Raw genomic sequence first — 55,775 nt, forward strand, 5'->3', positions numbered from 1 at the left:
ACCCATATGGCTGATGCGACAGGCTGGGCGTTATCTTCCCGAGTACAGGGAAACGCGAAAGAGCGCCGGTAGTTTCCTCGATCTCTGTTATAATCCCGAACTGGCGACGGAGGTTACTCTCCAACCCATTCGCCGGTTTGGGCTGGATGCCGCCATTCTTTTTTCCGATATTCTGGTGATTCCGGATGCGCTTCATCGCAACGTGTCTTTCAGCGAAGGAAAAGGTCCGGCCATGGACCCGATCAATGTCAGCGGTATCGAGAAGCTGGACGGCGCAAATGTCATGGCGCATCTTTCGCCCGTTTTCGAAACCGTTTCCCGTCTGCGCACCTCTTTGCCGGATGAAACGACACTTCTCGGTTTTTGCGGTGCTCCATGGACGGTTGCGACCTACATGATCGCGGGACACGGAACGCCGGATCAGGCCCCGGCGCGGTTGTTCGGTTATCAGGAGCCGGCCGCCATGGAAAAGCTGTTGGCTTTTCTGGCCGAGGTTTCCGCCGATTATCTGGTGGCGCAGATCGATGCCGGTGCCGATGCGGTTCAAATCTTCGATTCCTGGGCCGGTGTGCTCGGTGAGAAGGAATTCGAGGACTATGCGATAAAGCCGGTCGCCCGCATTATCGCATCGGTGCGCGCCCGCCGGCCCTCGGCAAAGATCATCGCCTTCGCGAAAGGAGCTGGTTATCTTCTCAAAGATTATCGCCGCAAGACGGGCGCCGACGCCATCGGGCTCGACTGGTCGGTGCCGCTCGGTTTTGCCAGAGACTTGCAGAAGGAAGGCCCGGTGCAGGGCAATCTCGATCCCATGCTGATGGTGGCGGGCGGCAAGGCCTTGCAGGATGGCATCGATGCCGTGCTGCAGGCGCTGGGACAGGGTCCGCTGATCTTCAATCTGGGCCATGGCATTACCCCCCAGGCTGACCCGGAAAACGTGACCCGGCTGGTGCAGCGCGTGCGCGGCGGAGCCGGGGCATGAGTGACGAAAAACAAACCTCCGCCCGTTCCGGTAACCGGGCAGCTTTGCGCGCGGGCATCGCAATTGGTGTCTTTGCCGCTTTCGTCGCCCTGTTATTTTATGCCGATCCGGCCGATCTTTATCTCTGGATCAAGGCGCTACATATCATCGCTGTGATTTCCTGGATGGCGGCAATTTTTTACCTGCCGCGGCTCTTCATCTACCACACCGATGCACCCCCGGGTTCGCAGCAGTCCGAAACCTTCAAGGTCATGGAACAGCGGCTGATCAAGGTGATTATGAACCCGGCGATGATGATATCCTGGATATTGGGACTTTATCTCGCCTGGTCGGTTTATGGTTTTTCCGGCGGCTGGCTGCATGCCAAGATCGCGCTGGTGGTGCTTCTGACCGCGACCCATGTTTATTTCACGCGCAGCGCAAAACGTTTCGCGCGGGATGAAAATACGCGGCCTGCCCGTCACTGGCGGTTGATGAACGAGGTTCCGACGGTGCTGATGATCGCCATCGTCATACTTGTGGTTGTGAAACCCTTCGGTTAGGGCGGTGCAACGATAAATTTCGCGGAATTCGTGCTTTCCTCTTGCAGCGGCCGTGCACAATCGCTATTTTCGGGCCACTCATCTTCGTGGCATGTGAATTATTCAGTCATCTGCGGCATTTCCCACAGCATCTGATTCGCGAACACGCCCTCCCCCGACATTACATTATCAAACGGTCTTCTCTTCATGGCTGAAATGAAGCTTCAGGAACTTAAGAGCAAATCGCCTACCGACTTGCTGACTTTTGCCGAATCCCTGGAAGTTGAAAATGCGAGCACCATGCGCAAGCAGGAACTCATGTTCGCAATCCTCAAGGTTCTCGCGAGCCAGGACATCGAAATCATCGGCGAGGGCGTCGTCGAAGTCCTGCAGGACGGTTTCGGGTTCCTGCGATCCGCAAATGCAAACTATCTGCCCGGTCCGGACGATATCTATATCTCGCCGTCGCAGATCCGCCGCTTCTCGCTGAAAACCGGCGATACCGTTGAAGGCCCGATCCGCGGCCCCAAGGAAGGCGAACGTTATTTCGCGCTTCTCAAGGTCAATACGATCAATTTCGACGATCCGGAAAAGATCCGCCATAAGGTTCACTTTGACAATCTAACGCCGCTTTACCCGAATGAGCGCTTCAAGATGGAACTGGACGTTCCGACTTCGAAAGACCTGTCGTCGCGTGTGATCGATCTCGTCGCACCGCTCGGCAAAGGTCAACGCGGATTGATCGTAGCGCCGCCGCGCACGGGTAAGACCGTTCTGCTGCAGAACATTGCTCATTCCATCACGGCAAACCATCCGGAATGCTATCTGATCGTTCTCCTTATCGATGAGCGTCCGGAAGAAGTGACCGACATGCAGCGTTCCGTGAAGGGCGAGGTTGTGTCGTCGACCTTTGACGAACCAGCCGTCCGTCACGTGCAGGTCGCCGAGATGGTCATCGAAAAGGCCAAGCGCCTGGTCGAACACGGTCGCGACGTCGTCATCCTGCTCGATTCCATCACCCGCCTCGGCCGTGCCTACAATACGGTTGTTCCCTCCTCCGGCAAGGTTCTCACGGGTGGTGTCGATGCCAACGCCCTGCAGCGTCCGAAGCGTTTCTTCGGGGCCGCGCGTAACATCGAAGAAGGTGGTTCACTGACCATTATCGCGACCGCGCTGATCGATACCGGCAGCCGCATGGATGAGGTCATCTTCGAAGAATTCAAGGGTACGGGTAACTCGGAAATCGTGCTTGACCGCAAGGTTGCTGACAAGCGCATCTTCCCGGCACTGGATATTCTGAAATCCGGTACGCGTAAGGAAGACCTGCTGGTGCCGCGTCAGGATCTGCAGAAGATTTTCGTTCTTCGCCGTATTCTCGCGCCGATGGGTACGATGGACGCCATCGAATTCCTGATCGACAAGCTGAAGCAGACCAAGAACAATTCGGATTTCTTCGAATCGATGAATACCTGATCCGGACTTTAGCCGGATTCATCGTGAGAGCTTCAAAGCCGCGTCCGTTTATTCGGATGCGGCTTGCCTGTTTTAGACTGAGGTGAATGATGCCAGCTTCCACCGATACGATCTACGCGCTTTCCAGCGGTGCCTTGCCGGCGGGTGTGGCTGTTTTCAGGATTAGCGGCTCCAGAGCTTTCGATGCGTTGAAGATGCTGACGGGACGGGAACTTCCGTCACCACGAAAGGCCATGTTGTGCTCGATTCGGAGTCGAAACGACGATGTCATCGACCAGGCGCTGGTAATCGCCTTTCCAGCTCCAAATTCCTTCACGGGTGAGCATTGCGTTGAAATTCATAGCCATGGCAGTCGTGCGGTCATGGCTTCGATTTTTGCCGAGCTCGAAAATCTTGAGGGTCTTCGGCCGGCGGATGCCGGTGAATTCTCTCGTAGAGCCTTCGAGAATGGGAAGATGGATCTCCTTGAGGTCGAAGGCCTCGCTGATCTGTTGCAGGCTGAAACGGAGATGCAGCGGCGCTTGGCGGTGGAACAGAGCACTGGCAAATTGTCGGCGCTTTATGACGATTGGGCCAGCCGCCTGACGCGAGCCCGCGCTCTCATCGAAGCGGAACTGGATTTTGCCGACGAGGAGGACGTTCCAGATTCCGTGGCGGCTCAGGTTTGGGAGGCCATGGCGCTTCTCAAAACGGAAATCCGTCATCATCTCCAGCGTGGTAACGGCGGTGAAATCATTCGCGACGGGTTCAAGGTGGCGCTGGTCGGTGAACCAAATGCAGGCAAGTCCACTCTTTTGAACGCTCTTAGCGGTCGGGATGTTGCGATCGTTACTGATATTGCCGGTACAACACGAGACGTTCTAAGCGTCGATATCAATCTGGAAGGATATTTGGTTCGGCTATTTGATACGGCAGGAATAAGAGAAACACAGGATATCGTTGAGCTTGAAGGCGTGCGGCGCGCGGTTTTGACAGCCGAGACGGCAGATCTCGTTCTATTGCTTCAGGATAATGATTCGTTCCCGAAACAACCCGTTGAATCGCTCGGGAGCCAGAGCTATTTGCGAGTGAGAACGAAAACAGCGCTCCATTCCCCTACTTTGAATGATGGATTTGATCTGTCTATCTCAGCCCAGGAAGGAATAGGCTTGAATGAACTGCGGTCGATGCTGAAGCAGGAAATAGAAAAACGCGTCGGTGCCGGCCAGACTTTGGTTCCCGCGCGCGCTCGGCATAAAAAACGACTTGAAGAGACGCTGAACTATGTTAGTGATGCACTCGATTCCGAGACCCTGGACCTTGCGATAAGGTCGGAATATTTAAGACTCGCTGCAACATCGCTCGGACGGATTACCGGCCGCGTTGATGTGGAAGATTTGCTCGGCGTGATCTTCTCGGAATTCTGCATAGGAAAATGATTCACGTGAAACATCGACGGCCGAAGCGGTGATGTCGATGTTGGTAGAACAGGGCGCAGGGATATGCACCAGTCATTTGATGTCATTGTTATTGGCGGTGGCCACGCGGGCAGCGAAGCCGCGGCTGCTGCCGCAAGGCATGGTGCAAAAACCGCCCTTGTTACCCATAAGCGTGAGACGATTGGTGTCATGTCGTGTAATCCCGCCATAGGCGGTCTGGGAAAGGGACACCTCGTTCGGGAAATCGATGCGCTGGATGGTTTGATGGGCCGGGTTGCCGATGCGGCAGGTATTCAGTTCCGCATGCTCAACCGTAAGAAGGGTCCGGCTGTCCGTGGTCCGCGAACCCAAGCCGACCGCCGGCTCTACCGCGATGCCATGCAGCGGGAGATCGATGCGATTGAAAACCTGACCATTATTGAAGGCGATGCTTTCGATATTGAGATGGCGCATGATCGTGTCGCGGCAGTTATCATGAAGAATGGTAGCCGGATTCCGTGTGGCGCAGTGGTGCTGACGAGCGGTACCTTCCTACGTGGCCTCATTCATATCGGTTCCGAAAAGATTCCTGCGGGACGCGTTGGAGAAATGCCGTCAGTTGGCCTCTCTGATACGCTCTCGCGATTGGGTCTCGTTATGGGGCGCCTTAAAACCGGCACCCCTGCCCGACTGGACGGACGCACGATCGACTGGAATGCGGTGGATCGGCAGGCTGCCGATGAGGATCCTGTCCCCTTTTCCTTCATGACGGATCGTATTCTCAATCCCCAAATTGAATGTGGTGTAACTCGAACCACGCCAGCTGGCCACAAGATCATTCAGGACAATATTCATCTGTCGGCGATGTATTCGGGACAGATCGAAGGGGTCGGTCCGCGTTATTGCCCGTCGATTGAGGATAAAATCACCCGTTTCGGTGAAAGGGACGGTCATCAGATATTCCTCGAGCCGGAAGGTCTCGACGATCACACCATTTATCCAAATGGTATATCAACGTCCCTTCCCGCTGCCGTGCAGGAACAATTTATCCGAACGATACCGGGCCTTGAACAGGTGACGATTCTGCAGCCGGGTTATGCGATCGAATATGACTATGTCGATCCACGCGAGCTGAAACCCTCGCTGGAATGCCGTAAGATTGCGGGATTGTTTCTAGCCGGCCAGATCAATGGAACGACGGGTTATGAAGAGGCGGGTGCTCAAGGTCTTGTTGCCGGCTTGAATGCCTCGCTTTATGCAGGCAATGCCGATCCGGTCTATTTTAGCCGAACCGAGTCCTATATTGGGGTCATGATTGATGACCTGACATCGAAGGGCGTCAGTGAACCCTACCGCATGTTTACCTCCAGAGCGGAGTATCGCCTTTCGCTGCGCGTGGACAATGCGGATCTGCGGCTTACACCAGTTGGCCAGATTGCTGGCATTGTCGGCCGCGAGCGGCAGGAACGCTTCGCGAATTTCATTTCCGATTTGGATCGTACTCGAGAGCTGCTGAAGACTATTTCCATCAGCCCATCCCAGGCGGCAAAGCAAGGGTTGAAACTTAATCAGGACGGTCAACGCAGGTCTGTTTATGAATTGCTCGCCTATCCGGATATGTCTCTCGAAGTCCTTGCCAAGCATTGGCCAGAACTGGGCGCCCTCCATGGGAAAGTGGCCGAGGCCTTGCAGATTGAGGCGAGTTATGCGGTCTACATGCAAAGGCAGAGTGCTGATATCATCGATATCAAACGGGACGAAGACAGGAAAATCCCTCATGACTTTGATTTTAAGAGCCTAGCCGGCCTCTCCAACGAGCTTAAACAAAAGCTGGAAAAAGCCCGTCCTGAGAATATCGCCCAAGCCGCTCGTGTTGACGGCATGACACCGGCTGCGATATCGCTGCTGCTCGCACTTCTGCGGAAGGATTCCGCAACGCGAAGTGAAAAATTACGCATGCACCAATAGCGAGTCGGATTATGAAGATAAACGGCCAGAGTGTTTCACGTGAAACACAGGAAAGACTCGAATATTTTGTCGAGCTTTTTAAGAAGTGGAACAGAACCACAAATCTGGTAGCGCCTTCCACTCTCGCGGAGCTTTGGAACCGGCACGTTGCCGATAGTGCCCAAATATTCCAACTCTCGCCGCAGCCAAAAAAATGGATTGATCTTGGAAGCGGCGGCGGATTCCCCGGTGTTGTCACCGCGATTTTTCTTGCTGATCTTGGCGACGGCTGGGTTGATCTGGTCGAAAGCAACAATAAAAAGGCGGCATTCCTGCGAATTGCACTGAAGGAAACCGGTGCGAGAGGTGCAGTTCACCCTGTCAGGATCGAGACAGCACCGGAGATCATCAAAAACTGCGAGGCTGTTTCGGCTCGCGCGCTCGCCGAACTGGATTTGCTTTTCGATTATATTCATCCCTGGGCGCAGAATAACCCAAATCTCAAGGCCTATTTTAATAAAGGCCGGGATTATGATTCTGAAGTGCAGAAAGCACATGGTCGCTGGAAGTTTGATCTGGTAAAACATCAGAGTGCCATTGAGGCAGATTCTGTTGTTCTTGAAATCAGCAACCTTGCTTTGAGGCGCTGACGAACTGGCCAGGTGCGGCATGACTTTTGAAAAAAACCGGATTATCGCAGTTGCTAACCAGAAAGGCGGCGTCGGTAAAACAACAACCGCCATCAATCTGGCTACCGCACTGGCGGCTATTGGTGAGCGTGTGCTGATCGTGGATCTGGACCCGCAGGGTAATGCGAGTACCGGGCTTGGCATTGACCGCAAGGAGCGCAAGCTTTCTTCCTATGATCTTCTCCTGGGGGATCATGGGGTAGCGGACGTTGCTGTTCCCACGGCCGTTCCAAATCTCGATATCGTGCCTTCCACGATGGATTTGCTCGGTTTCGAAATGCAGGTCGCGAATGTTTCCAACCGCGTTTTCCTGCTGCGTGCGGCCATGGAGACGATGGAAGCCAAGGGCTACTCCTACATTCTTGTTGATTGCCCGCCCTCTTTCAATCTCTTGACGATGAATGCGATGACGGCCGCCCATTCGGTGCTGGTGCCGCTGCAATGTGAGTTCTTTGCCCTGGAAGGTCTCAGCCAGCTGCTGGATACGGTCAGCCAGATACGTGGATCGGTCAATCCGCAGCTTGATATACAGGGTATCGTTTTGACGATGTTCGATGCGCGTAACAATCTTGCGCAACAGGTCGTTTCGGATGTGAGAAGCCATCTTGGCGAGAAGGTTTACCATACCCTCATTCCACGCAACGTTCGTGTTTCGGAAGCACCGTCCTATGGTAAACCGGCCATTCTTTATGACCTGAAATGCGCCGGCAGTCAGGCCTATTTGCAACTTGCATCCGAAGTGATCCAGAGAGAGCGCCTGCGCAAAGCTGCCTGACATTTGCGGACTGTATGGAGTAATATCTTATGAGTGATGATCTTTCCAAGCGTCGGTTGGGGCGCGGTCTTGCCGCATTGATCGGTGAAATGGATCAGCCCGTACCGGTCGGCGAGCCTCAACGCGCGGTTAACGCTGATCGCACCATTCCCATTGAATTCATCGCTCGCAGCCAAAGAAACCCGCGGCGTCATTTTGATGAAAACGAGCTGCAGGACCTTGCTGCCTCTATCCGTCAGCATGGAATTGTTCAGCCAGTGGTGGTGAGAACGGTAGGAGTCAACCGCTACGAGATTATCGCCGGTGAGCGCCGCTGGCGCGCGGCGCAGCTGGCGGGCTTTACCGATGTTCCCGTCATTGTTCGCGACGTCGATGATCGCACGGCGCTGGAACTGGCGATTGTCGAAAACGTACAGCGTTCCGATCTCAATCCGCTCGAAGAAGCGATGGGGTATGAGCAGCTCATCGCCGAACATGGCTATACGCAGAATGATCTCGGTGAAATCATCGGCAAGAGCCGAAGCCACGTTGCCAACAGCCTGCGGCTTTTGAAGCTTCCCGATCCGGTAAGGGATATGCTGGCGGATGGTTCGCTCTCCGCAGGTCATGCGCGCGCGCTTGTTTCCACTTCCGATCCGGCGACGCTCGCGAAAACAATCGTATCCAAGGGACTTTCGGTTCGTGATGCCGAGCGCCTGGCGCAGAATGACATCAAATCGCAGGGCGATGTTGCGGAGAAGCGACCTGCTGCGGAAAAGGATTCCGATACCATTGCGCTCGAACGCAGCCTGTCCGATGCTCTTGGGCTGGATGTAAAGATCAGCCACAAGGGCGGATCTGGGCAAATCCGTATCGGTTACCGGACATTGGAACAGCTTGAAGCGGTATGCCGGCTTCTGGAGCAGAAATAAGTACCTATTTGTTTTAAAATATAAAATACCCGCCTTTGGCGGGTATTTTTATTTATGGGCTCAAAAATCGATGGCCCGGCCTTTTATTTCGTAATCGCCGAAACGCACGGGTTCTGCACCGCCGCGGCCGCCGGTTTCCGGCGGCAACTTGAGATCGGCCTGTTGCCTGCGCCGTTCTTCCGCTTCTTTCAACGCTCGCTGCGCCGCCGGCGAAAGTCGCTTTACACCTTCCGCGCCGCTGTCTGTGGCGTTGTCATTATTCGCATTCTGCATGAAATCCTCCCTATGACGGGATATTGAAATACGTTTGCCGTTTACCAGATGATATATAATCCGAGGGGCTTTATAAACCCCGGAATATTCCCGGTGAGTGACAAGGAGAGTTAAACGGATGAACATGATGCGCACGGCAATGCTTCTGGCCTTCATGACCGCATTGTTCATGGGTGTCGGTTTTCTGATCGGCGGCAAGGGCGGCATGATGATTGCTCTGGTCATCGCAGCCGGTATGAATATTTTTTCCTACTGGAACTCTGACAAGATGGTTCTCTCCGCCTATCATGCGCGGGAGATCGACGAGGCGAATGCGCCCGAATTTTTTCACATGATCCGCGACCTGTCGCAAAATGCCGGTCTGCCGATGCCGAAGGTCTATATTTACGATAGCCCGCAACCCAACGCCTTCGCGACCGGGCGTAATCCGCAGAACGCCGCCGTTGCCGCTTCGACAGGATTGCTGGAGCGTCTGACACCGGAGGAAGTGGCCGGTGTCATGGCGCATGAGCTTGCGCATGTGCAGAACCGGGATACGCTGACCATGACAATCACCGCCACGCTGGCGGGCGCCATATCCATGCTCGGCAATTTTGCCTTCTTCTTCGGCGGCAACCGGGAGAACAACAATAATCCGCTCGGCTTTATCGGCGTGCTGGTGGCGATGATCGTCGCGCCGCTGGCCGCGATGCTGGTGCAGATGGCGATCAGCCGCGCACGGGAATATTCCGCCGACCGGCGCGGCGCGGAAATCTGCGGCAACCCGCTCTGGCTTGCTTCCGCATTGCAGAAGATTTCGGGCATGGCGCAGCGTATCCACAATGACGATGCCGAGCGTAACCCGGCAACGGCGCATATGTTCATCATCAATCCGCTTTCCGGCGAGCGCATGGACAATCTCTTCTCCACGCATCCGAATACGGAAAATCGCGTGGCCGCACTGCACGCCATGGCGCAGGAGTTTTCCCCGCGAGGATCGACGCCGCCGCCATCGGGTGATAGACCTCTGCGCAAATCAAGCTCCGTTCCCAAAACAGGCTGGGGACGAGGCAATGAAAACGAGCGCAAGGGGCCGTGGTCTTGACATCCGATATTCAGAATAAGCCGGCGCGGTCCAGAAAACCGAGACCGGCTAATGGGAAGGGCCGTGAAGACGGCCCTTCGTCTTTCCAGGATAAGCCGGGTCTCGCCGCGCGCATTGCCGCCACTCGCATTCTGGCCGCCGTTCTGGAAAAAAAGACCTCGCTCGATGGGATGCTCGACAGCGAGAACGGCAATCCCGTCTATCGAGCCCTGTCGCTTGCCGACCGAGCGCTGGTGAGGGCGATCGTCAACAGCGCGCTTCGCCACCTTCCCCGGATTGAAACGGCTTTGTCGATGCTGCTCGATGGTCCGCTGCCGCAGGGCGCGCGATCGCTGCATCATGTTCTTGTCGTCGGTGCGGCGCAGATGCTTTACCTCGATGTGCCGGATCATTCCGCTGTCGATCTCGCCGTGGAGCAGGCTCACCGCGATCCGCGCAACCGGCGTTTCGTCAAACTGGTGAACGCTGTTCTTCGACGGCTCGGTCGTGAAAAGATGGAGATCGAAAAGGCTGTCGCCGACGTTCCCGTGCTGCCGGACTGGTTCTACGAGCGGCTTGTTTCGGCTTACGGAATTGAGGCGGCTCAGAGGATTTCGCAAGCGCAGCTGACGCCTTCCTCCATCGATCTCACGATCAAGGTTGATCCCGCTCTGTGGGCGGAAAAACTGGGCGGTACGCTGATGCCGAACGGCAGCGTGCGTCTGGGTGAATTCGAGGGGCAGATCCCCTCGCTCGAAGGCTTCGCCGAGGGTGCATGGTGGGTGCAGGATCTTGCCGCCAGCATGCCGGTTCGGCTTATGGGTAACATTGCGGGCAAACGTGTTGCCGATCTCTGTGCGGCCCCGGGCGGCAAGACCGCGCAGCTTGCGCTGGCGGGCGCCAAGGTGACGGCGCTGGATCAGTCCGGAAACCGTCTTCGTCGCCTCAGGGAAAACCTCGACCGGCTTGGTCTCCGTGCCGAAACGGTGGAGGCCAATATGCTGAAGTATCAGCCGGAACAGCTCTTTGACGCGGTCCTCCTCGATGCGCCCTGTTCTTCCACCGGGACACTTCGCAAACATCCCGATGTCTGCTGGACCAAGGGTGAGAACGATATTGCCAAACTCGCTGCCCTTCAGGGCCAGATGCTGCGGCATGCGCTGACCCTTGTTGGACCGGGCGGTCTCGTTGTCTTCTCCAATTGCTCGCTGGATCCTTCTGAAGGAGAAGCGATGATTGCCGAGGTTCTGGCGGAAAATCCCGACGTGGAGCGTGTTGCCGTCAGCCGCGAGGATTGGCCCGGAATGGAAGCGGCCATCAGTCCCGATGGCGATCTTCGCACAACGCCGGATATGTTCGGCGGCGTCGATGGGTTTTTTAGCAGTGTCTTGCGTAAGAAGTAGAAAAAAGCCAAGCTCTCGCGAATCATTAGATATTTATCGAAAACGTTCCGGTCGTCGCGGTTCACTGATAAAAACAAAACATGTGAAACGGGAAACACAGCTTGTTAGGGTCCTTTGCAGGCAGCATGAATGCCGCCGGTCTTCTGTCGCGGATGGCGTATCGTCATCTGTGTGTCGGACTCACTCCTTTGCGCCTGCATATGTCGCGATTTGCCACTCGTGCGCCAGACGGTCTGGTGGCGGCGCCGACCGATCTTAGAGCCATCGATCCCTATTTCGCCGAGGAACTGTTGCGGGGCCGCATCGCGCTGGCCGGGCGTGTCGTCGAAACCGGCGGAGCTTCGCCATTTCAGATGGAATATCCCTCGGTGGTCTTTGAAGAACGGCTGCATGCATTTAGTTGGCTACGGCATATTCGCTCCGATAAATCGAGCGAGGCCTGCAAACGAGCGCGCCGCATTGTTGCGGAGTGGATGGTGCTTCATGGCAAACGGCTTGCAGGTATTGCTTGGTCACCGGAAATCGCCGCACAAAGGCTCATTGCCTGGCTTTCGCACTCTCCCGTCGTTTTATACGAGGCCGATGCCGGCTTTTATCGCCGGTTTCTGAAAAGCCTCGCCTTTCATGTGCGGTATCTCGAAAGAATTGTCAGACACGCGCCCGATGGCGAAGCGCGGCTGAGGATCAGGATTGCATTGGCCATGGCTTCCATTGCCATGCCAACGCGCCTTTCACGGATCACGCGGAATGGAATGAAGCTGGCTCAGGAAATGGAACGCCAGATTCTGCCCGATGGCGGACATGTTTCCCGTAATCCACGCGTCATGCTGGATCTGTTGCTCGATCTCCTGCCGCTTCGGCAAAGTTATATCAATCTTGGCCATGATCTGCCGTCAGGTCTGGTGCCGGCGATAGACCGCATGTTCCCGGCGATCCGGTTCTTCCGGCATCAGGGCGGCGATCTCGCGCTGTTCAACGGCGCCACGGCCACGCTCGCCAATGAGCTTGTTTCCGTATTGCGCTATGATGAAACGGCCGGCCGGCCTTCAAAGGTCCTGCCGGATGTGAACTATCACCGGCTTGCGACGGACGATACGGTCATCATCGTCGATACAGGGTATCCCGGCTCGGCGGAGCTTTCACGGAGTGCTCATTCGGGTTGCCTGTCTTTCGAAATGTCCTGCGGCAAGAACCGCTTCATCGTCAATTCCGGCTTTCCACGTAACGCCGCGCCGGAATATCAGCGCGCCAGCCGTTCCACGGCGGCGCATTCCACCGTCACGCTTGCGGATACCTCATCCTGTAGACTGTCGCGCTCGCGGCTACTTGGTCCGATTATGGTGTCAGGCGTTAGCCACGTCGACAGCAGGCGCGGGGCGGATGCTAACGGTAATGATGTTCTCTGGGCATCACATGACGGTTATTTACAGAATTTCGGTTGTTACCATGAGCGGGAAATAGAACTGAATGCGGTCGGCACCAAGATAAAGGGGCGGGATCTGCTGCGGCGCGACGAAAATGCGGCGAAAGCGCAATCGCAGTCGGTCACAGCGGTTTCACGTTTCCATATTCATCCCCACATTCAGCTACATCAGCGGGATGAGGAGTCGGTCTATCTGGAGGCAGCGGATGGAATCGTCTGGCTGTTTTCCGCACCCGGGCTGGAGCTTTTCGTCACCGAAGATGTCTTCATGGCCGACGCATCCGGTATGCGCCCGTCGCAGCAGATTGAACTCCCCTTCAATCTTGCGAATACGCGGGAAATCCGCTGGCTGATCGAACGCCAAGCCTAGGCAAATTTCCGGCAATGCCGGTCAAAAACCACCATAGTTGTCATCGTTCGGCATCCCCGCTGTTTATTAATCCGGTAAGCTGTGTTAACGCGGCGGCAATTGCTGGATCAATTCCATTCCAGCCTGTCCTCCCCGTTAAACGGAGTATGCCTGATGGCCGTCGTGTCCAAGAAAATTCCCGCCCCCGATAAGGTAAAAATCCGCACGGCGCTTCTCTCCGTGTCTGACAAGACGGACATTATCGAATTGGCGACGGTGCTTTCCAAGCTTGGCGTCAAGCTGCTTTCGACCGGCGGTACGGCAAAGGCCATTGCTGAGGCAGGCCTGCCGGTTACGGATGTCTCAGACGTCACGAATTTTCCCGAGATCATGGATGGTCGCGTGAAGACGCTGCATCCCAGCGTTCATGGCGGCTTGCTGGCGATCCGGGATGATGCCGATCATGTCGAGGCGATGAAGGCGCACGGCATCGAGGCGATCGATCTATCGGTCATCAATCTCTATCCCTTCGAAGAAGTTCGCGCCAAGGGCGGCGATTATCCGACGACGGTGGAAAACATCGATATTGGCGGCCCGGCCATGATCCGCGCTTCCGCCAAGAACCACGCCTATGTCACTGTGGTTACCGATCCGTCTGACTATCCCGATCTGGTTGAGGCCCTGCAGGCCGATGACGGCCAGACGTCCTATACGCTGCGCCAGCGATTTGCCGCCAAGGCTTATGCCCGCACCGCTGCCTATGATGCGGTGATTTCCAACTGGTTCGCAGAGGCGCTTGCAATCGAAACGCCGGATTACCGCGCTATCGGCGGCGCGCTGAAGGAAAAGATGCGGTATGGCGAAAACCCGCACCAGAGCGCTGGTTTTTACCTCACCGGCGAAAAGCGTCCTGGCGTTGCGACCGCGACGCTTCTTCAGGGCAAGCAGCTTTCCTACAACAACATCAATGACACCGATGCAGCTTACGAGCTCGTGGCGGAATTCTTGCCGGAAAATGCGCCGGCAGTCGCTATCATCAAGCACGCCAATCCCTGCGGCGTGGCGACGGGGCCGACACTTGCCGAAGCTTACCGGCGGGCGCTGGCATGCGATTCCGTTTCCGCTTTTGGTGGCGTGATTGCCCTGAACCGCACGCTCGATGCGGAAACGGCGGAAGAGATCGTCAAGCTCTTCACCGAAGTCATCATCGCGCCTGATGTCACCGAAGAAGCCAAGTCCATCATCGCCCGCAAGCCGAACCTGCGCCTTCTTGCCGCTGGCGGTTTGCCTGATCCGCGCGCGGCTGGCCTCACTGCGAAGACCGTCTCGGGCGGCCTGCTGGTGCAGAGCCGCGACAATGGCATGGTCGAGGATCTGGACCTCAAGGTCGTCACCAAGCGAGCGCCGACACCGCAGGAACTTGAAGACATGAAGTTTGCCTTCAAGATCGCCAAGCATGTGAAGTCCAATGCCGTCATTTACGCCAAGGACGGGCAGACCGCGGGTATCGGCGCAGGCCAGATGAGCCGTGTGGATTCCGCGCGTATCGCTGCCCAGAAGGCGGAAGATGCCGCCAAGGCTCTTGGTCTTGCCGAACCGTTGACGCGCGGCTCCGCCGTCGCTTCGGAAGCATTTTATCCCTTTGCCGATGGTTTGCTCGCCGCGATTGCTGCTGGCGCTACCGCTGTCATCCAGCCGGGCGGCTCCATGCGCGATCAGGAAGTGATTGACGCTGCGAATGAGCATAATGTGGCAATGGTCTTTACCGGCATGCGCCACTTCCGCCATTAAGCGCGGAAATAATCAGGAATAAAGAAGGCCCGGAAATTGATTTCCGGGCCTTTTGTTTCACGTGGGACAGTCTTGGCGCCGCAGTGTTCAGGTCACGGCTCCAACCTGCCACGGCACAAATTCATTATCGCCGTAGTCGTATATTTCGCTGACGGTCTTGTCGCCGGACGCTACCGCCAGAATATGCTCGAAAATTCGTTTGCCGGATTCTTCGATGGTTTCAGCGCCGGTGACGATCTCACCGCAATTGATATCCATGTCTTCCTTCATGTGTTCATACATTTCGGAATTGGTGGCGATCTTGATGCACGGCGACGGCTTGAAACCGGAAACCGAGCCGCGACCGGTGGTGAAACAGATGACGTTGCAGCCGCCCGCGACCTGGCCGGTGACGGCAACGGGGTCATAGCCGGGTGTATCCATGAAGACGAAACCCTGTTCCGTCACGGTTTCAGCAAACTCATAAACCGCCTTCAGCGGCATGGAGCCGCCCTTGGCGACCGCGCCCAGCGATTTTTCCAGAATCGTGGTCAGGCCGCCAAGCTTGTTACCGTGGGAGGGGTTGTTATTGAGTTCGTCGCCATTGCGGGCGGTATAATCACGCCACCAGTCTATACGCTGTAGGAGCTTCTCGGCGACGGCAGGGGTGACGGCGCGCTTCGTCAGGAGATGCTCGGCGCCGTAAATCTCCGGCGTCTCCGAGAGGACTGTGGTGCCGCCGTTACGGACGATGAGGTCGGAGGCGTAACCCAGAGCCGGGTTGGCGGAAATGCCGGAATAACCATCCGAACCGCCGCATTCCAGCGCCACCTTCAGCTTGGAAAGCGGTTGTTCCGTGCGGCGGGCGGCATTGACCATAGGCAGCATGGCCTTGATCTCGGCGATCGCCGCATCGATTGTCTTGCGGGTGCCGCCATGCTGCTGGATCGTCATGGTGCGCAGCCGCTCACCCTCTTCCATCTTGTAATGTTCGAGAATGGGCGCGATCTGGTTGGTTTCACAACCGAGGCCGATCAGCAGAATGCCGCCAAAATTCGGGTGGCGGGCATAACCCTGAATGGTGCGGATCAGCAGGCGGTAACCTTCCGATTTCGTATTCAGCGCACAGCCGCCGCCATGGGTCAGCGCCACGACGCCATCGACATTGTCGAAACCATCAAGGCCGCCCTGCTTGTTGAAATAATCCGCGATGTAACGCGACACCGTGGCGGAACAGTTCACCGAAGCGATGACGCCGATATAGTTTCTCGTTCCAACACCACCGAGACCGCGGTCATAACCCCTAAACGTCCGGCGTTCGGCTTCCGGCACCATGCCCTTTTCTTCGATATCAACACTGAACTGATGTGCGTGTTCGGAAGGCACCATGGCGAGATTGTGCAGGTGCACGTGCCGGCCGGGCTCAATATCCTGGGTGGCGATACCAATGACCTGTCCGTATTTCAGCACCTCATCGCCCGATTTGATGAACTTCAGGGCCACCTTGTGCCCTCGCCCGATCAGCTCGAGCGCCGCCAGATCGCCCCTGCCCGTCGCGCCGCCGGCCGGAATGGACCGACGTGCCACCGCGACATTGTCGTTGGCGTTCAGCAAAATGGTTGCCTCGGAATTCTCACTCACGGGTTATCCTCCTCCCGTTATATTGCCTGCTATGTTTCTAGATCAATTTTCGACCCAGCGTCTCTTCGAACCTTCCAGATGCGTATGCATGGCGGCCTGCGCCAGCAGTGGGTCTTTCAGTTCAAGCGCCGCCAGAATGGCCTCGTGCTCCTGAAGGGCTTGGGTCCAGGTATCGCGGTCTTCAAATTTCACGCGAAGCTGGGCCGAAATGGGGCTGTGGCGCTCGTCGAAGAGGTTCGCCACCATTCGGGCCAAAACGCTGTTACCGGATTGCTCGGCGATGGTGACGTGAAACAGTCGATCCTGATCCAGAGGCTTGCGGCCGGCTTCGATTTCCCGCTGCATGGTATTGAGTATCTGGCGGAGGGTCGCGATTGTCTCATCGGTCATCCGGCTTGCCGCCAACACGATGGTGGCACCCTCCAGAGCGGCGCGCGCCTGCATCAGTTCGGACGGGCTGTCACCCAGCGACTTGGTGTGATGGGTCGTCTGAAGCGCTTCGGTAGATACGTAGACGCCGGAACCCATGCGAATTTCGACGGTGTTGTCGATCTCAAGCGCAATCAGCGCCTCCCGCAATGACGGTCTCGACACGCCGAGTTTCTGTGCCAGTTCCCGCTCAGCAGGAAGCCGCGTCCCAGGCAGGAATTCACCCATGTCGATGAGTTCGCGTATCTGATCCGCAATCTGTTGATACAGCCTGCGCGGTTCCGCTATTTTGGCCTGACCACTCATGAGTTTTTTGACGAGTCCTGTCTGAAAACTTTATTTGGCCTTACCGTAACGCCAAGCGTATCAATACGCAAGGAATTACTTAAGTATATGAAAATAAGTGATTATTGTCGATTTCTTTCTAGCGCGCTGCCTCTGTTCTTAAATGTGGTTTCGTAGATTTTGGCATAATTGGCTTGACCATTTTGAAAAACCGGCCTAACCATTTGGCCTGTTCATGATCCGGTGGAGCGGGGATACGGGTGGGAGGTTTCCAGATGTCGCAAGGCGCATCGACAATTCGGGGCGATTTTTCGTCTGAACAGATGGCGCACGGACAGCGCGGGGTGCTCCTGCGCCTCGATAATATCAGCAAGGAATTTCCAGGCGTCAAAGCACTTTCGAACGTGCATTTCGATCTGCGCGCAGGCGAGGTGCATGCCGTCTGCGGCGAAAATGGCGCGGGAAAATCGACGCTGATGAAGATCGTCAGCGGCGTCTATCAGCCGAGCGACGGCACCATCCTTCATAAAGGTGCGAAGGTGCAATATGCATCGCCGCTGGAATCCGAAGCCGCCGGCATCGCCATCATCCACCAGGAACTCAACCTCGTTCCGCATCTTTCCGTCGCTGAAAACATCTATCTTGCGCGCGAACCACGTCGTGGTTTCCTCGTCGACCGCAAGAAGCTGCGTCTCGATGCCAAGCGTTGTCTCGACCGGCTGGGTGTGGATATCGATCCGGACCAGATTGTCCGCGGCCTTTCGGTCGCTCAGTGTCAGATGGTGGAAATCGCCAAGGCGCTTTCTCTTGACGCTGAAGTGCTCATCATGGATGAGCCGACCTCTTCGCTGACCGAGCAGGAGACCCGGCTCCTGTTCAAGGTCATCCGCGATCTCAAGGCATCCGGTGTCGGGATCGTTTATATTTCCCATCGTCTCGATGAAATGGCCGAAATCGTCGATCGCGTGACGGTTCTGCGCGACGGACGTTATATTTCAACCGACGATTTTGCCTCGATCACCGTTGATGACATTGTCACGCGCATGGTGGGGCGTTCGCTGGAAGACAAATTCCCCGAGCGGACATCGCGCCCCACGGAAGACGTTATTTTTTCCGTGGAGGGCCTGACGCGCAGCGGCGTGTTCCACGACGTCGGTTTTTCGCTGCGCCGTGGTGAAATCCTCGGTTTTGCCGGGTTGATGGGTGCCGGCCGCACCGAAGTCGCCCGGGCTGTCTTCGGCGCCGATCCGCTCGATGCGGGCAGGATCGTTTTCAACGGGCGCGAGCTTTCGATCGGCTCACCGCAGGACGCCATCGAAGAAGGCATCGCCTATCTCTCGGAAGATCGCAAAAGCGATGGCCTCGCCATCAAGATGTCAGTGGCGGCCAATACGACGCTTGCCAATCTCGGCGAGGTTTCCAACCGTTTCGGGCTCATCGACTTCAAAAAGCATGACGATGTGGCAAAGCGCTACGTCGATCTCCTGAATATCCGTACTCCCTCCATCGGGCAGACGGTGCGACTGCTTTCCGGCGGCAATCAGCAGAAAATCATTATCGGCAAATGGTTGTTCCGGCAGTCGCGCGTGCTGTTCTTCGACGAGCCGACACGCGGCATCGATGTCGGCGCGAAATTCGCGATCTACAAGATCATGGACGAGCTCGCCGCGCAGGGTATCGGCGTCATTCTCATCAGTTCGGAACTGCCGGAAATTCTTGGGCTGACGGATCGTATCGCCGTTTTCCATCAGGGCCGAATTACGGGTGTGCTCGAAACCGCCAAGACCAATCAGGAAGAAATCATGCGGTATGCGTCCGGTTACGGCCGGGCCGCGCAGTGAGGAACGACATGGCCAATATTGCAGAACCCAAAAAGGGCTTCGCTGTCAGCGATCGCCAGAAGGACATCATCCAGAAGTTTGCCGCGCTCGGCAGCCTGTTCGCCCTCGTCGCGGTGTTCTCCGCCACCAGCAGCGCCTTCTTCACCGTCAATAACGGTATGACGATTGCCTTGCAGGTCACGTCCATCGCGCTGCTCGGCATCGGGGCTACCTGCGTCATCATCACCGGTGGTATCGATCTTTCTGTCGGTTCGGTGCTGGCGCTCGCCGGTGTCGTCGCCGCTCTTGCGGTGAAGGAACTCGGTATGCCGGTGCCGGTCGGCATGTTGCTCGGCATTCTGACGGGATCGCTCTGCGGCTTCATTAACGGTCTTCTGGTCACCCGTTTCAAGCTGCCGCCCTTCATCGCCACCCTAGGCATGATGTTGATCGCCCGCGGCGTGGCCCTGCAAATCACCGGCGCGCGCGCCGTTTCGGGCCTCGGCGAATCCTTTGGCGAACTTGGCAACGGCGCCCTCTTTCGCATCGTCACTATCGGTGACGACGGCTTTCCTAATGTGGTGTTTCCCGGTATCCCCTACCCCGTCATCCTGATGGTGGTGATTGCGTTTGCGGTTTCCTTCATGCTCAACCGCTCGATCCTTGGCCGTCACATTTACGCTGTCGGTTCCAACGACGAAGCAGCGCGCCTTTCCGGCGTCAATGTCGCTCGTGTCACCAATTTCACCTACATCCTGTCCGGCACGCTCGCCGGGCTCACGGGCTGCGTGCTGATGTCGCGTCTCGTTACCGCCCAGCCAAACGAAGGTGTGATGTATGAGCTGGACGCAATCGCCAGCGCCGTTATCGGCGGCACATCGCTGATCGGCGGCGTCGGCACCATTTCCGGCACGGCCATTGGCGCCTTCGTCATCGGCATCCTGCGCAACGGTCTCAATATGAATGGCGTGTCCGCCTTCACGCAACAGATCATCATCGGCCTCGTCATTCTGGTCACCGTCTGGATCGACCAGCTGCGCAACCGCCGCTGACCAAAGGGCTGCGGACCCTTTCCGCAAAAAAGATCGGCAGGGGAGGCCCGGTATGCCGACATCACGGAGGAAGAAATGAAGAAAATTGCGACTGCCCTTCTGACATCCGCAATCGCGCTGTGGAGCGTTTCCACCGTGCAGGCCGGTGAGATCGCCGTCATCGTCAAGACCGTCAACTCCACCTTCTGGCAGAATGTTCAGAAGGGTGCTGATGCGGCGATGAAGAACTCTTCCGGCAATACCATGACCTTCCAGGGTCCGGCTGCCGAGTCCGCCATTGCCGACCAGGTCAACATGGTCGAAAACGCCATCAATCGTAAGGTCGCGGGCATTGTCCTGGCACCTTCCGACCCGGACGCGCTAGTGCCGGCCGTCAAGAAGGCCTGGGAAGCCCGTATTCCCGTCGTTTTGATCGACTCGCAGCTCGCCAAGGGTTCGGAGCAATATTACCAGTCGTTCCTGGCAACCGATAACAAGAAGGCCGGCGAACTGGCGGCCCAGGCGCTGATCGACAAGGTTGGCACGGAAGGCAAGATTGCCGTCATGTCCTATGTCGCCGGTGCCGGTTCCGAAATCGGCCGTGTCGGCGGTTTTACCGACTACATCCAGATGCACTCGAAGCTTCAGATCGTTGGTCCGTTCTATTCGCAGTCGCAGATGGCGACCGCGCTGAACCAGACCACCGACGTGCTGGCCGCCAATTCCGACCTGAAGGGCATTTTCGGCGCCAATGAGCCGACGGCCATCGGTGTCGGCCGCGCGCTTGCCCAGTCCGGCAAGGCCGGCAAGGTCGTTGCCATCGGCTTTGACGGTAACCAGGATTTGCAGAGCTTCGTCAAGGACGGCACGCTTGCCGGCATCGTGGTTCAGGGTTCGTATCAGATGGGTGAAAAGGGCGTGGAAACCGTGACCAAGCTCATCAACAAGGAAAAGGTTGAGAAGTTCGTCGATACCGGCGTTGTTGTTGTCACCAAGGACAATATCGAGAAGCCTGAAGCCAAGAACGTGCTTTACTAATGCTAACGGCGCGCCGCCTTGCGGCGGCGCGTCCTTCCAAAGACGAGCTGGAAAGTCCCTACGATGAAAGTCTCCGATACACGTAAATTGCCGCGCCGCGCCGTCGACGTCACCGTCATGGGCCTCGGTTGCGCCCAGATGGGCAATCTCTACCGCGTCACGCCCTATGAGGAATCCAAGGGCGCGTTCGACAAGGCATGGGAAAGCGGCATGCGTTATTTTGATACCGCGCCGTTCTACGGCTATACGCGGTCGGAGCGCCGCCTCGGCACCATGGTGACGGAGCATGACCGGAACGAATACACGCTGAGCACCAAGGTCGGCCGTGTGATGGTGCCGGACGAGACCGTCGGTCCGGAGGAGGATGCCTATATAGCGCCCCTGCCGTTCCGCCCGGTCTATGATTATTCCTATGACGGTATTCTGCGCTCCTTCGAGGCAAGCCAGCAACGGCTAGGCGTTCTGAAGCCGGATATTCTTTATGTGCATGATATCGGCTCCTTCACCCATGGCGAAAAGCATCAGCACTACTGGGAGCAGTTGACCACCGGCGGCGGCTTCCGGGCGCTTGGCAAGCTGCGCGAGGAGGGATCGACTGGGGCCGTCGGCCTTGGTGTCAATGAGTGGGAAATCGTCAGCGACGCCATGGATGTCTTCGATATAGACGTCGCCATGCTTGCCGGCCGTTATACGCTGCTGGAGCAGCAGAGCCTTGCTTTCATGAACCGTTGCGCTGAAAGCGGTGTCGCCATCGTTGTCGCCGGTGCATTCAATTCCGGCATTCTGGCCGGCAACCGCAAATTCAATTATGCCGACGCGCCTGCCGATATTCTTACGCGTGTCGATGCGCTGCAGGGTGTTTGCGAGGAACTCGGCGTATCGCTGCAGGCGGCCGCACTGCAATTTCCGCTTGCCCATCCGGCATCGGTCACGGTCGTTTCGGGTGCGCGCAATGCGCAGCAGCTCGCCTCCAATATAGAGTGGTTCGAGCAGTCGATCCCGGATGAATTCTGGTCCGAACTGCACAGGCGCGGCCTGGTCGCCGAAGGTGCGCCCGTACCGGGCGGAAAGGCCTGAGGCGATGCTCATCGACGCCCACCAGCATTTCTGGCTGATGAAGGATCGCGCCGGGCAGTGGCCGCCGCCGTCGCTCGCCGCCATCTACCGGGATTTTCTCCCCGCCGACCTGTCGCCTTTGCTGGCCGCTGCCGGAGTTTCCGGCACCGTGCTGGTTCAGACGATGGAGACGGCGGCCGACACGGATTTCATGCTGGAACTGGCGGAAAGGACCGATTTCATCAGGGGCGTTGTCGGCTGGGTGGATATGAAATCCGCCGATGCGGCGAGTGAAATCGCCCGTCGGGCAAAACATCCGGCGTTCAAGGGTGTGCGTCCGATGTTGCAGAGCATCGAGGATGTCGCCTGGATCGATGATCCGGCACTCGATCCCGCCGTGGCGACGCTGGTAGAGCACGGTCTGGCGTTCGATGCGCTGGTCCTGCCGCCCAATCTGCCGCATCTCCTCGCCTTTGCTCGCCGCCATCCGCAATTGCCTGTCGTCATCGATCATGGCGCGAAGCCGCTGATTGCCACCGGACACTACAGCGACTGGCGCAAGGATATGGCCGCTCTGGCGGCTCTTCCGAATGTCCATTGCAAGCTTTCCGGTCTGCTGACCGAGCGCGGCGATCAGCGGCCGGAAGCGATACGGCCTTATGCCGAGACCATTCTGGAACTCTTTGGCGGCAACCGCGTGATTTTCGGCAGTGATTGGCCGGTGTTGCGGCTGGCGGGCGACTATCAGGTGTGGCTGGATTTCTGCCGCGATATCGTGCCGGCAAAGGACCATGCGGCAGTCTTTGGCGGTAACGCCATTCGTTTTTATTCCCTTTCCCACAGGTGATACATGCTGGCGATTTTCTGCGAAACCCCAGGTCAACTCGTTTCCAAGGAACTGCCGACACCAGTGCGTGGCGAAGGCGAAGTGCTGGTGCGTATTCGCCGCATCGGGGTTTGCGGCACGGATCTGCACATCTTCACCGGCAACCAGCCTTATCTCTCTTATCCGCGCATCATGGGCCATGAGCTTTCCGGCACGGTGGAAGAGGCGCCGGAAGGCAGCCATCTGTCCGCAGGCGACGTGGTCACCGTCATTCCCTATATCTCTTGCGGCAAATGCAGCGCCTGCCTGAAGGGCAAGAGCAATTGCTGCCGCAATATTGGTGTGCTGGGCGTTCATCGCGATGGCGGCATGGTCGAATATCTGAGCGTGCCGCAACAATTCGTGCTGAAGGCGGAGGGGTTGAGCCTCGATCAGGCGGCGATGACCGAATTTCTGGCTATCGGTGCGCATGCGGTGCGCCGTGGCGCAGTCGAGAAGGGGCAGAAGGTTCTGATCGTCGGCGCCGGCCCGATCGGCATGGCGGTTGCGGTTTTCGCGGTTCTCGATGGCGGCGAAGTGACCATGATCGATGGGCGCACCGACCGGCTGGATTTCTGCAGAGAGCATCTCGGCGTCGCACACACGGTGGCGCTCGGCGAGGGCGACAGGGATCGCCTTTCCGACATCACCGGCGGCGATTTTTTCGATGCGGTCTTCGATGCGACCGGCAATCCGAAAGCCATGGAGCGCGGCTTTTCCTTTGTCGGCCATGGCGGTTCCTATGTGCTGGTCTCCATCGTCGCCAGCGATATCAGCTTCAACGATCCGGAGTTCCACAAGAGGGAAACGACGCTGCTCGGCAGTCGCAATGCTACGCCTGAGAATTTCGAGCGCGTCCTGCAGGCGCTGCGGGAGGGCAAGGTACCGGAAGCACTGATCACCCATCGCATGACGCTTGCCGATGTGCCCTCACGATTCGCCGGTCTGACCGATCCGAAAGCCGGAGTCATCAAGGGCATGGTGGAGGTCGTATGACGCCCGATACGCCCATCCTGCAATTCGGCACCAGCCGCTTTCTTCTCGCCCATGCGGATCTGTTCGTTTCGCAGGCCCTGGACAAGGGAGAAGCGCTGGGGCGCATCGCAATCGTTCAGACGACCGGCAATGCGGAGAGCCTAAAACGTGTTGCGGCGCTGAACAGCGGCGCACCCTACCCCGTGCGCATTCGCGGTATCAGCGATGGGCAGGAAGTGGACGAGGAGATTGACGGCAAAGGTATCGCGCGGGCTCTGACTGCCGCGACCGACTGGGCCGAGATACGCCGTCTCGCCTGCGTGGCCGAGGTCATTTTGTCCAACACGGGTGATCGCGGTTATGAGCTGGATTCGACAGATGGAGCCGGGCTTGCTGCCGATTTCACGATTGTGCCGAAAAGCTTTCCGGCGAAGCTGTGCATGCTGCTGCTGGAGCGTTTTCAGCGCAATCCGGAAGCGCCCGTTTCGATCTTCCCCTGCGAGCTCCTGCCGCGCAACGGCGAAAAGCTGAGCCAAGTCATTCGCCGGCTTGCAGACGAATGGCAATTGCCGGCGGGTTTTGCCTTCTATCTGAATGAGAAGTGCCGTTTCGCCAATAGTCTGGTGGACCGCATCGTTTCTGAGCCGATCGATCCCGTCGGCGCCGTGGCGGAACCCTATGCACTCTGGGCGATCGAGAAACAGGAAGGGCTTGTCCTTCCCTGTACGCACCCTGCTGTGGTGCTGACTGACGATCTCGATCACTATGAAAAACTGAAGCTGTTCCTGCTCAATCTCGGCCATTCCTATCTGGCCGAGCGCTGGTTGCGGGATGTGCGTGCGAAAGATGAAACGGTGCGTCAGGCAATGGCGGACGATGGCCTCGTTTCCGATCTCGAAACACTCTGGCGCGACGAGGTTTTGCCGGTCTTTGCGGCTGAAGGCATGGGAGACCAGGCACAAACCTATATTGGCGTGTTGCGAGAGCGTTTGCGCAATCCCTTTCTCGCGCATCGGCTGGCCGATATCGCCGGCAACCATGACGAAAAGAAGCGTCGTCGCTTTGCGCCGGTCATTGCCGCCGCTGAAAGGCTGGAATTGAAATTGCCGCAGTCGAAGTTGCGTGCGGCGCTTGGCACCATCAAGCAATAACGGAGTTTTTCATGCAGCGCATGGGCATGGTCATCGGCGTCAAACCGGAAATGATCGCGGAATATAAAAGGCTGCATGCCGCCGTCTGGCCTGAAATTCTGGCGCTCATTAGCGACTGCAATATCCGCAATTATACGATCTTCCTGCGCGATCCGGAAAATCTGCTCTTCGGCTATTGGGAATATCACGGCAGCGATATCAGCGCCGACATGGCGAAGATGGCTGCAAGCCCGAAGAACCAGGAGTGGTGGTCTTTCACCATTCCCTGTCAGCAACCGCTCGAAAGCCGCAAGGAAGGCGAGTGGTGGGCGATGATGGAAGAAACCTTCCACCTCGACTGAACGATTTCCTTTGACACTGACCGCGAGTGAACGGCCATGACCAAAATTACTGATCTGCGTGTTTTCGACCTGCGTTTTCCGACGTCCCAAAGTCTCGACGGCTCGGACGCGATGAACCCCGACCCGGATTATTCGGCGGCTTATGTCATTCTCGATACCGATGAGCCGGGTCTTAAAGGCCACGGGCTGACCTTCACCATCGGCCGCGGCAATGACATCTGCTGCATGGCCATCGAAGCGATGCGTCATCTGGTGGTTGGCACCGATCTTGCCACCGTCACCGAGAACCCCGGCAAATATTGGCGACATCTGACGAGCGACAGCCAGTTGCGCTGGATCGGCCCGGACAAGGGCGCGATGCATCTCGCCACCGGCGCCGTTGTGAATGCGGTATGGGATTTGCTGGCCAAGAAGGCCGGCAAGCCGGTGTGGCAGCTCGTTGCCGATATGAGCCCGGAAGAAATTGCCGATATCGTCGATTACCGCTATCTGACCGACGTGCTGACCCGGGACGAAGCGCTTGCGATCCTCAAAAAAGCCGAAAGCGGCAAGAACGAACGTATCGAGACGCTGAAGAACGAAGGGTATGCCTGCTACACGACGTCGGCCGGCTGGCTGGGTTACGACGACGCCAAGCTGCGTCGTCTTTGCCAGGAAGCCATCGATGCCGGATTCAACCATGTGAAGATGAAGGTTGGCCGCGATCTGGAAGACGATATTCGCCGTCTTACCATTGCCCGTGAGGTGATCGGTCCCGACCGTTACCTGATGATTGACGCCAATCAGGTCTGGGAAGTCGATCAGGCCATCGAGTGGGTCAACAAGCTTGCCTTCTGCAACCCCTTCTTCATTGAAGAGCCGACGAGCCCGGACGACGTCGCCGGCCATCGCAAGATCCGCGCGGCCATCGGTCCGGTTAAGGTGGCGACGGGTGAAATGTGTCAGAACCGTATCATGTTCAAGCAGTTCATCGCCGAGGGCGCCATCGATGTGGTGCAGATCGACAGCTGCCGCATGGGCGGTCTGAACGAGGTGCTGGCGGTGCTGCTGATCGCCGCCAAATACAATCTGCCGGTCTGGCCGCATGCCGGTGGCGTCGGCCTCTGCGAATATGTGCAGCATCTGTCGATGATCGACTATCTCGTGGTATCTGGCACGAAGGAAGGCCGCGTGATCGAGTATGTCGACCACCTGCACGAGCATTTCATCGAACCCTGCGATATCAGAAACGCCGCTTACATGCCGCCGAAATTGCCGGGCTTCTCCATCGAAATGAAGCCGGAGTCGATTGAGACCTACACCTTCGAGGAATAGTCAAAGGATGACAGCGCCTCCTCAAAGCGCTGCCACTCCGTTTCGCTACCGGGAAGGCCGAAACGCATGTCGTTCGGCCTCTCATCAAAAATGCGGACCAGAATGCCGTGTCGGCCAAGATGGCTGGACAGGTTTGTGGTGCGGGGATCCCGCACCAGAGTAAACAGCGACGTGCCGCCGGCAATTGCCAGCCCCGCTTTTTCCAGCATGGCGTTCATGCGCCGAGCGTCTTCGGCAAGGTGCAGACGCATGGACGATTGCCATTCCCCGTCCGCCAGAGCCTGCGTCGCGATATGCAGCGCCGGGCCGGAAACCGCCCAGGGGCCGAGCCTTGCCTCCAGTTCAGCAGCGATATCGGGCTGCGCAATCGCGAAACCCAGCCGAACGCCTGCCATGCCGTAAAATTTACCGAAAGAGCGCAGGACCACCAGTGCATCCTGACAGGCGGCATTTGCGAGGCTTTCGGCACCTCCTGTCTCGATGAAGGCTTCGTCCACGACGAGCAGCCCACCCTTGCGGTGCATGGCGGCGGCCAGCGACAACAAGGCGGTGCGATCCGTGATGCGGCCATCGGGATTATTGGGATTGACCACGACGCCATAGTCATGAGCCGACATCGCGCTGATGTTTTCCGCCTCGGTCACAGCCAGTCCGGCCATGCGTGCGGTTCGGGCATGTTCCGCATAGGCGGGGGAAAGGACGGCGCCGCTTTTTGCCCCGCGGGCGATAGCGATCTGAGCCAGTAATGGCATCAGCATCTGCGTGCCGGGGGAAAGCGCTACATGCCGGGCGGAAGGCGCATTGAAATGCGTTGCCGCCAGACGTTTCAATTCTTCGGCGGCGTCCGGTTCCGGCAGGCGGGCGAATGCGCTGGCGGGGATCGGCGAATGCGGGTAGGAGTGCGGATTGATCCCAGTCGAAAGGTCGATCCACGGTTCAGGCGCTTCAGGAAACAGCAGACGCGCCCTGCCGAGATTGCCACCGTGACGGATCGCAGCTTTCGCCTTTTCTGGTACTGTTTCGCCCATGTTTTTTGCTCTCGCTTTCCTGTCGCTCGTGATCGAACGCCTGACCGGCTATCCGGTATGGCTGTTCAAACGTATCGGCCATCCCGTCACCTGGATCGGTTCGCTTATCGCGCTGCTGGACAAAAAATGGAACCGGGAGAGTGCGTCATTTTCACAGCGCAAGGGGGCCGGTGTCGCGGCTCTCCTCGTTTTCGTCGGGCTGACGCTGCTTGTTGCATGGCTTGCGCAATCCACCCTGCTTTTTCTGCCCTTCGGCAACTTACTGGTTGCTGTGCTGGGAGCTTCGCTTCCGGCGCAGAAAAGTCTTGAGCAGCATGTGGAGGCTGTCGCCATTGCTCTGGAGCGTGAGGGTGTGGAAGGCGGCCGCGAGGCGGTATCGATGATCGTCGGGCGCGATCCTCAAAAGCTGGACGAAGCGGCGATCTGCCGGGCGGCGGTTGAAAGTCTGGCCGAAAATTTTTCCGACGGCATCGTCGCTCCCGCCTTCTGGCTCGGCATCCTGGGCCTGCCGGGCGGCGCGGCTTACAAGGCGATCAATACGGCTGACAGCATGATCGGCCATCGCTCACCCCGCCATGAGGCCTTCGGCTGGGCCTCCGCCCGGCTGGACGATCTGGTCAATCTGCCGGCCTCACGGTTGAGCGGCGGTCTTTTCGTGGTTGCCGCGTTTTTTGTTAAGGGCGCATCACCCGGCAGGGCTGTGGCCGCGATACGTCGCGATGCCCATCATCACCGTTCTCCCAACGCTGGTTGGCCGGAGGCGGCGTTGGCCGGTGCTCTCGGCTTTGCGCTCGCAGGGCCGCGCTCCTATGGCGGTCAGATGATTGAGGCGCGTTTCATGGGGGAAGGTGGCAGGGCGGCGCTGGTTGCCGGCGATATTCGCAGGGCGCTGCGGCTTGTGCGGATTGCCGACCTGCTATTGATCGGCCTGTTCGGACTTCTGGCGATCCTTATCGCGCTATAGCAAGCAGACGGTCGAGATCGAGGTGCTTTTCCATATGTGCAGCGAGACGGTCGAGAACCGTATGCACCTGCTCATCATAGTTCAGCTCCGTGCCCTGCCCGCCGAGACGTTCCAGCCACGCGCTCCGCTGGCTGTTATCCGCGAAGAGGCCGTGAATATAGGTGCCGAAGACGCGACCGTCGGGTGAAATGCTTCCATCGCTATGCCCGTCGATCGTCGAAAACGCCAGATTGCCCGCTGCTCCCGTGGTTTCCCCGACATGCATTTCGTAGCCGGATAAACCAATACCATCAAAGCTCACGCCTGTAACGGAAACCAGCCTTTTGTCGCCCGTCAAAACCGTGTCGACATCAAGCAGACCGAGCCCATCGACAGTTGCCGGCGATCCCTCGATGCCGTCAGGATCGGCAACGGTTTTTCCGAGCATCTGGTATCCGCCGCAAAGGCCGAGAACGTAGCCGCCGCGCCGCACATGCGCCTTTATATCGATGTCTAGGCCCGCATCTTTCAGCACGGCAAGATCGGCGATGGTGGCTTTCGATCCGCAAAGCAGCACCAGCCGGCAATCGGCCGGAATGGTTTCGCCCGGCCGCACGCGGATCAGTTCGACATCCGGTTCCATATCCAGCGGATCGAGATCGTCGAAATTGGAAATATGCGGCAGGATCGGCACAGCGATGCGGATCTTTGCGCCAGGCTTCTGTTGGGCCGGGCCGGAGAGCCCCAGCGCATCTTCCGCCGGCAGTTTGGCGGCATCTGAGAAATGTGGCAGAAGCCCGATAGAGGCCCAGCCGGTCTGTTCCGCAATTATCCGCATGCCGTCTGAAAACAGGGCCGGATCACCGCGAAAGCGATTGACGATGAAACCTTCGATCATCGCCGCGTCTTCAGCTTCGAGCACGGCTTTCGTGCCGACGAGGCTGGCGATGACGCCGCCCCGGTCGATATCGCCGATCAGGATCACAGGCGCGTCCGCAGCTCTGGCAAAACCCATATTGGCGATGTCATTGGTACGCAGGTTGATTTCGGAGGCGCTGCCCGCGCCTTCCACCAGCACCAGATCGGCCCGTTGTTTCAGGCGGTTGAAGCTCTCGAGCACGCGCGGCATCAGCCCGGCCTTCATGTGCTGATAATCGGCCGCCCTGGCATTGCCGGCGATCTTGCCCTGCACCACCACCTGTGCGCCGGTCTCGCTCTGCGGCTTCAGGAGCACCGGGTTCATGTGCACGGAAAGCGGCACGCCCGCCGCCCGTGCCTGCAGCGCCTGTGCGCGGCCGATCTCGCCGCCATCGGCGGTCACGGCCGCATTGTTTGACATGTTCTGCGGCTTGAACGGCATGACGGACAGGCCGCGCCGGGTGAAGGCACGGGCAAGGCCGGCCACCATCAGCGATTTACCGACATCCGAGCCGGTTCCCTGAAACATCAGCACGCGCGCAGTCATATCAGAATTCTATCCCTGCCTGCGCCTTTACGCCCGCCTTGAAGTGATGTTTCACGAGGGTCATTTCCGTCACCATATCGGCCGCGTCGATGAGCGGTTGCTTGGCGTTGCGGCCGGTAACGATGACGTGCAGATCGGGCCTTCGGCTGGACAGCGTTTCGACCACCTCCTCCAGTGGCAGGTAATCGTAACGGAGCGCGATGTTCAGCTCATCGAGGATCAGCAGGCCGACGGTCTCGTCGGCCATCAGGACCTTGGCTTCTTCCCAGGCCTTTGCCGCCGCCGCGACGTCGCGCTTCAAATCCTGCGTGTCCCACGTGAACCCTTCGCCCATGGTGCGCCACACCACCCTGTCGCCGAACAGATTCAGCGCCTGCTGTTCTCCCGTTGACCATGCACCCTTGATGAATTGCACCACGCCGACCCGCCGCCCAGTGCCGAGCATGCGCAGGGCAAGGCCGAAAGCGGCGGTGGATTTGCCCTTGCCCGGGCCGGTATTGATCATCAGCAGACCTTTTTCGATGGTCTTTTCCGCAACCTCGGCGTCCTGCACCGTTTTGCGGTTGACCATTTTCTGCCGGTGACGTTCGGCTTCGCTGTCGCTGATGTCGCGTGTCATCGCGTTTTCCTTTTCATCCAGCGGCGTGGGACCCGGTGCCCCGCCATTCGGAGCGGCGACTATACCCAATTTGCCGCACCCGGCAATGTGCGGGCCACAGGGTCGCGGCATTGACCCCCACGCCCGTTCAGCCTAAGGGTAACGGACTGACGGTCTTTTCCCGGCAACGGGAAAAGCTAAGAGGGAACACGGTTCCAACCCGATTACCGGGTCATTCCGTGGCTGCCCCCGCAACTGTAAGCGGTAAGCCCGCACCGTAAAGCCACTGGACGCCTTAACGGGTTCGGGAAGGCGGTGTCAGGATGTAAAGCCGCGAGCCAGGAGACCTGCCGTTTCAGGAAAAACGTCTGCCGGGCGGGGTGCTCCGGTCAGTCGGTTAGATCGAACACCCGGCTTGCGTCTGTCCGCATGCCGTATTCGGCATCCGCACCCCCGAGATTTTTTGTAAGGCGCGGGAAACGATACGGTTTGGATATTTCAGCGACATCTTCATGTGCAGGCGGAAACACGCAGAACGAAACAGCGTCCGGCGTGACCGTCTTCGTTTGCAGAAGCTGCCGCGATGAAACCGATCCCAATGCCGAACCGCGCCCCGGTTCACGTCTCGCCGATGCCGTCATCGCAAAGGCGCAGGAAACCGGTGTCACCGTTCGTTCCGTCAACTGCCTCGCCAATTGCAAGCGCGGGCTTAGCGCCGTGCTGCGCAGCGCCAATGGCTGGTCCTATGTCTTCGGCGGGCTGACGACCGGTGATGCGGAAGATTTGCTGACCGGTGCGCAGCTGCTGGCGGCCGCCCCCGACGGCCTGATGCCCTGGCGCGGCCGCCCCGAACCCTTAAAGCGCGGCATGGTGGCGCGCATTCCCCCATTCGATTTTACCGAGGAGAGATCATGAGCACCCTTCTGGACCGCGTTCCCTGCACCATCGTCACCGGCTTTCTGGGGGCTGGCAAAACCACGCTGCTGCGCGGCCTTCTCGAAAAGCTGGACGGCAAGCGGCTGGCGATCATCGTCAACGAGTTCGGCGATATCGGCATCGATGGCGAGATTCTCAAAGGTTGCGGTATTGAAAGCTGCCCGGAAGAAAACATCGTCGAACTGGCCAATGGCTGCATCTGCTGCACGGTGGCGGATGATTTCCAGCCCGCCATCGAACAGATTCTGAGCCGTCAGCCGAAGGTGGAGCATATCCTCATCGAGACCTCGGGCCTTGCCCTGCCGAAGCCCTTGGTGCAGGCTTTCCAATGGCCGGCGATCAAGAGCCGTGTGACGGTGGACGCCGTCGTAGCCGTAGTGGATGGCGCCGCCCTTGCCGAGGGTCAGGTGGCGCACGACATGGAAGCGCTCGCCACCCAACGGGCAAATGACGAGGCGCTCGATCACGATGACCCGGTCGAAGAGGTTTTCGAGGATCAGGTCGCCTGTGCCGATCTTATCGTGCTGACCAAGGCCGATCTGCTGGATGACGCCGGTCTGGACAAGGCCAAGGCGCATGTTCTCGAACATCTGCCGAAGGCGGCAAAGATCGTTGTGGCCTCCAATGGCGCCATCGACCCCGCCGTGCTGATCGGTCTTGGCCTTGCGGTGGAAGAGGATATCGAAAACCGCCGCACCCACCATGATGGCGAACTCGACCACGAGCATGACGATTTCGACAGCTTCGTCATCGATCTGCCGACTGTTACCGATCCGGAAGCGCTGGCGGCCCGTATCGCCAAGACGGCCGCTGCCGAAAATGTCCTGCGCATCAAGGGCTTCATCGAAATTGCCGCAAAGCCGATGCGCCTGCAGGTGCAGGCTGTCGGCAGCCGAGTCAACCATTATTACGACCGGCCCTGGGCTGCGGGTGAGGAACGCCGCAGCCGCCTCGTCGTCATCGGCGAAAAGGGCATCAACCGCGAAAAGATCGAACAGATGCTGGCCGCCTGACGATGCACATCCTCGCTACCACATCCTCGTCTCTGGACGATCTGATCGAGCCGGTTGATCTCAACCAGCCCCGGTCTGATGTGGTGATACTGTCTTTTTCGGCAAGCGATCTTGCCGGGCTGGAACAGGCCTGGCGGCGAACAGGGGGGGCGCTCCCCTCCCTGTCAGCCGCCAACCTCTCCGAGCTTCGGCATCCCATGTCGGTCGATCTCTGGGTCGAAAAGACGGCGGAACATGCCAAGGTTATTCTTATCCGGATTCTCGGCGGCGCGGAACGCTGGCGTTACGGCGTCGATCAGCTTTCCATTCTTGCGCACGGGCGTGGCATCAAGCTTCTGCTTTTGCCGGGTGAGTGCAGCGAAAGGGACGAGAAACTGGAAGCGGCCTCGACCGTCGATCGGCGGATTTTGGCCTCGGTCCTCTCCTTCTTCCGTGAGGGTGGGCAAGAGAATATGGATCGGCTTGCCCTTGGTCTCGCCGCTCTTGCAAGGGCCGAGGCATGGCCGGATATCGAAGCCGAGCCGCTACCAAAAGCCGGTTTCTACCGGCCCGGCAGGGGCGTTGTGGATAGGGCGGAAGCCTGCGCGGGTTTTCCCGAAGGTGTGCCCGTTCTGCCCATTCTGTTTTACCGCTCCATGCTTCTGGCGGCAGATGCCGCACCGGTGGACGCGCTTTTTAAGGCGCTCTCGCAGCGCGGCTTTGCGCCATTGCCGATTTTTGTCAGTGGTCTGAAGGATGGCGAGGCGATCCGTTTCCTCGAAACGGCGCTGCCCGATCTGAAGCCCGCCGCCATCATTGCCGCCACCGCCTTCGCCAGTCAGACGGATGATGACGGGGCAACCTTGTTTGACCGGATGGGCGTTCCGGTGTTTCAGGTGGTGATGGCGACGACGCGGAGGGACGGATGGGCGGAAAATGCGCGCGGTCTCAATCCTTCCGATCTCGCCATGCATGTCGTCCTGCCGGAGCTGGATGGCCGGATTCTCGTCGGTGCGATCTCATTCAAACAGGCGCGTGTGGATGGCGGCGCGAGTTTGCTCAATGTACCCGAGGCTGATCGCATCGAGCAGACGGCAAATCGCATCGCCGCTTTCCTGCGGCTGCGGAATGCCGCTCCAAGGGATCGGCGGATCGTTATTCTGATGCCGGACTATCCCGGTGCGGCGCCCGGGCGAACCGGTTATGCCGTCGGTCTCGATGTGCCGCAAAGCGTTCTCGAAATGATGCAGGATCTCGCCGGGGCTGGCTATACGGTCGAGGATATTCCTGAGACTGCGCGGGCGTTGCTCGACTGCGTCGAACAACAGGAAGCGGCAATTGATCTTTCCACCTACGAGGTTTTTTTCTCCGCGTTGCCGTCGGCATCTGCCGCATCCGTGAACGCGACATGGGGCGCGGCAATCGATGACGACGCATTCGTCGATGGCGCGTTCCGGTTCCGCGCCGCACGTTTCGGCGAAGTGTTCGTGGCGCTCGCGCCGGACCGGGGCCGCAATGAGGATCGTCGGGTGGACTACCACGACCCCGCCCTGCCGCCACGTCACGCGCTTGTTGCCTTCGGCGCATGGATGCAGCGGATTGCGGGTGCGCATGCCATCGTGCATGTGGGCGCGCATGGAACGCTGGAATGGCTGCCCGGAAAGACGGTAGCGCTTTCCTGCAATTGTTTTCCCGAAATTGTCACCGGCTCACTGCCGGTGGTCTATCCGTTCATCGTTTCCAATCCGGGCGAGGCGGCGGTCGCCAAGCGGCGCATCGCAGCCGTGACCATCGGCCATGTTCCGCCAGTACTCGTGAATGCCGGGCTTTCGCCGGAGCAGTCGGCGTTGGAGCAACTGGTCGATGAATATGCGCAGGCGGATGGGCTGGATCGCCGCCGGCGTGACCGACTGGCGAAACTGATCGTTGAAAAGGCGCTGGAGACCGGGCTTGCGGCGGAAGCGGGCGTGGTGGAGAAAGATGATCCAGATGCGGCGCTGTCGCGCATCGATGCTTTTCTCTGCGACCTCAAGGATTTTGCGATCAAGGACGGCCAGCATGTTTTTGGCCGCAGTGCCGAGGGTGAGACCGACCTTCTGAGGCTTGAAAGCGCCAAATCGGAAAAAGCCGCCCTGATTGCCGCGCTCAATGGCCTGCATATCGTTCCCGGCCCTTCCGGCGCACCTGCGCGCGGGCGGCTCGATGTGCTGCCCACTGGTCGCAACCTTTATGCCGCCGATCCCCGTACCATGCCGACGCCGACGGCATTTGAACTCGGCAAAATGGCAGCTGAAGAAGTATTGCGCCATCATCTACAGAGCCATGGCGACTGGCCGAAGCACCTGGTCTTCGATCTCTGGGGCAGCGCCAGCCTGCGCAATGGCGGTGAGGATGTGGCGCAGGCGCTGCATCTGATGGGGACAAGGCCGATGCATGACCCCGCTACCGGTCGTGTCACCGGTATCGAGGTTTTGCCGCCCGCCAGCCTCGGGCGACCGCGTGTTGATGTGACGTTCCGCATCTCCGGGCTGTTCCGCGACATGTTTCCGGCGCTGATCGCGCTTCTCGACGCCGCCACCAAAGCCGTCGCGCGCAGGGATGAAGCGCCGGGCGACAATCCGCTTGCGGAGGAGGCCGCAGCGCTCGGGCATATCCCGGCGCGCATCTTCGGTTCTGCGCCCGGCACCTATGGCGCGGGTATCGAGGAAAAGCTGGCGGGCGGTACCTGGGAGGAACGCGAGGAGCTGGGGCGGGCATATCTCGAGGCTGCAAACCATGCTTTTGGCGGCGCCGATGGACTCGACATCGTTGAGGATGCCGGCTTTACCGAACTTGTGCGCCGGGCGGATCTTCTCGTTCATACCGGCGATGATCCCGGTCGGGATTTGCTCGACGGTTCGTCTGATGTCGCCTTCATTGGCGGTTTTTCCGCTGCGAAGGCTGCGCTCGGGGATATTGCCGATATCGTTGCCTTGGATACGACCGATCCGGCCCGCCCGCGTGCGCGGACGATCTCGCAGGCGCTGACGCGTGTGGTGCGGGCACGCGCCGTCAACCCGCGCTTCATCGCCGGCCAGATGCGGCATGGGCCGCGTGGTGCCGCGGAACTGCTTGAAACCGTTGACCGCCTGATCGGATTTGCGGAGACGACGCATGTCGTGTCCTCATCTCTGATCGAATGCCTCTACGACGCCTATTTGGGCGACGAGGCCGTGCGCGACTTTCTTCTGCGGGAAAACCCGACAGCGGCGCGGGTGATGGCCGAACGCTTTTTATCCGCGCGCCGTCGCGGGCTGTGGCATAGCCGCCGCAACGCGGTTGATGCCGAACTGGAAATGCTGATCCTGCCGTTTTCCGAAAGGAGAAAGGCGTGATGGTCGCTGCCGTTGATACCGTTCAGCCGTTTGGCCGCCGTGGCGTCTGCCCCGCCCTTTCCGCCCCCATGCGGACAGGCGACGGGTTTTTGTCGCGAATTGCTTTTGAGGCTGATATATCGCCGCGCGAGATGGTGGCGCTTTGCCATCTTGCTGAGCGGCATGGCAACGGATTGATCGACATCACCGCCCGCGGCGGGGTGCAGTTTCGCGGTCTGACGCCCGACAGTGCGATTGCGCTGGAGAAGGAGGTACTGGCGCTGGACCTGCCGCTTCGTCACGGACTTGCGATAGAGACCTCGCCTCTCGCCGGTCGGGATGATACGGAAATTGCCGATGCCCGCCCGCTTGCCGCAGCAATTCGGCGAGAAGCCGACAGGCTTCGACTTCATGAAAAACTCGCCGCCAAGATGTCGGTCGTCATTGATGGTGGCGGTCGCCTGTCTCTGGATGGTTTGCTGGCCGATATTCGCCTGAAGGCGGCGTCTCTGGGTGGCAGAACCCTTTGGCAATTGATGCTTGGCGGGCCGCAGCCGAAGGCGCTGAGGGCAGGGTTGATCGAGACGCACGCGGCGCCGGATATAGTTGTCTCTCTGCTCGTCCATCTGGCTGCTCAAGGACCGCTTGCCCGCGGCCGCGATCTGGATGTTGCAGCGACGAGGTCGATCTGCGGAGATCGTCTGCTGGCTGGAGAGATTGCCGATGAACTTACGGACACGTCTCTGCCATTGGGGCTGATGACGACGGGAGAGGATCGCTTTGCTGTCGGCATCGCCCCTGCTTTCGGGCAACTCCCTGCTTCCGATCTGGCGAAGCTCTGCGAGCAGGCCGATGCGCTCGGTATCGAAACGTTGCGGCCATCGCCAAATCATAGCTTGCTATTTTTCGGTCCTTCTACGGTCTGCCGCGATTTGCTTGCGGTGGCGGGTGAGACGGGTGTTATCACTGCTTTCGGGGACGCGCGCTCTTCCGTTGCCGTGTGCTCGGGCGCGCCACGTTGTGGGTCGGCCTTCTTTGCCACCCATGAGTTGGCCGCCTTTGCGGCTGAAGAATGCCCTTCCCTGCTGGATGGATCTTTCACGCTTCATATTTCCGGCTGTGGCAAGGGATGTGCCCATCCAGGACCGGCGCTTCTGACGTTTTCCGGCACTGCTGAAGGCCTGGCATTTTCTATTTCGGGCCGCGCCGGCGACGCGCCCAATGGCATTTTACCTTTTCAGCATCGCAGGACGGCGCTTTCGCGGCTTGCCCGTCTTTACGAAAAAGAACATAAGCCCGGAGAAAACGCTGCCACCTTTCTTGTCCGTCTGGGCACGGGAGTAATCGGCGCGGCGCTTCGACAGGATGACTGATGACCGACTATGACTATATTCGCGATGGCAATGCGATCTATGAACGCTCCTTCGCCATCATCCGTGAAGAAGCGGATCTGTCCGCCTTCAGCGATGAACAGGCAGATATCGCCATTCGTATGATCCATGCCTGTGGCCAGGTGGAGGCGGCAAGCCACTTCCGCTTTTCGCCCGATTTCGTTGGCGCTGCGCGTTCCGCCCTCCTCACTGGCAAGCCTATCCTCTGCGATGCTGAGATGGTGGCGCATGGCGTGACGCGCGCGCGCCTTCCGGCCGGCAATGAGGTTATCTGCACCCTTCGCGATGCTCGCACGCCCGATATTGCGAAACGGATAGGCAACACACGGTCCGCCGCCGCCCTTGATCTGTGGGCGGACAAGCTGGATGGCGCGCTTGTCGCGATCGGCAATGCACCAACCGCCTTGTTCTATCTCCTCGAAATACTGGAAAAAGGCGATGCCCGCCCGGCGGCCATCATTGGCATGCCCGTTGGCTTTGTGGGTGCGGCGGAATCGAAAGACGCCCTAGAGGCAAGTTCGCTCGCTATTCCCTACGCCATCGTCAAGGGGCGTCTCGGCGGCTCGGCCATGACCGCCGCTGCGATCAACGCGGTTGCGAGGGCGGGCCTTTGAGCGCGGCACTCCTTGAACATCCCAAGGGCAAGCTTGTTGGCGTCGGCACCGGTCCCGGCGATCCGGAGCTTTTGACGCTGAAAGCCGTGCGTGCCATCGAAAGTGCCGATGTTCTCGCCTTCTTCTGCAAGAAGGGAAGCAGCGGCAACGGTCGCGGTATTGTCGAAGCCTTCATTCGTCCGGGCACGCTGGAAATGCCGCTGGTTTACCCGGTAACCGTCGAAAGCGACAAAAACGGCGATGAATACAAAGATGCCATCGCGGGTTTTTTCGATCAGTCGGCGAAGGATATTGCCGTGCATCTCGAGGCTGGGCGAAATGTTGCCGTGCTCTCCGAAGGCGATCCGCTGTTTTATGGCTCCTATATGCACCTGCATCTGCGGTTGGCGCCGTCTTATCCCGCCGAGGTCGTGGCTGGCATCACCGCCATGTCGGGATGCTGGTCCATGGCTGGCCTGCCGCTGGTGCAAGGCGACGATATTTTAAGCGTGCTTCCCGGTACACTTGGAGAAGATATTTTGACGGACCGCCTTTCCGGAACGGATGGGGCGGTCATCATGAAGGTCGGGCGCAACCTGCCGAAAATCCGCCGGGCGCTGGAAAAGGCTGGCAAGCTTGAAGACGCGCTTTATGTCGAGCGCGGCACCATGGCCAACAGCCATGCGGTGCGGCTTGTCGATCGCGATGCGTCGCCTGCTCCATATTTTTCGCTGGTTCTGGTTCCCGGCTGGAAAACAAGACCCTTGGCTGGTGAAAAGTCATGACGGGCAGGCTCGTCGTCGTCGGTCTTGGCCCGGGCAGTCAGGCCCAGATAACGCCGGAAGCGCTCGCTGCCGTTGAAGCTTCGGACGATTTTTTCGGTTATTTCCCTTACATTGACCGGCTGTCGCTTCGGCCGGACCAGCGTCGCCACGCTTCGGACAATCGCGAGGAGATTTCCCGCGCCGAGCAGGCTCTGCGGCTTGCAGCTTCCGGCGGCAAGGTGTGCGTGGTGTCCGGCGGCGATCCCGGCGTTTTCGCCATGGCGGCGGCAGTTTGCGAGGCGATCGAAAGCGGCCCCGCCGAATGGCGCGATATCGATTTCTCCTTCGTGCCGGGTGTGACAGCCATGCTGGCGGTCGCTGCGAGAGCCGGCGCGCCGCTTGGCCATGATTTCTGCGCCATTTCGCTATCGGATAATCTGAAACCCTGGGGCATCATTGAAAAACGACTGATCGCGGCGGCAGAAGCAGGCTTTGTAATGGCGTTCTATAATCCCGTCAGCAGGGCACGGCCGCACCAGCTCGGGACCGCTTTTGATCTGTTGCGGGCGCATTTGCCCGGTTCGGTGCCGGTGATCTTCGGTCGCGCGGCAGGCCGGACGGATGAGCGTATCCGGGTTGTGCCTCTTTCGGAAGCTTCGAGCGATATGGCGGATATGGCTACCTGCATCATCGTCGGCTCGGTTGAAACCCGTCTGATTGAACGTTCCGGCAAGGAACCGCTGGTTTATTCGCCGCGTTTTTCGAGAAGAGAGAGCTGATGGCGAATGGCGGTGAGCGCAGCGGCAATGTCCGGCACCGTCACGTCATTCAGGGGCGCGTCGTTTTGCTGTCGCGGCCGGTCGATCATGATGACCGGAAGGCCGAGCCGTCGCGCCGCTTCGATCTTACCATAGCTCGCGCTGCCACCGGAGTTTTTCGAGACCACCGTCTCGATGCGGTTTTCGTCCAGCATGCGGATTTCGTCGTCCAGCGCAAAGGGGCCGCGCGCGGTAATATAGCGCGCATGCGGCAGTTTCAGTGGCGGCTCCACCGGGTCGACGCTGCGGATGAGATAGTTGTGCTGGGGCGCGGTTTCGAAAGGAAGAAGCTCCTGCCGTCCCAAAGCCAGAAACACGCGTCTGCCTTCGCTGCCGAGCGCGGCGACAGCCTGTTCGACAGTGTCGACATCATGCCACCTGTCACCCGGCTGGCGCTGCCAGGCAGGACGCGAAAGGACGACCAGCGGAACTCTGGCGAGCCGCGCCGCCTCAATGGCATTGGCGGAAATTTTCGCCGCATAGGGATGGGTGGCGTCCACGAGAATATCGAAATCCCCGGTGCGAATGAAATCCGCAAGACCGCTAGCTCCACCGAAGCCGCCACTACGCATCGGCACTGGCTGTTCCACCGGCGAGAGCGTCCTGCCGGCCATGGAGAGGAGAATACGGTCGCAGGATTCCTGCGCCAGCCTGCCCGCCAGTATCCGGGCATCCGCCGTGCCGCCAAGGATGAGTATGGAGCGTGTCATGACGTCTGAATATTCCGGAACGGGCCAGGCTTCTACAAAAAATGAGGCTTCCACCGAAAAGAAAGAAAAGCCGTGGCTCTCCATCGTCGGCATAGGTGAGGACGGGCTGCAAGGGCTGGGCAGCAAGGCAATTGAGGCAATTGAAGCGGCCGAAGTGGTTTTTGGCGGCAAACGCCATCTGGAGTTGGCGGCTGCGGCCATTCGCGGTGACGCCCAGCGCTGGCCGGTGCCCTTTGACACCGAGATGAGCGATGTCGTGGCGCTGCGTGGCAGGCGCGTTTGTGTGCTGGCGTCAGGCGATCCGTTTTTTTACGGCGTCGGCGTCACGCTTTTGCGGCAAATCGAGGCGGACGAGACGGTTTGTCATCCCTCGCCCTCCGCCTTTTCGCTTGCCGCCTCGCGGCTTGGCTGGGCGCTGCAATCAACCGAGTGCGTTTCGTTGCATGGCCGTTCCGTCGATCTTCTGCGCCCGCATCTCCATGGGGGTGCGCGCATCATCGCCCTGACGTCTGACGCGCATGCGCCGGCTTTGATTGCAAATCTGCTGTCTGATCTCGGTTTAGGCCAGTCGGAATTCATTTTGCTCGAAGCCCTGGGCGGAGAGCGGGAGAGGCGGCGGCAGGTCAGGGCGGCCGATTTCTCGTTTGAAGACATCGACCCGCTGAATGTGGTGGGGATTGACGTCGTCGCGGCCGATGGCGCCCGCGTTCTGCCTTTCACATGTGGGCTTGATGACAGCCTGTTCGAACATGACGGGCAGATCACCAAACGTGAAATCCGCGCCGTGACACTTTCCTCTCTTGGCCCACGGCGGGGCGAGTTGCTGTGGGATATAGGTGCCGGTTCGGGTTCGATCGGCATAGAGTGGATGTTGTCGCACCACTCGCTCCGCGCCATCGCCATAGAACAACACCCGGAAAGGGCGGAGCGTATCGCTCGCAATGCCGAAGCTTTCGGTGTTCCGGCGCTTGAGGTCATGATCGGCGCGGCCCCTGCGGCTTTCGAAGGCTTGGCCAAGCCGGATGCGATTTTCATTGGCGGCGGCGGCAGTGAAGACGGTGTGCTTGAGGGGGCTATGGAGGCCCTGAAACCCGGCGGGCGGCTGGTCGCCAATGCGGTGACGCTGGAAATGGAGGCCATTCTGCTTGCCGCCCATGCGCGGCACGGCGGATCGATGATCCGTCTGGATGTGTCGCGGGTGGCGGCTGTCGGTTCCATGTCGGGCTGGCGTCCGGCAATGCCGGTGACGCAATGGAGCTGGACCAAGCCATGGTGACCGTGGCTGGCATAGGTTGTCGCAGAGGCACGGGTCCCGCTGCTGTCATTGCCGCCGTGCGTGCCGCAGAACGTGCTTTTGACGTGACGGCGGAATGCCTGGCGACCGCGCCGCTCAAAGCCGGTGAAGCCGGTCTTTTGGAAGCGGCGAAAAGCCTGTCGCTGTCGCTTGAAATCGTATCGCAGGAACGGCTCGAGGCGGTTGCTTCGAAAACAATGACATTTTCACAGGCGAGCCTTGATCATGCCGGCTCGCCAAGTGTGAGCGAAGCGGCGGCGCTTGCCGCCGCCGGAGAGAATGCAAGGCTGGTTGCGCCGCGTCTTGTGGTTGACGATGTCACGGTGGCCATCGCAACGACTGACGACGCCCCGCAGAAAAGCAGCAGCGCCATCGAACATGGAGAACAATAATGACGGTTCATTTCATTGGCGCCGGTCCGGGCGCCGCCGATCTCATTACGGTGCGCGGGCGCGATCTTGTCGCCGCCTGCCCGGTGTGCCTTTATGCCGGCTCGCTGGTTCCGAAAGCGCTCATTGAATATTGTCCTCCGGGCGCCCGCATCGTCGATACGGCCGCGCTTTCATTGGATGAGATCGAGGCGGAATTTGTGACCGCAGCGGAGGCCGGTAAGGATGTGGCGCGGCTGCATTCCGGCGACCTTTCCGTCTGGAGCGCCATGGGCGAGCAGATTCGCCGTCTGGAGCGGCTGGGTCTGGATTATACCGTCACCCCGGGCGTGCCGTCCTTTGCCGCCGCCGCCGCCACTTTGCAGCGGGAACTGACTGTGCCGGAAGTGGCGCAGAGCCTTGTGCTGACCCGCATTTCCGGGCGCGCATCGAAGATGCCGGAGGGTGAGACGCTGAAGGCTTTCGGTGCGACGGGCGCAACGCTCGCCGTCCATCTCGCCATTCATGCCATCGGCAAGGTGGTGGAAGAGCTGACGCCGCTTTACGGTTCGGATTGCCCGGTCGCCATCGTCGTTCGCGCGTCCTGGCCGGATGAGCGAGTTATCAGAGGAACGCTGTTCGACATTGAGGACAAGCTCGCAGCCGAACCGGTGGAGCGGACGGCCCTGATCTTCGTCGGACGTGGGCTTGCCTCGACTGATTTTCGTGAAAGCGCGCTTTATAGCACCGACTATGTTCGGCGGTTCCGGTCTCCGAAGGAAGATGCGAAAGGCTGATGCGACGGCGTGGAGGCGGTGCGCCCCTTGAGCGCGCCCTGACGATCGAACACCAGAATATCGAGCGCAATGGCCGGCATCTTCAGCGCTGCCGCTGCGGTTACCCAGGCTTTTTCAGCAACGACCGCACCGAGATCTATCTTGGCGCTTTCGGCCAGCTCAAAGGCGTGCGCGACCATGTTGGCCTGACGGATGGCAATGGCGAGATTTTCATTTCCTCCGGCTTCCCGCGCCAATGCCGCCAGCGCATCGAGATCGGCCAATCCCTTTTTGGAGTGCACGTCGAGCATTCCCTGGGCGAGCTTAGTCATCTTGGCGACGCCGCCCGCGATCGTCACCCGCTCGACCGGATGGCTGCGCAGGTATTTCAGCATGCCGCCGATGAAATCGCCCATGTCGATAAGCGCGGTTTCCGGAAGATCGTAAAGCGCCTGCCCGGCTTTTTCGGAGGTGTTGCCGGTAGCGCCCAGCACATGGGTGCAGCCGGTGGCGCGCGCCACATCGATACCGCGCCAGATCGAATGAATCCACGCCGAGCAGGAAAACGGAATGACGATGCCGGTGGTGCCGAGGATAGAAATACCGCCGACGATGCCGAGCCTGCCGTTCAGGGTTTTTTCCGCCAGTTTCTCGCCATCGCGGACGGAAATCTCGACCTCAAAATCGGTACTTTCTCCGGCCACCTCGCGAATGGCCGTTTCGATCATCTTGCGCGGCACGGGATTGATGGCGGGTTCTCCCGGCGGCAGGGGCAGGCCCGGCCGGGTGATGGTGCCCACGCCCTTCCCGGCCTTGAAGATGATACCGCTTCCCGGTTGACCTCGTCTGACCGTGCTTTCGATCAGCGCGCCATGGGTGACGTCGGGATCGTCACCCGCATCCTTGACGACACCGGCGCGGGCGAAATTATCACCCTTTTCCTCGATGGCGAGGGAAAATGCGGGCCTCGCGCCGCTTGGAAGTTCGACCTCGACAGGGTAAGGAAATTCGCCGGTCAAAAGGGCAGCGCAGGCCGCCTTCGTGGCGGCCGCCGCGCAGGTGCCCGTGGTCCAGCCGCGGCGAAGGGTCTTTCCATCCGTATCCATATGAATTTCTATAGCCGGGACGGCTTTTTCCGTCATCGTTAAAAAGCAGCCAAAAAAATGTCGATACCGCAGATTTTAAACAGCATCGCCGCAAAAGGTCCGGTCTTTGAGGCCGGTCACGTCTGGCTCGCGGGGGCCGGTCCGGGCGACGTGCGTTATCTGACGCTGGAAGTGGCGCTCGCGCTGTCTCAGGCCGATATCATCGTGCGCGATGCGCTGGTGAGCGACGATGTCGTTGCGCTTGGTCCGCAGGCAGAGATTGTTTTTGCGGGCAAAAGGGGTGGCAAGCCCTCCGCAACGCAGGATGACATTACCGCTTCGCTGATCGATTTCGCCGGCCAAGGCAAAAAGGTGCTGCGGCTGAAGGGCGGTGATCCCTTTATCTTCGGGCGTGGCGGGGAAGAGGCAGAGGCGCTTGTCCATGCTGGTATTCCGTTTCGCATATTGCCGGGCATGACCTCGTCGTTCACCGCGCTTGCTTCCGCCCGCATCCCCGCCACCATGCGTGGCATCAGCCGCGCCGTAACGCTGGCCACGGGCCACGCGGCGGGCACCGAAGAGGATCTTGACTGGCTGGCGCTGGCGAAAACACGCGAACCCATCGTCGTTTACATGGGGCTGAAGAACATCGGCACGATCGCCGGTCTTTTGATGCAGGGCGGCCGTTCCGGCGAAACGCCGGTCGCCGTCATCACGTCTGCGACGACGGCGCAGGAGCGGATTTTCATCGGCACTTTGGAAAGTATAGCTGACGATGCAATCAGGCAAAATTTCGAAGCGCCGGCTTTAATTGTTATCGGCGAGATTGTATCGATGCGGGCGCGACTTGGAGTTTCCGGCTCATGACAGCGCGGGCGATCATTATCGGCGCGCCGCGTTCGGGCTCCGGCAAGACAAGCGTGACTATCGGCCTGCTCCGGGCCTTTGCTCGACGGGGTATCAAGGTGCGCGGCATCAAGACGGGGCCGGATTATATCGATCCCGGTTTCCATGCCTTCGCCACCGGCACATCAGGCCTTAATCTGGATAGCTGGGCCATGCGGCCGGACTTGCTGCGGCATCTGTTTTCGCAGCAGGCCGATGGCGCGGAACTTGTTCTGATCGAAAGCGCCATGGGGTTGTTCGACGGTATTCCGGTTGCGGAAAATCGCACGGGTTCGGCGGCGGATCTGGCGCGGCTGTTCGGTATTCCCGTGTTGCTGGTGCTGGATGTGTCCGGCCAGTCGCAGACGGCTGCTGCCGTCGCCCATGGTTTTGCCCACTACGATCCGGCCGTTACCATGGCGGCGGTGGTGCTGAATAGGGCGGGCAGTGAAAGACACCGGACGCTGTGCACGGAAGCCATCGAAAAAATCGGCCTTCCCGTTGCCGGCTGCGTCTTGCGTGATCCTTCGCTCATCCTGCCCGAACGGCATCTGGGGTTGGTGCAGGCCAGCGAACATCCCGAAATCGATGCGCATATCGAACGGCTGGCGGATGTGATGGAAAGATCCATCGATCTAGACGCCCTGCTTTCTCTCGCCGCGCCGGTGAATGTGCCTTCTGGCTCTGTAGATACGGCGATTGCACCGCCCGGCCAGCGCATTGCGCTGGCGGAGGATGCGGCGTTCACTTTCCTTTATCCGCATCTCAGGAAGCATTGGCAGGCCACCGGGGCAGAGATAGTGCCCTTCTCGCCGCTCGCGGATGAGGCGCCTGACGAAAGCTGCGATATCTGCTGGCTGCCGGGCGGATATCCCGAGCTTTTCGCCGGAAAACTTGCGGATGCGGCTGGTTTCAAGACAGGCCTTGCCCGCTTTGCTGCGACAAAGCCTGTTCATGGCGAGTGCGGCGGCTACATGGTGCTCGGCGAGGCGCTGGAAGATGCGGATGGTGTGACCCATGCCATGACCGGACTTCTGTCGCATGCCACCAGCTTTGCGACGCGCAAGATGAATCTCGGCTATCGGCAGGCGACAATCGCGGCAAGCGGACCGCTCGGCACGGCGCGGGATGTTCTGCGCGGCCATGAATTCCATTATGCGCGGGTTACCGATCCCGGCCGCGATGAGCCCTTCGCCCAGATTGCTGACGGGCAGGGTCGTCCGCTCGGGCCATCGGGCGGCCGGAGAGGTCTTGTCTCGGGGACTTTTTTCCACGCCATCGCCAAAGGCGGTTGATCGTTTCCGGGTGTTGTCCGTGGACCTGCGGCAAAGTGGACAAAGCTGCGAAAGTTTGTAGGCTTGGCCCACAGGAAAGTGCTATAGATTTCTTTATAGGGCATGGAAGAGCGGAGGTGTCTGCCGTGATCCATGTTCGGTGAAGCCAGCCGGATCGAAAGCCGCTTCATACGTCCCGGTCCGAACCTGCCCTCGCGCATTTATATCGAGCGTGCCTATCGATGATGAAACCCGGATTTTTTGTCTCCGCTGCTTGTGCCGCATCCATTCTGCTGGCCCTCTTGGGCCCCGGTGTCGATGGTATGGCTGCCCACGGCGGTGAAGATTACGCAACGCTGGAAAAGCTCGGTGCGGCGCTATTCGACGATCCCAACCTTTCGATGAACCGCACCATGGCCTGTTCCACCTGCCATATGCAGGCTGCCGGTTTTTCCGATGCGCGGGAGAGCGATAAGGTCGGGCGGGACGTATCTGTCGGCGACGATGGGATTTCGCTGGGTGACCGCAACGCGCCGACTGCAGCTTATGCTAGGTTTACGCCGCCCTTCGGCAGGAATGCGGCGGGAGAGTATGTCGGCGGGCAGTTCTGGGATGGCCGCGCCTCCCTGCTTGAAGATCAGGCGGGCGGTCCGCCGCTCAATCCCCTCGAAATGGGCATGCCGGACAAGGCCTCGGTCGTCAAACGGCTCAGGGAAAACCCGGATTATGTCGCGGCTTTCGGCACGCAGTTCGGCAAGAATGTTTTTGAGAGCGACGAGATCGCCTATGCGGCAATGACCAAGGCGCTTGCGAGCTTCGAGCGCTCGGACGAGTTCTCCACCTTCGATTCCAAATATGACCGCTTCCTTCGCGGCGAGGAGAAGCTGACCGATCAGGAAGAGTTGGGCCGGGTCCTGATCTCCTCGACGCAATTCACCAATTGCAATACATGCCATGAAATCCGTGGCGCCAAGGGTCTGGAAGACGGCCTCTTCACCAACCACAAATATTTCAACATCGGCGTTCCCGCCAATACGTCGGTCCGGGCTGCAAACGGCTCCAAACCGGGCGCGGTTGATCTGGGACTGGCGCAAAATCCCGAAGTTGCCGGCGATGCCTCCCAGCGTGGCAAGTTCAAGGTGCCAACGCTGCGCAATGTCGCCGTCACCGGTCCTTACATGCATAATGGCGTGTTCAAGGATTTGCGCACGGTGGTGCTGTTTTACGTGAAATATAAAAGCAAGAAGCCGAGCCGCCAGATCAATCCGGAAACGGGCAAGACGTGGGATGTGCCGGAAGTGCCTGAAAATATCGCCATGGCGGAACTGACATCCGCGCCGGCGCTGGACGACAAGCGTGTGGACGCCATCGTCGCCTTTCTGAAGACTCTGACTGACAAAAGATATGAGCATCTTTTGCCGAAGGAAGATGGGCAGACGAACGCGCCGACTGCCCAGCCGGATTCGTCAGGCGTTACGCCGAAAGCGCCTTGAATTCGGCAAGAACCGCGTCGCCCATTTCGGAGGTGCCGACCTGGCGGCTGCCCTCCGCCATGATGTCGGCGGTGCGGATGCCCTTGTCGAGCACGTTTGCGATCGCTGTTTCGAGCTTCGTTGCCTCATCCACCATGTTGAACGAATAACGCAGGCACATGGCGAAGGACGCGATCATGGCGATGGGGTTCGCGATGCCCTTGCCGGCAATGTCAGGGGCCGAGCCGTGGACCGGCTCATACATGGCCTTGCGCTTGCCGGTCTTGGCGTCAGGCGCGCCGAGCGAAGCGGACGGCAGCATGCCGAGCGAGCCTGTCAGCATGGCGGCGACGTCAGAGAGCATGTCGCCGAAGAGGTTGTCGGTGACGATCACGTCGAACTGCTTGGGCTTGCGCACCAGCTGCATGCCGCCGGCATCCGCCAGCATATGCTCCAGCTGAACGTCCTTGTACTTGGCGGCGTGGGTTTCGGTGACCACCTGATTCCACAACACGCCGGATTTCATGACGTTGCGCTTTTCCATCGAGCAGACGCGGTTATCGCGGGTGCGGGCCAGTTCGAAGGCGACGCTGGCGATACGCTCGATCTCGAAAGTGTCGTAGATCTGCGTGTCGATGCCGCGCTTCTGGCCATTGCCGAGATCGATGATCTGCTTCGGTTCACCGAAATAGACGCCACCCGTCAATTCGCGAACGATAAGGATATCGAGACCTTCGACCAGTTCCGGCTTCAGCGAGGAAGCGGCGGCAAGTGCGGGATAGCAGATGGCCGGGCGCAGATTGGCAAAAAGTTCGAGGTCCTTGCGCAGGCGCAGCAGACCCGCTTCCGGGCGATGCTCATAGGGAACGCCGTCCCACTTCGGGCCGCCAACGGCACCGAACAGGATTGCATCGGCGGCAAGCGCCTTTTCCATGTCCGCATCGGAAATCGCCACGCCATGCGCGTCGTAAGCGGAACCGCCGACGAGGCCTTCCGAAACGGTGAAACCGGCATTGTGCGCGCTGTTCATATATTCGATCAGCTTGCGGACCTCAGCCATGGCTTCGGGGCCGATACCGTCACCGGGCAGCAGGAAAAGCGAACGGACTGTCATGAGAACCCTCCTTGGGCGGCGCGCCGGAAAACATCCTGAAGGGTTTTCGATTGCGGCGAACGCGGCGTCAAACTCTTTTCCGCCCTGCACATGAGAAGTCGTATCGCGGCCGGACGGGATCGGAGGCTTCTTATCTCCGCCTCAGGGGCTTTTCAAGCAAAGCAAAAGCCGATCCGGTACGGTTTGGTACGGGATCGGCTTTTTTGAAGAGCGGAAATGTGGTCAGGCCCAGGGGCGGACCGAGGCGTTTGCCTTTTCGAACGTGTCAATGGCACCGGCATGTTCCAGAGTCAGGCCGATATCGTCGAGACCGTTCAGCATGCAGTGCCGCTTGAATTCGTCGATCTCGAAGGTAATCGTGCCGCCATCGGGGCCGCTGATTTCCTGGCGCTCCAGATCGATGGAGAGAACCGCGTTCGAGCCGCGCGAGGCGTCGTCCAGCAGCTTTTCGAGGTTCTCGGGGCTGACGACGACAGGCAGGATGCCATTCTTGAAACAGTTATTGTAGAAGATGTCGGCGAAGCTGGTTGAGATGACGCAGCGGATGCCGAAATCGAGAAGGGCCCATGGTGCATGTTCGCGCGACGAGCCGCAGCCGAAATTGTCACCGGCAACGAGAATCTGGGCGTTCTGATAAGCGGGCTTGTTCAGTACGAAATCCGGATTGGGCGAACCATCTTCGAGATAACGCGACTCGGCAAAAAGGCCCTTGCCAAGGCCGGTGCGCTTGATGGTTTTCAGATAGTCTTTCGGAATGATCATATCGGTGTCGATATTGACCACTGGCATGGGCGCGGCGACGCCCGTCAGCTTGGTGAATTTTTCCATCTGTCGCTTTCCGTATTTCCGATGACGGGTTCAGAGCCAGCAGCGGCTTCCCGGCGTTCAGGCCTCGAAATACTCTAAAACGCGGAACTTTAGAAGCGCAAACACCCGTTCTTCGGTACGCCATATGTGGCGCACCGGCGTTTTTCTCGGCTAACCGATCTTAGAGATCGATAATGGTGCCCTTACCGTCGTTCCAGACGCGCATGTCGCGCTGGTTGCGGGTCTTGACCGGAATGGGAGCTGGCTTCAGGCGCGCCGACAAAATTCGGGCTGCACTGAGAACGGCGAGTACGCCGATGAAAGCCACCGTGAGCGACGCCGTGAAAAGAGCCGCCATGGCCAAAATTGCGATACCGGAGGCGGCGATGAAAAATGAACGGATGCCTTGCATGATTCAACCTTTCTTTCCAGACGAATGTGGGCCTTCTTCTTCCGGCTTGCAAGAGGATTCGGTGGATTGTCAGCTTGCAGATGTCACAAAAGCTTGACACAAGTGCGGCATGGTCAACTTTTCCGAAAATATTCTTGTGAGACCACGTCGTTCGTTGCTCTCCGTGCCGGCCATCAATGTCCGGGCAGTGGAAAAAATCCGCGATCTCGATTGTGACGGAGTGATCCTTGATCTGGAGGATTCGGTCGCGCCCGGGATGAAGGACGAGGCGCGGGACAATCTGCAAAAGCTGTTTTCGCAAGCGCCCTTTGCAGCGGGCGAGATCATTATCCGCATCAACCCGCTTTCCACGCCCGACGGTAAGGCGGATTTGCAGCTTGTGCTTTCCTGCCGGCCGGATGCAATTCTTTTGCCGAAGGTGGAGCAGCCGGCCGATATTCACGATGTGGCCGATCTTCTGGCCGAGGCGGATGTGCCGGGGCACCTGAAAATCTGGGCGATGATCGAAACGCCGCTTGGTGTCCTGAATGCCGCCTCGATTGCTGACGCGGCCCATACGCCGGATGCGAGGCTTTCGGCTTTTGTCATCGGGCTCAACGACCTGCGCAAGGAAACGCGGGTGCCGGCCCTTCCCGGACGCACTTATCTCGTACCCTGGATGATGCAGGTGGTGCTTGCCGCCCGTGCCTATGGTCTGGATGTCATCGACAGCGTCTCGAACGATTTCCGCGATATCGCCGCTTTCGAAGCCGAATGTGAGCAGGGTCGCGCCATGGGGTTCGATGGCAAGATGCTGATCCACCCGGCACAGATCGAGCCGGCCAACCGGCGCTTCGCCCCGGACGAGGCAGCGGTTGCGGAAGCCCGCGAGATCATTGCCGCTTTCGCAAAACCCGAATCTGTGGAATTGAACGTCATCAACATGAATGGACGCATGATCGAGCGGCTGCATGTGGCGGAAGCCGAGAGGCTGGTCGCCATGGCCGATATCATCGCGGCAAGAAAGGAAAAAGAGACGTGAAGGTCTATCGTTTCATCACCGGTCCCGACGACGCCAAATTTTGTCATCGCGTTACCGAAGCTCTGAACAAGGGCTGGGAACTGGCGGGTTCGCCAAGCTACGCCTTTAACGCTGCAGCCGGCGTCATGCATTGCGGACAGGCCGTGACCAAGGTCGTCGAGGGCAAGGAATACCATCCAGACATGAAGCTCGGCGAGCAATAGCTGCGGCAGCCGCCCCGATCAGCGTTCGGCGGCGGCCTCGTCGGCGCTTTCTTCAATCCGCTCCATGTCGTCGTCCGACAGGCCGAAATGGTGGCCGATTTCGTGAATGAGGACATGGGTGATGATATCGCCCAGCGTCTCCTCGTTCTCGGCCCAATAATCGAGAATGGGGCGGCGATAAAGCGTGATGCGGTTCACCATCTCGCCCGTTTCCATCGTGAAACGTTCGGAGATGCCGCGACCCTCGAACAATCCGAGAAGATCGAAGGGCGTTTCGAGCGCCATGTCCTCGAACACATCGTCGGTCGGAAAATCCGCGATCTCGATGATGAGATCCTTGGTCAGTGCGCGAAATTCTTCCGGCAGGTGGCCATATGCCTCGATCGCCAGCGACTCAAAGGCGGAAAGTGTCGGCGCGTGGCGGTCCCGCCAATCGTCGGTCTGGTCTATGCGGGCCATTTCTGCTCCTTGTTGGAAGGCCCATATAAACACTTGCTGAACAAATTTCGAGACCTGACTGCCGCACCTGCCGAAAAAGCATGAAATTCTTGGCGTTACAGTTACTTTTCAGGCCGTCTTCATCTTGACATAAACCGGCGTCTCGCGTAATCGGCACCCAAATTGATGGCGTAGTGCGCCTTCTGTTTATGCCGCCTTTCAAATGGCGGTTTCACCGGCAGACATTCAAAGGGGCATCAGCCCTGACGGATTTCCGCTACTCCGACTGATAAAAAGACGGCCAGCTTGCATTTGCGGGCAGAGCCGGAACGAACATGAAAGGATAAAAAATGTTCGCAGTCATCAAGACCGGCGGTAAGCAGTACCGCGTAGCGGCCGACGCCGTGCTGACCATCGAAAAGCTGGAAGCAGAGGCAGGCGCAACTGTAGAATTCACCGAAGTTCTCGTGGTCGGCGAAGGTGCCGACGCCAAGTTCGGTGCTCCCTTCGTCAAGGGTGCCATCGTCAAGGCTGAAGTTGTCGAACACAACCGCGGCAAGAAGGTCATCGCCTTCAAGAAGCGTCGTCGTCAGAACTCCAAGCGTTCGCGCGGCCATCGTCAGCATCACACTGTCGTCCGCATCACGGACATCGTTGCTGCCTGATCGGCGCGACACGGGAAACAAGGTTTAAAGGAGAACTCCAATGGCACACAAAAAAGCTGGCGGTTCCTCGCGTAACGGTCGCGATTCCGAATCCAAGCGCCTTGGCGTAAAGAAGTTCGGCGGCGAAGCTGTCATTCCAGGCAACATTATTCTGCGCCAGCGCGGCACGCAGTGGCATCCGGGCGCCAATGTTGGCATCGGCAAGGACCACACGATTTTCGCACTGACCGCAGGTAACGTGAACTTCCGTACGAAGGCCAATGGCCGCGTATTCGTATCCGTGGCCCCGAAAGCGGAAGCCGCAGAATAAGCCGGTAAGCGTCATATGCAGCCGGTGTCCCATCGACCCGGCTGAGACGTATCAGGTTCAGTCAAGAAAACAGGGGAGATGGGGCACCACCCAACTCCCCTTTTTCTTTAACCTCATGGAGGGACTGAACCATGCAAGCTGAATTGTTGAGGGTTGACCAATCACGGTCACCCGAAGAGCGGCCGAGGCCCGATCGGTCGAGGAGCGATTGCCCCGTTTTACTGTCGCAGAGGCTGGTCTTACGCAAGCCTCACGAAGAAGACATCGACGCCCTTGCCCATCTTGCCAACAATGCCAATATCGCGACCATGGTGTCGCGTATGCCGCACCCTTACACGGCCAAAGACGCCGCGGACTTCGTGCGACGCTCCAAAGCTGGCGAGATTGGCAAGTGCGTCTATGCGATTACCCGCATGGACAATGGCGAGTTTCTGGGCTGCTGCGCGCTCGAACCCCAGGAAGACGAAAAGACGCTGGAGATCGGTTACTGGCTGGGGGAACCCTACTGGAACCACGGTTACATGACCGAAGCGGCGCATGCGCTGATCGACATGGCCTTCCGCACCCGTGAAATCGACCAGATCGACGCCCGTTGCCGGGTCACCAACATTGGCTCGCGCCGCGTCATCCAGAAATGCGGTTTCCAGTTCCAGGGTTCCGGCATGGTCGGTTCGCTGGCGCTTGGCGGCATGGTGCCGGTGGAATGGTACAGGCTGGACCGCAAGACCTGGGTTTCGCTGAAGAGCTGGGGGGACATGGGATGAGTGCGCTCGAACTGACCCGACGACGGACTGCCGTGACGGTAGCTCCGCCCGGCCCCTGCCCCGTCATCGAGACGCGGCGTCTGGTGCTGCGACCGCAACGGCTTTCCGATGCCGGCAGCATTGCGGAATCGCTTGGCGATTTCGCCGTAACGAAGATGCTGGCCCGCGTTCCCGCGCCGTACCACAAGCAGGATGCGCTGGAATGGTTGGTGTTGCGGACGTCCGGCACGCTGCCCGACTGGGATTTCGCCATTACCTGCGGCGACGATACTCTGATCGGTGTCGTCTCGGTGGAATTGCGGCATGGAGAATGGCACCTCGGTTACTGGATGAATCGTTTCTATTGGGGCAAGGGTTACATGACCGAGGCGGTGGCCGGTGTGGTGGAGCGGTTCTTCCGCCGCATGCCGGGGGTGACCCTTCATTCCGGTGTGTTTGCGGATAACCCCGCTTCGCTGCGTGTGCAGGAGAAACTCGGCTTCCGGGTGACCGGCTGCCACCAGATTTACGCCACGGCGCGTGCTGCGATGGTGGCGCATATCGATACGGCGATCACGGCTGAGGATTTCGTTCCGCAGCACCGCTGACAATCAAAACAAGGCCGGTTGCCGCAAACCGGCCTTGTCTCACGCGGGCGCTTCCCGCACGATAGTCTTTGACCTTGTGGAGAAGCGCTTGTATTCGAAACGACGATATTTTTGTTCGACGCAACGGCAAGATTGTTGCGTCCGCAAACCGATAGAACGGCAGTCCGATGAAATTTCTCGATGAAGCAAAAGTCTATATCAAGTCCGGTGACGGCGGCGCGGGCGCCGTTTCCTTCCGGCGCGAAAAATTCATCGAGTTCGGCGGCCCTGACGGCGGCGATGGCGGACGCGGCGGCGATGTCTGGGTTGAGGTGGTCAACGGCCTCAACACGCTGATCGACTTCCGCTTTCAGCAGCATTTCAAGGCCTCTATCGGACAGCACGGCATGGGTAAGACCCGCACCGGTGCCAAGGGCGCAGATGTGGTGCTGAGGGTGCCGGTCGGTACGCAGATCTTTGAGGAAGACAATGAGACGCTGATCGTCGATCTGACGAAAGAAGGCCAACGCTTTCGTCTTGCCGCCGGCGGCAATGGCGGTTTCGGCAATGCCTATTTCAAGTCGTCCACCAATCAGGCTCCCACCCATGCCAATCCCGGCCTCGCAGGCGAGGAAAAGACAGTTTGGCTTCGCCTGAAACTGATCGCCGATGCCGGTCTCGTCGGTCTGCCCAATGCGGGTAAATCCACGTTCCTTGCGACGGTCACCCGTGCGCGGCCGAAGATCGCCAACTATCCCTTCACCACTCTTCACCCAAACCTGGGCGTCGCGACCATCGATGGCCGTGAATTCGTGCTGGCCGATATTCCGGGCCTCATCGAGGGCGCGCATGAGGGTGTGGGCATCGGTGACCGTTTCCTCGGCCATGTGGAGCGTACCCGCGTGCTTCTCCACCTCGTCTCTGCACAGGAAGAAAAGGTCGGCAAGGCCTATAAGACGGTCAAGGCTGAGCTGGACGCCTATGGCGGCGGGCTGACTGACAAGCCGGAAATCGTGGCGCTGTCGCAGATCGACGTGCTGGATGAAAAAGAGCTGAAAAAGAAGGCCAAGGAACTGGAGAAGGCCTGCGGACGTCCCCCGCTCCTTCTCTCCGCTGCCGCCCATATCGGCATGACGGAAGCGCTGCGCGCCCTTCGCGATATTATCGTGTCGGCGAGCAATGGCGGCGAAACCGCTCTGCCGGACCGGTCGATGCCGCATGAGGACAGCGAGGCCGAGGAAGAGGACGACCGCCTATGAGCCTGACGCGCAAGCCGCTGGCGAGCCATCACCGGATCGTCATCAAGATTGGGTCGGCGCTTCTGGTGGATCGGAAGACCGGTCTCAAAAAAGATTGGCTCGACGCCATTTGCGAGGATATCGCCGCGCTGAAGAAAAATGGCGCAGATGTGCAGGTTGTGTCGTCGGGCGCCATCGCGCTTGGCCGCACCGTGCTTGGCCTGCCCTCCGGAGCACTGAAGCTGGAAGAAAGCCAGGCGGCGGCGGCTGTCGGCCAGATTGCGCTGGCGCGGGCATGGTCGGAAAGCCTGTCGCGGCATGAGATCGTTGCCGGTCAGATTCTCTTGACGCTTTCCGATACTGAAGAGCGTCGCCGTTATCTCAATGCGCGTGCCACCATCAACCAGCTGCTGAAGATCGGCGCCATCCCGATCATCAATGAAAACGACACGGTTGCGACCACCGAAATTCGTTATGGCGACAATGACCGTCTGGCGGCGCGTGTGGCGACCATGACGGGTGCCGATCTTCTGGTGCTATTGTCGGATATTGACGGGCTCTATACGGCACCCC

Annotated in this window: 56 protein-coding genes and 1 riboswitch (2 of these 57 cut by a window edge); of the genes, 44 read left to right on the forward strand and 12 right to left on the reverse strand. The window is 59.1% G+C overall.

What is annotated here, in order from left to right:
• The 8 genes from hemE to ACQZ48_RS13330 all read left to right on the forward strand — a co-directional run.
• Positions 1 to 979, forward strand: the 3' portion of a protein-coding gene (gene hemE, locus ACQZ48_RS13295) for a uroporphyrinogen decarboxylase (protein WP_137412368.1). The gene continues 53 nt to the left of window position 1, outside the view; the window shows 979 of its 1,032 coding nt (coding positions 54-1,032); its start codon lies beyond the left edge, outside the window; the stop codon is at positions 977 to 979.
• Positions 976 to 1,521, forward strand: coding sequence for a protoporphyrinogen oxidase HemJ (hemJ, locus tag ACQZ48_RS13300; protein WP_170985695.1), 546 nt, complete (start codon positions 976 to 978; stop codon positions 1,519 to 1,521). The genes hemE and hemJ overlap by 4 nt, the downstream gene beginning before the upstream one ends.
• A gap of 186 nt (positions 1,522 to 1,707) precedes the next feature.
• Entirely contained in the window at positions 1,708 to 2,973 is a 1,266-nt protein-coding gene (gene rho, locus ACQZ48_RS13305; RefSeq protein WP_004444236.1) for a transcription termination factor Rho, read from the forward strand.
• An 86-nt stretch (positions 2,974 to 3,059) separates the two neighbouring features.
• Positions 3,060 to 4,391 carry a tRNA uridine-5-carboxymethylaminomethyl(34) synthesis GTPase MnmE gene (gene mnmE, locus ACQZ48_RS13310; RefSeq protein WP_448728890.1) on the forward strand — a complete coding sequence of 444 codons (1,332 nt, stop codon included), beginning with the start codon at positions 3,060 to 3,062 and terminating at the stop codon, positions 4,389 to 4,391.
• Positions 4,392 to 4,454: 63 nt separating this feature from the next.
• The gene (mnmG, locus tag ACQZ48_RS13315) at positions 4,455 to 6,338 is read left to right on the forward strand and encodes a tRNA uridine-5-carboxymethylaminomethyl(34) synthesis enzyme MnmG (protein WP_191217158.1); all 1,884 of its coding nucleotides are present in this window, start codon (positions 4,455 to 4,457) and stop codon (positions 6,336 to 6,338) included.
• 11 nt (positions 6,339 to 6,349) lie between these two features.
• Positions 6,350 to 6,967, forward strand: a complete 618-nt coding sequence (gene rsmG, locus ACQZ48_RS13320; protein ID WP_137412365.1) for a 16S rRNA (guanine(527)-N(7))-methyltransferase RsmG — start codon at positions 6,350 to 6,352, stop codon at positions 6,965 to 6,967.
• A 19-nt stretch (positions 6,968 to 6,986) separates the two neighbouring features.
• Positions 6,987 to 7,781 (forward strand): ParA family protein, encoded by a 795-nt coding sequence (locus tag ACQZ48_RS13325; protein ID WP_142912890.1) that lies wholly within the window; start codon positions 6,987 to 6,989, stop codon positions 7,779 to 7,781.
• 29 nt (positions 7,782 to 7,810) lie between these two features.
• On the forward strand, positions 7,811 to 8,692 hold the full coding sequence (locus tag ACQZ48_RS13330) for a ParB/RepB/Spo0J family partition protein (RefSeq protein ID WP_003505321.1): 882 nt from the start codon (positions 7,811 to 7,813) through the stop codon (positions 8,690 to 8,692).
• A 60-nt stretch (positions 8,693 to 8,752) separates the two neighbouring features.
• Here ACQZ48_RS13330 and ACQZ48_RS13335 read toward each other — a convergent pair whose 3' ends face one another.
• Positions 8,753 to 8,965 (reverse strand): DUF1674 domain-containing protein, encoded by a 213-nt coding sequence (locus ACQZ48_RS13335; protein ID WP_077983668.1) that lies wholly within the window; start codon positions 8,963 to 8,965, stop codon positions 8,753 to 8,755.
• 118 nt (positions 8,966 to 9,083) lie between these two features.
• On the opposite strand from ACQZ48_RS13335, the gene htpX reads away from it, so the two are divergent.
• From htpX to purH, 4 genes are all read left to right on the forward strand, one after another.
• Positions 9,084 to 10,049: a zinc metalloprotease HtpX gene (gene htpX / locus ACQZ48_RS13340; protein WP_191217160.1), complete on the forward strand. Its 966-nt coding sequence runs from the start codon at positions 9,084 to 9,086 to the stop codon at positions 10,047 to 10,049.
• On the forward strand, positions 10,046 to 11,431 hold the full coding sequence (locus ACQZ48_RS13345; RefSeq protein ID WP_448728891.1) for an RsmB/NOP family class I SAM-dependent RNA methyltransferase: 1,386 nt from the start codon (positions 10,046 to 10,048) through the stop codon (positions 11,429 to 11,431). Before htpX ends, ACQZ48_RS13345 begins: the two co-directional genes overlap by 4 nt.
• A 125-nt stretch (positions 11,432 to 11,556) precedes the next feature.
• Complete coding sequence (locus ACQZ48_RS13350) at positions 11,557 to 13,224, forward strand: heparinase II/III family protein (protein WP_165691251.1); 1,668 nt, start codon at positions 11,557 to 11,559, stop codon at positions 13,222 to 13,224.
• 153 nt (positions 13,225 to 13,377) lie between these two features.
• The gene (gene purH / locus ACQZ48_RS13355) at positions 13,378 to 14,994 is read left to right on the forward strand and encodes a bifunctional phosphoribosylaminoimidazolecarboxamide formyltransferase/IMP cyclohydrolase (protein WP_137412361.1); all 1,617 of its coding nucleotides are present in this window, start codon (positions 13,378 to 13,380) and stop codon (positions 14,992 to 14,994) included.
• Positions 14,995 to 15,081: 87 nt separating this feature from the next.
• Here the strand turns inward: purH and ACQZ48_RS13360 are convergent, their stop codons facing one another.
• Both ACQZ48_RS13360 and ACQZ48_RS13365 read right to left on the reverse strand, forming a co-directional pair.
• A complete protein-coding gene (locus tag ACQZ48_RS13360) occupies positions 15,082 to 16,614 on the reverse strand; it encodes a UxaA family hydrolase (protein WP_020809849.1) in 1,533 nt (510 codons plus the stop codon).
• 42 nt (positions 16,615 to 16,656) lie between these two features.
• Positions 16,657 to 17,349 (reverse strand): FadR/GntR family transcriptional regulator, encoded by a 693-nt coding sequence (locus ACQZ48_RS13365; protein WP_448728892.1) that lies wholly within the window; start codon positions 17,347 to 17,349, stop codon positions 16,657 to 16,659.
• 254 nt (positions 17,350 to 17,603) lie between these two features.
• Here ACQZ48_RS13365 and ACQZ48_RS13370 point away from each other — a divergent pair, with 254 nt between their 5' ends.
• The 9 genes from ACQZ48_RS13370 (at position 17,604) to ACQZ48_RS13410 (ending at position 26,919) form a co-directional block, all read left to right on the forward strand.
• The gene (locus ACQZ48_RS13370; RefSeq protein ID WP_448728893.1) at positions 17,604 to 19,169 is read left to right on the forward strand and encodes a sugar ABC transporter ATP-binding protein; all 1,566 of its coding nucleotides are present in this window, start codon (positions 17,604 to 17,606) and stop codon (positions 19,167 to 19,169) included.
• Between the two features lie 8 nt (positions 19,170 to 19,177).
• Positions 19,178 to 20,200, forward strand: a complete 1,023-nt coding sequence (locus tag ACQZ48_RS13375; protein WP_448728894.1) for an ABC transporter permease — start codon at positions 19,178 to 19,180, stop codon at positions 20,198 to 20,200.
• A 75-nt stretch (positions 20,201 to 20,275) separates the two neighbouring features.
• On the forward strand, positions 20,276 to 21,217 hold the full coding sequence (locus ACQZ48_RS13380; RefSeq protein ID WP_080792163.1) for an ABC transporter substrate-binding protein: 942 nt from the start codon (positions 20,276 to 20,278) through the stop codon (positions 21,215 to 21,217).
• Positions 21,218 to 21,280: 63 nt separating this feature from the next.
• Positions 21,281 to 22,294 carry an aldo/keto reductase gene (locus tag ACQZ48_RS13385; protein ID WP_448728895.1) on the forward strand — a complete coding sequence of 338 codons (1,014 nt, stop codon included), beginning with the start codon at positions 21,281 to 21,283 and terminating at the stop codon, positions 22,292 to 22,294.
• Between the two features lie 4 nt (positions 22,295 to 22,298).
• Positions 22,299 to 23,120 (forward strand): amidohydrolase family protein, encoded by an 822-nt coding sequence (locus ACQZ48_RS13390; protein WP_448728896.1) that lies wholly within the window; start codon positions 22,299 to 22,301, stop codon positions 23,118 to 23,120.
• A 3-nt stretch (positions 23,121 to 23,123) separates the two neighbouring features.
• Positions 23,124 to 24,134 (forward strand): zinc-binding alcohol dehydrogenase family protein, encoded by a 1,011-nt coding sequence (locus tag ACQZ48_RS13395; RefSeq protein ID WP_448728897.1) that lies wholly within the window; start codon positions 23,124 to 23,126, stop codon positions 24,132 to 24,134.
• A complete protein-coding gene (locus ACQZ48_RS13400) occupies positions 24,131 to 25,264 on the forward strand; it encodes a mannitol dehydrogenase family protein (RefSeq protein WP_173990385.1) in 1,134 nt (377 codons plus the stop codon). The genes ACQZ48_RS13395 and ACQZ48_RS13400 overlap by 4 nt, the downstream gene beginning before the upstream one ends.
• 11 nt (positions 25,265 to 25,275) lie before the next feature.
• Entirely contained in the window at positions 25,276 to 25,605 is a 330-nt protein-coding gene (locus ACQZ48_RS13405; protein ID WP_191217168.1) for an L-rhamnose mutarotase, read from the forward strand.
• A 36-nt stretch (positions 25,606 to 25,641) separates the two neighbouring features.
• Positions 25,642 to 26,919, forward strand: coding sequence for an L-fuconate dehydratase (locus tag ACQZ48_RS13410; RefSeq protein ID WP_191217169.1), 1,278 nt, complete (start codon positions 25,642 to 25,644; stop codon positions 26,917 to 26,919).
• Here ACQZ48_RS13410 and cobD read toward each other — a convergent pair.
• Positions 26,901 to 27,947 (reverse strand): threonine-phosphate decarboxylase CobD, encoded by a 1,047-nt coding sequence (gene cobD / locus ACQZ48_RS13415; RefSeq protein WP_191217170.1) that lies wholly within the window; start codon positions 27,945 to 27,947, stop codon positions 26,901 to 26,903. The two genes, ACQZ48_RS13410 and cobD, sit on opposite strands and share 19 nt — an antisense overlap.
• On the opposite strand from cobD, the gene cbiB reads away from it, so the two are divergent.
• Complete coding sequence (gene cbiB, locus ACQZ48_RS13420; RefSeq protein ID WP_191217171.1) at positions 27,946 to 28,911, forward strand: adenosylcobinamide-phosphate synthase CbiB; 966 nt, start codon at positions 27,946 to 27,948, stop codon at positions 28,909 to 28,911. The genes cobD and cbiB overlap by 2 nt on opposite strands.
• Here cbiB and ACQZ48_RS13425 read toward each other — a convergent pair.
• Together ACQZ48_RS13425 and cobO are read right to left on the reverse strand one after the other, a co-directional pair.
• Positions 28,898 to 30,355 (reverse strand): cobyric acid synthase, encoded by a 1,458-nt coding sequence (locus ACQZ48_RS13425; RefSeq protein ID WP_191217172.1) that lies wholly within the window; start codon positions 30,353 to 30,355, stop codon positions 28,898 to 28,900. The genes cbiB and ACQZ48_RS13425 overlap by 14 nt on opposite strands.
• A gap of 1 nt (position 30,356) precedes the next feature.
• On the reverse strand, positions 30,357 to 30,974 hold the full coding sequence (cobO, locus tag ACQZ48_RS13430) for a cob(I)yrinic acid a,c-diamide adenosyltransferase (RefSeq protein ID WP_137412352.1): 618 nt from the start codon (positions 30,972 to 30,974) through the stop codon (positions 30,357 to 30,359).
• Between the two features lie 133 nt (positions 30,975 to 31,107).
• A riboswitch (cobalamin riboswitch) is annotated at positions 31,108 to 31,322 on the forward strand.
• Positions 31,323 to 31,442: 120 nt separating this feature from the next.
• Here cobO and ACQZ48_RS13435 point away from each other — a divergent pair.
• From ACQZ48_RS13435 to ACQZ48_RS13465, 7 genes are read left to right on the forward strand one after another with little or no spacing between them, the layout of a single operon-like run.
• Positions 31,443 to 31,868, forward strand: a complete 426-nt coding sequence (locus ACQZ48_RS13435; RefSeq protein ID WP_162520494.1) for a DUF1636 family protein — start codon at positions 31,443 to 31,445, stop codon at positions 31,866 to 31,868.
• Positions 31,865 to 32,902, forward strand: coding sequence for a cobalamin biosynthesis protein CobW (gene cobW, locus ACQZ48_RS13440; protein ID WP_077983652.1), 1,038 nt, complete (start codon positions 31,865 to 31,867; stop codon positions 32,900 to 32,902). Before ACQZ48_RS13435 ends, cobW begins: the two co-directional genes overlap by 4 nt.
• A 2-nt stretch (positions 32,903 to 32,904) precedes the next feature.
• Entirely contained in the window at positions 32,905 to 36,255 is a 3,351-nt protein-coding gene (cobN, locus tag ACQZ48_RS13445; protein WP_077983651.1) for a cobaltochelatase subunit CobN, read from the forward strand.
• A complete protein-coding gene (cobG, locus tag ACQZ48_RS13450) occupies positions 36,255 to 37,607 on the forward strand; it encodes a precorrin-3B synthase (RefSeq protein WP_191217173.1) in 1,353 nt (450 codons plus the stop codon). The genes cobN and cobG overlap by 1 nt, the downstream gene beginning before the upstream one ends.
• Positions 37,607 to 38,239, forward strand: coding sequence for a precorrin-8X methylmutase (locus tag ACQZ48_RS13455; protein WP_191217174.1), 633 nt, complete (start codon positions 37,607 to 37,609; stop codon positions 38,237 to 38,239). Before cobG ends, ACQZ48_RS13455 begins: the two co-directional genes overlap by 1 nt.
• Positions 38,236 to 39,003: a precorrin-2 C(20)-methyltransferase gene (locus ACQZ48_RS13460; protein ID WP_191217175.1), complete on the forward strand. Its 768-nt coding sequence runs from the start codon at positions 38,236 to 38,238 to the stop codon at positions 39,001 to 39,003. Before ACQZ48_RS13455 ends, ACQZ48_RS13460 begins: the two co-directional genes overlap by 4 nt.
• Positions 39,000 to 39,761 (forward strand): precorrin-3B C(17)-methyltransferase, encoded by a 762-nt coding sequence (locus tag ACQZ48_RS13465; protein WP_142912904.1) that lies wholly within the window; start codon positions 39,000 to 39,002, stop codon positions 39,759 to 39,761. The genes ACQZ48_RS13460 and ACQZ48_RS13465 overlap by 4 nt, the downstream gene beginning before the upstream one ends.
• Here the strand turns inward: ACQZ48_RS13465 and ACQZ48_RS13470 are convergent.
• Positions 39,728 to 40,510, reverse strand: coding sequence for a cobalt-precorrin-6A reductase (locus ACQZ48_RS13470; protein ID WP_137412346.1), 783 nt, complete (start codon positions 40,508 to 40,510; stop codon positions 39,728 to 39,730). The genes ACQZ48_RS13465 and ACQZ48_RS13470 overlap by 34 nt on opposite strands.
• On the opposite strand from ACQZ48_RS13470, the gene cbiE reads away from it, so the two are divergent.
• The 3 genes from cbiE to cobM are packed head-to-tail and all read left to right on the forward strand — an operon-like array spanning position 40,509 to position 42,969.
• Positions 40,509 to 41,786: a precorrin-6y C5,15-methyltransferase (decarboxylating) subunit CbiE gene (cbiE, locus tag ACQZ48_RS13475; RefSeq protein WP_191217176.1), complete on the forward strand. Its 1,278-nt coding sequence runs from the start codon at positions 40,509 to 40,511 to the stop codon at positions 41,784 to 41,786. The genes ACQZ48_RS13470 and cbiE overlap by 2 nt on opposite strands.
• The gene (locus tag ACQZ48_RS13480) at positions 41,780 to 42,196 is read left to right on the forward strand and encodes a cobalamin biosynthesis protein (protein ID WP_162520514.1); all 417 of its coding nucleotides are present in this window, start codon (positions 41,780 to 41,782) and stop codon (positions 42,194 to 42,196) included. The genes cbiE and ACQZ48_RS13480 overlap by 7 nt, the downstream gene beginning before the upstream one ends.
• Positions 42,196 to 42,969, forward strand: coding sequence for a precorrin-4 C(11)-methyltransferase (cobM, locus tag ACQZ48_RS13485; protein ID WP_191217177.1), 774 nt, complete (start codon positions 42,196 to 42,198; stop codon positions 42,967 to 42,969). The genes ACQZ48_RS13480 and cobM overlap by 1 nt, the downstream gene beginning before the upstream one ends.
• On the opposite strand, the gene ACQZ48_RS13490 is transcribed toward cobM, so the two are convergent.
• A complete protein-coding gene (locus ACQZ48_RS13490) occupies positions 42,924 to 44,054 on the reverse strand; it encodes a cobalt-precorrin-5B (C(1))-methyltransferase (protein WP_162520495.1) in 1,131 nt (376 codons plus the stop codon). The genes cobM and ACQZ48_RS13490 overlap by 46 nt on opposite strands.
• 57 nt (positions 44,055 to 44,111) lie before the next feature.
• Between ACQZ48_RS13490 and cobA the strand changes: the two genes are divergently transcribed.
• The 3 genes from cobA to ACQZ48_RS13505 all read left to right on the forward strand — a co-directional run bounded on the left by cobA (position 44,112) and on the right by ACQZ48_RS13505 (position 47,685).
• Entirely contained in the window at positions 44,112 to 44,900 is a 789-nt protein-coding gene (gene cobA, locus ACQZ48_RS13495) for a uroporphyrinogen-III C-methyltransferase (RefSeq protein ID WP_142912907.1), read from the forward strand.
• Entirely contained in the window at positions 44,897 to 46,213 is a 1,317-nt protein-coding gene (locus ACQZ48_RS13500) for a cobyrinate a,c-diamide synthase (protein ID WP_191217179.1), read from the forward strand. Before cobA ends, ACQZ48_RS13500 begins: the two co-directional genes overlap by 4 nt.
• 221 nt (positions 46,214 to 46,434) lie before the next feature.
• Positions 46,435 to 47,685 (forward strand): cytochrome-c peroxidase, encoded by a 1,251-nt coding sequence (locus ACQZ48_RS13505; protein WP_191217180.1) that lies wholly within the window; start codon positions 46,435 to 46,437, stop codon positions 47,683 to 47,685.
• Here ACQZ48_RS13505 and leuB read toward each other — a convergent pair.
• The 3 genes from leuB to ACQZ48_RS13520 all read right to left on the reverse strand — a co-directional run bounded on the left by leuB (position 47,666) and on the right by ACQZ48_RS13520 (position 49,997).
• A complete protein-coding gene (leuB, locus tag ACQZ48_RS13510) occupies positions 47,666 to 48,778 on the reverse strand; it encodes a 3-isopropylmalate dehydrogenase (RefSeq protein WP_077983640.1) in 1,113 nt (370 codons plus the stop codon). The genes ACQZ48_RS13505 and leuB overlap by 20 nt on opposite strands.
• A gap of 222 nt (positions 48,779 to 49,000) precedes the next feature.
• Positions 49,001 to 49,606, reverse strand: a complete 606-nt coding sequence (leuD, locus tag ACQZ48_RS13515) for a 3-isopropylmalate dehydratase small subunit (RefSeq protein ID WP_010972565.1) — start codon at positions 49,604 to 49,606, stop codon at positions 49,001 to 49,003.
• Between the two features lie 160 nt (positions 49,607 to 49,766).
• Positions 49,767 to 49,997 (reverse strand): hypothetical protein, encoded by a 231-nt coding sequence (locus ACQZ48_RS13520; protein WP_137412341.1) that lies wholly within the window; start codon positions 49,995 to 49,997, stop codon positions 49,767 to 49,769.
• On the opposite strand from ACQZ48_RS13520, the gene ACQZ48_RS13525 reads away from it, so the two are divergent.
• From ACQZ48_RS13525 to ACQZ48_RS13535, 3 genes are read left to right on the forward strand one after another with little or no spacing between them, the layout of a single operon-like run.
• Entirely contained in the window at positions 49,942 to 50,094 is a 153-nt protein-coding gene (locus ACQZ48_RS13525) for a hypothetical protein (protein WP_162520489.1), read from the forward strand. The genes ACQZ48_RS13520 and ACQZ48_RS13525 overlap by 56 nt on opposite strands.
• Positions 50,095 to 50,106: 12 nt before the next feature.
• Positions 50,107 to 51,018, forward strand: coding sequence for an HpcH/HpaI aldolase/citrate lyase family protein (locus ACQZ48_RS13530; protein ID WP_191217181.1), 912 nt, complete (start codon positions 50,107 to 50,109; stop codon positions 51,016 to 51,018).
• Entirely contained in the window at positions 51,015 to 51,221 is a 207-nt protein-coding gene (locus ACQZ48_RS13535; protein WP_063951515.1) for a DUF1737 domain-containing protein, read from the forward strand. The genes ACQZ48_RS13530 and ACQZ48_RS13535 overlap by 4 nt, the downstream gene beginning before the upstream one ends.
• 18 nt (positions 51,222 to 51,239) lie before the next feature.
• On the opposite strand, the gene ACQZ48_RS13540 is transcribed toward ACQZ48_RS13535, so the two are convergent.
• Positions 51,240 to 51,680, reverse strand: coding sequence for a metallopeptidase family protein (locus tag ACQZ48_RS13540; RefSeq protein WP_003492693.1), 441 nt, complete (start codon positions 51,678 to 51,680; stop codon positions 51,240 to 51,242).
• Positions 51,681 to 52,009: 329 nt separating this feature from the next.
• Between ACQZ48_RS13540 and rplU the strand changes: the two genes are divergently transcribed.
• The 6 genes from rplU to proB all read left to right on the forward strand — a co-directional run.
• Positions 52,010 to 52,324 (forward strand): 50S ribosomal protein L21, encoded by a 315-nt coding sequence (rplU, locus tag ACQZ48_RS13545; RefSeq protein ID WP_003492690.1) that lies wholly within the window; start codon positions 52,010 to 52,012, stop codon positions 52,322 to 52,324.
• Positions 52,325 to 52,364: 40 nt separating this feature from the next.
• A complete protein-coding gene (rpmA, locus tag ACQZ48_RS13550) occupies positions 52,365 to 52,634 on the forward strand; it encodes a 50S ribosomal protein L27 (RefSeq protein WP_003492686.1) in 270 nt (89 codons plus the stop codon).
• Between the two features lie 131 nt (positions 52,635 to 52,765).
• Positions 52,766 to 53,398 (forward strand): GNAT family N-acetyltransferase, encoded by a 633-nt coding sequence (locus ACQZ48_RS13555; RefSeq protein ID WP_077983637.1) that lies wholly within the window; start codon positions 52,766 to 52,768, stop codon positions 53,396 to 53,398.
• The gene (locus ACQZ48_RS13560) at positions 53,395 to 53,985 is read left to right on the forward strand and encodes a GNAT family N-acetyltransferase (protein WP_077983636.1); all 591 of its coding nucleotides are present in this window, start codon (positions 53,395 to 53,397) and stop codon (positions 53,983 to 53,985) included. The genes ACQZ48_RS13555 and ACQZ48_RS13560 overlap by 4 nt, the downstream gene beginning before the upstream one ends.
• A gap of 167 nt (positions 53,986 to 54,152) precedes the next feature.
• Complete coding sequence (obgE, locus tag ACQZ48_RS13565) at positions 54,153 to 55,223, forward strand: GTPase ObgE (RefSeq protein ID WP_077983635.1); 1,071 nt, start codon at positions 54,153 to 54,155, stop codon at positions 55,221 to 55,223.
• A protein-coding gene (gene proB, locus ACQZ48_RS13570) for a glutamate 5-kinase (protein ID WP_191217182.1) crosses the window boundary here: on the forward strand, positions 55,220 to 55,775 show its 5' portion. The gene runs 614 nt beyond the window's last position; the window shows 556 of its 1,170 coding nt (coding positions 1-556); its start codon is at positions 55,220 to 55,222; the stop codon falls past the right edge of the window. Before obgE ends, proB begins: the two co-directional genes overlap by 4 nt.

It is taken from the genome of Agrobacterium sp. 22-209-1, assembly GCF_053522485.1.

Bases quoted from the DNA above. Each gene is read 5' to 3' on its own strand.
- ACQZ48_RS13365 (WP_448728892.1), bottom strand. From the start codon at position 17,349: ATGAGTGGTCAGGCCAAAATAGCGGAACCGCGCAGGCTGTATCAACAG.
- ACQZ48_RS13410 (WP_191217169.1), top strand. From the start codon at position 25,642: ATGACCAAAATTACTGATCTGCGTGTTTTCGACCTGCGTTTTCCGACG.
- obgE (WP_077983635.1), top strand. From the start codon at position 54,153: ATGAAATTTCTCGATGAAGCAAAAGTCTATATCAAGTCCGGTGACGGC.
- purH (WP_137412361.1), top strand. From the start codon at position 13,378: ATGGCCGTCGTGTCCAAGAAAATTCCCGCCCCCGATAAGGTAAAAATC.
- leuB (WP_077983640.1), bottom strand. From the start codon at position 48,778: ATGACAGTCCGTTCGCTTTTCCTGCTGCCCGGTGACGGTATCGGCCCC.
- ACQZ48_RS13470 (WP_137412346.1), bottom strand. From the start codon at position 40,510: ATGACACGCTCCATACTCATCCTTGGCGGCACGGCGGATGCCCGGATA.
- ACQZ48_RS13330 (WP_003505321.1), top strand. From the start codon at position 7,811: ATGAGTGATGATCTTTCCAAGCGTCGGTTGGGGCGCGGTCTTGCCGCA.
- cbiE (WP_191217176.1), top strand. From the start codon at position 40,509: ATGACGTCTGAATATTCCGGAACGGGCCAGGCTTCTACAAAAAATGAG.
- ACQZ48_RS13335 (WP_077983668.1), bottom strand. From the start codon at position 8,965: ATGCAGAATGCGAATAATGACAACGCCACAGACAGCGGCGCGGAAGGT.
- cbiB (WP_191217171.1), top strand. From the start codon at position 27,946: ATGTTTTTTGCTCTCGCTTTCCTGTCGCTCGTGATCGAACGCCTGACC.
- ACQZ48_RS13385 (WP_448728895.1), top strand. From the start codon at position 21,281: ATGAAAGTCTCCGATACACGTAAATTGCCGCGCCGCGCCGTCGACGTC.
- mnmG (WP_191217158.1), top strand. From the start codon at position 4,455: ATGCACCAGTCATTTGATGTCATTGTTATTGGCGGTGGCCACGCGGGC.
- ACQZ48_RS13400 (WP_173990385.1), top strand. From the start codon at position 24,131: ATGACGCCCGATACGCCCATCCTGCAATTCGGCACCAGCCGCTTTCTT.
- rplU (WP_003492690.1), top strand. From the start codon at position 52,010: ATGTTCGCAGTCATCAAGACCGGCGGTAAGCAGTACCGCGTAGCGGCC.
- ACQZ48_RS13530 (WP_191217181.1), top strand. From the start codon at position 50,107: ATGGTCAACTTTTCCGAAAATATTCTTGTGAGACCACGTCGTTCGTTG.
- ACQZ48_RS13540 (WP_003492693.1), bottom strand. From the start codon at position 51,680: ATGGCCCGCATAGACCAGACCGACGATTGGCGGGACCGCCACGCGCCG.
- ACQZ48_RS13560 (WP_077983636.1), top strand. From the start codon at position 53,395: ATGAGTGCGCTCGAACTGACCCGACGACGGACTGCCGTGACGGTAGCT.
- ACQZ48_RS13390 (WP_448728896.1), top strand. From the start codon at position 22,299: ATGCTCATCGACGCCCACCAGCATTTCTGGCTGATGAAGGATCGCGCC.
- ACQZ48_RS13505 (WP_191217180.1), top strand. From the start codon at position 46,435: ATGATGAAACCCGGATTTTTTGTCTCCGCTGCTTGTGCCGCATCCATT.
- cobG (WP_191217173.1), top strand. From the start codon at position 36,255: ATGGTCGCTGCCGTTGATACCGTTCAGCCGTTTGGCCGCCGTGGCGTC.
- cobN (WP_077983651.1), top strand. From the start codon at position 32,905: ATGCACATCCTCGCTACCACATCCTCGTCTCTGGACGATCTGATCGAG.
- htpX (WP_191217160.1), top strand. From the start codon at position 9,084: ATGAACATGATGCGCACGGCAATGCTTCTGGCCTTCATGACCGCATTG.
- leuD (WP_010972565.1), bottom strand. From the start codon at position 49,606: ATGGAAAAATTCACCAAGCTGACGGGCGTCGCCGCGCCCATGCCAGTG.
- ACQZ48_RS13525 (WP_162520489.1), top strand. From the start codon at position 49,942: ATGGCCAAAATTGCGATACCGGAGGCGGCGATGAAAAATGAACGGATG.
- ACQZ48_RS13555 (WP_077983637.1), top strand. From the start codon at position 52,766: ATGCAAGCTGAATTGTTGAGGGTTGACCAATCACGGTCACCCGAAGAG.
- ACQZ48_RS13480 (WP_162520514.1), top strand. From the start codon at position 41,780: ATGGTGACCGTGGCTGGCATAGGTTGTCGCAGAGGCACGGGTCCCGCT.
- ACQZ48_RS13375 (WP_448728894.1), top strand. From the start codon at position 19,178: ATGGCCAATATTGCAGAACCCAAAAAGGGCTTCGCTGTCAGCGATCGC.
- ACQZ48_RS13425 (WP_191217172.1), bottom strand. From the start codon at position 30,355: ATGACTGCGCGCGTGCTGATGTTTCAGGGAACCGGCTCGGATGTCGGT.
- ACQZ48_RS13395 (WP_448728897.1), top strand. From the start codon at position 23,124: ATGCTGGCGATTTTCTGCGAAACCCCAGGTCAACTCGTTTCCAAGGAA.
- rho (WP_004444236.1), top strand. From the start codon at position 1,708: ATGGCTGAAATGAAGCTTCAGGAACTTAAGAGCAAATCGCCTACCGAC.
- ACQZ48_RS13490 (WP_162520495.1), bottom strand. From the start codon at position 44,054: ATGGATACGGATGGAAAGACCCTTCGCCGCGGCTGGACCACGGGCACC.
- ACQZ48_RS13500 (WP_191217179.1), top strand. From the start codon at position 44,897: ATGACAGCGCGGGCGATCATTATCGGCGCGCCGCGTTCGGGCTCCGGC.
- mnmE (WP_448728890.1), top strand. From the start codon at position 3,060: ATGATGCCAGCTTCCACCGATACGATCTACGCGCTTTCCAGCGGTGCC.
- ACQZ48_RS13350 (WP_165691251.1), top strand. From the start codon at position 11,557: ATGAATGCCGCCGGTCTTCTGTCGCGGATGGCGTATCGTCATCTGTGT.
- rpmA (WP_003492686.1), top strand. From the start codon at position 52,365: ATGGCACACAAAAAAGCTGGCGGTTCCTCGCGTAACGGTCGCGATTCC.
- ACQZ48_RS13325 (WP_142912890.1), top strand. From the start codon at position 6,987: ATGACTTTTGAAAAAAACCGGATTATCGCAGTTGCTAACCAGAAAGGC.
- ACQZ48_RS13455 (WP_191217174.1), top strand. From the start codon at position 37,607: ATGACCGACTATGACTATATTCGCGATGGCAATGCGATCTATGAACGC.
- hemJ (WP_170985695.1), top strand. From the start codon at position 976: ATGAGTGACGAAAAACAAACCTCCGCCCGTTCCGGTAACCGGGCAGCT.
- cobD (WP_191217170.1), bottom strand. From the start codon at position 27,947: ATGGGCGAAACAGTACCAGAAAAGGCGAAAGCTGCGATCCGTCACGGT.
- ACQZ48_RS13520 (WP_137412341.1), bottom strand. From the start codon at position 49,997: ATGCAAGGCATCCGTTCATTTTTCATCGCCGCCTCCGGTATCGCAATT.
- ACQZ48_RS13405 (WP_191217168.1), top strand. From the start codon at position 25,276: ATGCAGCGCATGGGCATGGTCATCGGCGTCAAACCGGAAATGATCGCG.
- rsmG (WP_137412365.1), top strand. From the start codon at position 6,350: ATGAAGATAAACGGCCAGAGTGTTTCACGTGAAACACAGGAAAGACTC.
- ACQZ48_RS13380 (WP_080792163.1), top strand. From the start codon at position 20,276: ATGAAGAAAATTGCGACTGCCCTTCTGACATCCGCAATCGCGCTGTGG.
- cobW (WP_077983652.1), top strand. From the start codon at position 31,865: ATGAGCACCCTTCTGGACCGCGTTCCCTGCACCATCGTCACCGGCTTT.
- ACQZ48_RS13370 (WP_448728893.1), top strand. From the start codon at position 17,604: ATGTCGCAAGGCGCATCGACAATTCGGGGCGATTTTTCGTCTGAACAG.
- cobA (WP_142912907.1), top strand. From the start codon at position 44,112: ATGTCGATACCGCAGATTTTAAACAGCATCGCCGCAAAAGGTCCGGTC.
- cobO (WP_137412352.1), bottom strand. From the start codon at position 30,974: ATGACACGCGACATCAGCGACAGCGAAGCCGAACGTCACCGGCAGAAA.
- ACQZ48_RS13465 (WP_142912904.1), top strand. From the start codon at position 39,000: ATGACGGGCAGGCTCGTCGTCGTCGGTCTTGGCCCGGGCAGTCAGGCC.
- cobM (WP_191217177.1), top strand. From the start codon at position 42,196: ATGACGGTTCATTTCATTGGCGCCGGTCCGGGCGCCGCCGATCTCATT.